Origin of the sequence: Actinoplanes sp. DH11, from assembly GCF_020873875.1 — a bacterium.
Classification (GTDB): Bacteria; Actinomycetota; Actinomycetes; order Mycobacteriales; family Micromonosporaceae; genus Actinoplanes.
Window position 1 is genome coordinate 111,163 of the sequence record NZ_JAHWGU010000009.1, and the last position, 57,671, is coordinate 168,833.

Consider the following 57,671-nt stretch of genomic DNA (forward strand, 5'->3'; position numbering starts at 1 on the left):
CGGCGTCGTCGCGGTAGCCGGCTCGGACCGCGGTGACCACCGGGTGGTAGCCGGGCGTCCACTGCCGGGTCGCCATCCGCGCGCCGGCCCGCAGCGGCGCGGTCACCTCGTCGACCGGCGCCGGTTCCCGGTTCAGTCCGTCCCGGTAGGCGGCCAGCAGCGTGTCCCGGGCCTTGCCGGCGTCGAACGCCGGCGGCTGCGGCGACGAATGGTGCAGGGCCATGAATTCGGTGAGCGCGGTGATCCGTACCCGTAGATCGGGGTCGGTGTCGGCGACCGCGGCCAGACCCGCCTTGGTGGCCTCGTAACCCGTGCCGTGCACCCCACTGATCACACAGGACCGCAGCAGGGTGAGCCGTACCCGGGCGTCGGGTTCGGCGGCGAACCGGTCCCAGAGCAGCTGTGGCAGGTCGGGCAGGAGCCGGTAGACGGCACGGACGGCGTACGCGGCCGCCTCCCGTACCCCCGGGTCGTCGTCGGACAGCAGGGCGGTGAGCCGCCCGTCGGCCGCGAGCAGATGCTTGGCCCGCGCGGTGACGCCGTTCATCTGCCAGGTGCGGTCGGCGCCGGCCAGGTCGCCGACCAGCCGCACCACCTCGGCGCGTGGCGGGTCGGCGTGCAGCAGCACCGGGAGCGCGTCGAGGACCCACGGCTGCACGTCCTCGCCGTCGGGAGCGAGCCGGTACAGCCGGCGCAGCGCGGTGGCGTCGCCCCCGGCGGCGTCGTCGAACAGCCGGGGGGCGAGGGGGGAGCCGTGGGTGAGCGCCGTCATGTGCCAAATCATCGTGGGCACCCGAGTGCCATTTCAACGGGCGCCGACGTGCGGACCACTCCTGCGGGGGTTAATGTCGATCACATGGGTGTGCGGACGTGGATCGAGGGGTGGCCGGTCTACCGGCAACTCACCGGCACGGACCCGCTGGGCCGGGGTGCCGCCTCGCAGTCGGCGAGGTCGAAGAACCTGACCGCGCGCACCGAGACCGCCGATTCGATGGCCCGGTCGGTCTGTCCCTACTGCGCGGTCGGCTGCGGCCAGCGGATCTTCGTGAAGGACGGCGAGGTCGTCCAGATCGAGGGCGACCCGGACAGCCCGATCTCGAAGGGCCGGCTCTGCCCGAAGGGTTCGGCCAGCAAGAGCCTGGTCACCAGCGATCGCCGGCAGAAGAAGGTGCTCTACCGGCGCCCCTACGGCACCGACTGGGAGGAACTGGACCTCGAGACGGCGATGGACATGATCGCCGACCGGGTCCTGGCGGCCCGGGAGGAGACCTGGGAGGACCGCGACGAGGACGGCCGGCCCCTCAACCGCACGCTGGGCATCTCCAGTCTCGGCGGCGCGACGCTCGACAACGAAGAGAACTACCTGATCAAGAAGTTGTTCACCGCGATGGGCGCCATCCAGATCGAGAACCAGGCGCGTATTTGACACTCCGCCACCGTTCCCGGTCTGGGAACCAGCTTCGGCCGTGGCGGGGCCACCGGATTCCTCCAGGATCTGGCTAACGCCGACTGCATCGTCATCCAGGGTTCCAACATGGCGGAGGCCCACCCGGTGGGCTTCCAGTACGTGGTGGAGGCCAAGAACCGCGGTGCGAAGATCATTCACGTGGATCCGCGGTTCACCCGGACCAGTGCGCTCGCCGACGAGTTCGTCGCGGTGCGCGCGGGTGCGGACATCGCGTTCCTCGGCGGGGTGATCAACTACATCCTGAGCAACGAGAAGGACTTCCGGGAGTACGTCGTGGCGTACACCAACGCGTCCATGCTCGTCAGTGAGGAGTTCCAGGACACCGAGGACCTGGACGGCCTGTTCTCCGGCTACGACACCGAGCTCAACGTGTACGACCAGACGAGCTGGCAGTACGCCGGTCAGCGCGCCGAGGGCCAGGAGGAGGACGAGGCGCACGCCGACCGGGAGACCGCCTCGGGTCTCGAGCAGGAGTCGCACGGGCCGCCGATCCCGGCCGACGTCCCGCGTGACCTCACGTTGCGGGACCCGCGCTGCGTCTACCAGATCCTCAAGCGGCACTACGCCCGCTACACCCCCGAGGTGGTGGAGCAGGTCTGCGGCGTGCCGCAGGACGCCTTCCTGTCGGTCTGCGAGGCGTGGACGTCGAACTCCGGCCGGGAGCGCACCACCGCCCTCGTCTACTCGGTCGGCTGGACCCAGCACAGCGTCGGCGTGCAGTACATCCGCACCGGCGCGATCATCCAGCTGCTGCTGGGCAACATGGGCCGGCCCGGCGGCGGCGTGATGGCGCTGCGCGGACACGCCAGCATCCAGGGCTCCACCGACATCCCGACGCTGTTCAACCTGCTGCCCGGCTACCTGCCGATGCCGCACCACCAGCAGCACGAGACGTTCCGGGACTGGGTGGACGCCATCCGCAACCCGGAGCAGAAGGGCTTCTGGGCCAACGCCGAGGCCTACGCGGTGAGCCTGCTCAAGGCCTACTGGGGCGACGCGGCCACCGAGGACAACGACTGGGGGTACGGCTGGCTGCCGCGCCTCACCGGTGACCACGGCACCTACCAGCAGGTCCTCGACATGATCGACGGCAAGATCAAGGGGTACTTCCTGCTCGGCCAGAACCCGGCCGTCGGTTCGGCGCACGGCAAGGCGCAGCGGCTCGGCATGGCGAACCTGGACTGGCTCGTGGTCCGCGACCTGTTCATGATCGAGAGTGCGACGTTCTGGAAGGACGGCCCCGAGGTCGCCACCGGCGAGATCATCCCCGCCGAGTGCCGGACCGAGGTGTTCTTCATGCCGGCGGCCTCACACGCCGAGAAGGAGGGCACGTTCACCCAGACCCAGCGGATGCTGCAGTGGCGGGAGAAGGCCGTCGACCCGCCGGGCGACTGCCGCTCGGAGCTGTGGTTCTTCTACCACCTCGGCCGCCGCCTGCGGGAGCGGCTGGCCGGGTCCACGCTGGACCGCGACCAGGGCCTGCTGAACCTGACCTGGGACTATCCGCTGCACGGCGACGAGCCCAGCGGCGAGGACGTGCTGCGCGAGATCAACGGCTACACCACCGCCGATCGCGAGCTGGTCCCCGGATTCGCGTCGCTGAAGGCCGACGGCTCCACCGCGTGCGGCTGCTGGATCTACTCCGGGGTCTTCAAGGACGGCGTGAACCAGGCCGCCCGGCGCAAACCCGGCCGGGAACAGGACTGGGTGGCCCGCGAGTGGGGCTGGGCGTGGCCGGCGGACCGGCGCACCCTCTACAACCGGGCCTCCGCCGACCCCGAGGGCCGGCCCTGGTCGGAGCGGAAGAAGTACGTCTGGTGGGACCCGGACAAGGGCGAGTGGACCGGTTACGACGTGCCGGACTTCGAGAAGAACAAGCCGCCGTCCTACCGGCCCCCGGAAGGCGCCACCGGCGTGGCCGCGATCTCCGGTGACGACGCGTTCATCATGCAGGGCGACGGGAAGGGCTGGCTCTACGCGCCCAGCGGGCTGATCGACGGCCCGCTGCCGACGCACTACGAGCCGGTGGAGTCCGCGGTCGCGAACCCGCTCTACGGTCAGCAGGCGAACCCGACCCGCAAACGGTACGACCGCGCGGACAACCCGATGAACCCGAGCCAGTCGGCGGTCTACCCGTACGTGTTCAGCACCAGCCGCCTCACCGAGCACCACACCGCGGGCGGCATGAGCCGGCAGCTGGCGTACCTGTCCGAGCTGCAACCGGAGATGTTCGTCGAGGTCTCCCCGCAGCTCGCGGCCGAACGCGGCCTGGAACACCTGGGCTGGGCGACGATCGTGACAGCCCGCGCCGCCATCGAGGCCCGCGTCATGGTCACCGACCGGCTGCGGCCGCTGCGCATCGACGGCCGGGTCGTGCACCAGCTCTGGCTGCCCTACCACTGGGGCAACGAAGGGCTGGTCACCGGCGACTCCGCCAACGACCTGATCGGCATCACCCTGGACCCGAACGTGCTGATCCAGGAGAGCAAGGTCGGCACCTGCGACATCCGGCCCGGCCGCCGCCCCACCGGCCCGGCGCTAATCGCATTCGTCAACGACTACCGGAAGCGAGCGGATGGGAGCCAATAGCCTCTACGGCCCGCTCGACCCCGCGCCCGACGCGGGATACGTCGACGCGCCGCCCCGCATGGGTTTCTTCACCGACACCAGCGTGTGCATCGGCTGCAAGGCGTGCGAGGTGGCCTGCAAGGAGTGGAACGGCGTCCCCGACGACGGGTTCAACCTGCTCGGCCACTCGTACGACAACACCGGCGGGCTGAGCGCCAACTCGTGGCGGGCCGTGGCCTTCATCGAGCAGCCGGCGGTCGTCCCGGCCGGCCCGGTCGACGCCTTGGCGGAGGCGGCGGCCGGTCGCTCCGACGCCCTCGCCGAGGCCGGTTGCGGCGGCGCCGGCACGACCCGGGAGCCGGAGTTCCTCGGCATGCCCGGCACCGACCTGCCGGGCCGCACCCCGGACGCGCCGCGCACCGACTTCCGCTGGCTGATGATGTCCAACGTGTGCAAGCACTGCACCCACGCCGGCTGCCTGGACGTCTGCCCCACCGGCGCCCTGTTCCGCACCGAGTTCGGGACCGTCGTCGTGCAGGAGGACGTCTGCAACGGCTGCGGCTACTGCATCCCCGCCTGCCCGTACGGCGTCATCGACCAGCGTAAGGACGACGGCCGCGCGTGGAAGTGCACGCTCTGCTACGACCGGATCGGTGACGGGCTCACCCCGGCGTGCGCGCAGGCCTGCCCCACCCAGTCCATCCAGTACGGCGAACTCGACGAGCTGCGCGCCCGCGCCGCCGAACGCGTGGAGAAACTCAAGGACCAGGGCGCCCGCCTCTACGGCCACGACCCGGACGACGGCGTCGGCGGTGACGGCGCGTTCTTCCTGCTCCTCGACGAGCCGGAGGTCTACGGCCTGCCGCCGGACCCGATCGTGGCCACCCGCGACCTGCCGGCGATGTGGAAGCGGGCAGGATTGGCCGGACTGGCGATGGCCGCCGCCGTGGCCGTCTCGTTCCTGGGAGGGCGACGATGAAGGACCGGCCGATGGTGCCCCGGGCGGACTTCCGCTCCTATTACGGCCGGCCCATCGTCCGTCCCGCCGTCTGGCACCACGACATCGCCGCCTACCTGTTCACCGGTGGCCTCGCCGCCGGTTCCGCGATGCTGGCCGCGGGCGGCGACGCCACCGGCCGTCCCGCGCTGCGCCGGGCCGGCCGGGTCACCGCGCTGGGGGCTCTGGTCGCGAGCACCTACTTCCTCGTCAACGACCTGGGCCGGCCGGAACGCTTCCACCACATGCTGCGGGTCGCGAAACCGACCTCGCCGATGTCGATGGGCACCTGGATCCTCAGCGGGTTCGGTGCGTTCGCCGGCGCCGCCGCGGTCGCCGAGGCCGCCCCGCTGCTGCCGCGTCCGCTGGGCCGGTTGCTGGGGCCGGTCGGCACCGCCGGCCAGTACGCGGCGGCCGTCACCGCGCCCGCGCTGGCCACCTACACCGCGGTCCTGCTCGCCGACACCGCCACCCCGAGCTGGCACGCCGCGTACCCGGAGCTGCCGTTCGTCTTCGCCGGCAGCGCCCTGGCCAGCGGCGCCGGCGTCGGCCTGATCGCCGCGCCGCCGCGGGAGAGCGCGCCGGCCCGCCGGATGGCCGTGCTCGGCGCGGCCATGGAGCTCTACGGCGCGCACCGGGTGGAGACGAGCAAGGGCATCCTCAGCGAGCCGTACACCCAGGGCCGCCCGGGCAAGCTGCTCCGCGCCGGCCGGACCCTGACCGCCCTCGGCACCGCGGGCGCCCTGCTGGGCCGGCGCAGCCGCGTCGTCTCCGCCCTCTCCGGTGCCGCCCTGCTGGCCGCCTCCCTGGCGACCCGGTTCGGCATCTTCGAAGGCGGCATCGCGTCGGCCGAGGACCCGAAATACACCGTCGTCCCGCAACGCGAACGTCTGGCGCAGCGACAGCAGCAGCACAAGCAGGGATGAGGCTGCCGGCTGCCGGCTGGCGCTCGGCTGACGGCTGGCGGCAGCCGGCGAGCCGGGGCCTGAACGCTCAGCTGGAGCCGCGTACGGTCAGCGTGGTCGGCAACCGGCCCGGCGCCGGCCGGTCCGGGTCGAGCAGCTGCTCGACCGCGGCCGCCGCCTCGTCCTCCACCGGCATGTAGACCGACGACAGGTCCGCCGCCACCGCCAGCGCACTGCCGTCGAACCCGACCACCGCGACGTCGTCCGGCACTCGCCGGCCCGCCTCCCGCAGCGCCCGCAGCACGCCCATCGCGGTCACGTCGCAGGCCGCGAACACCGCGTCCAGCCCTGGTTCGCGGGCCAGCAGCTCCCGCGTGGCCGCGTAGGCCCGCGCCTGGGTGAAATCCCCACCCGCGGCCGTCACGGACTGCCCGGCCGCGGCCGCCAGCCTCAGGAAACCGGCCTTGCGCTCGTCGGCGCACGGCGTGGGCGGCCCGAACACCGCACCGATCCGCCGCCGGCCGGTGGTCACCAGGTGGGTGGCGGCCTGGTACCCGCCGCTGTCGTTGTCCGGGGCCACGAACGTCACCCCGGGCGCGGAACGGCCCAGCGAGACGGTCCGCCCGCGCCGCGCGTACGCCGCACTCACCGCCCCCGGCATGTTGATCAGCAGCCGGCCGAACGGCGGGTCCTCGTCGCCGGCCGGCGGCACCGGCACCTGGCGCACCTGCAGAGCCAGGTCACCGAGCGCCCGCATCGCCCCGGTCAGGGCCCGCCCGTAGAACGGTTTGGTGCTCAACGCGTCCGGGTCGGGGTCCACGATCAGCACCTCGACGTGCTCCCGGCCGGTCGTGCCGGTGCCGGTTGCCAGGGCCCGGGCCACGGCGTGCGGTTCGAAGCCGAGCCGGGCCGCGACGGCCCGCACGTGGTCGCGCATCTCGGGCGAGGTGCCGTACCTGCCGTTCATCGCCCGCGACGCGGTGGCCCGGGACACCCCGGCCACCCGGGCGACGTCGGCGAGGGTGGGACGCCGGTTCTCCATGCCCGCCACGATATCGACATCAGTCACGGAATTGGCAGGCCACACGGACCAGCCGCTCATAGTGGCCGGACCACGCCGCCGAATCCCAGTCCGGCAGGTTGCTGACCGCCGGCCGCACCCCGGCCGACCCGTCGGCGAGTTCCCGCACCAGGTCGGCGTGCCCGGCGTGCCGGTGCGTCTCGGCGACCACGTGCACCAGGATCCGGTGCAGCGACACCACCTGCCGGTCCGCGCCCCACCACGGCACCCGGCCGGCGGCGTCCAGGTCCAGCGCCTCGATCGTGGCGTCCGAGTGCGCCCATACCCGGCGGTAGAGCGCGACGATGCCCGCCCGGGACTCGTCGGCGGTGGCCCACATGTCGGCGTTGGGTTCGGCGTCCTGCGCCATCCACGGCAGCGGCTCGGGGAAGGGACGGCCGAACACCTCACCGAAATACCCGGACTCGACGCCGGCCGCGTGCTTCACCAGGCCCAGCAGGTTGGTGCCGGTGGGCACCAGGGGGCGGCGGACGTCGTACTCGCTGAGCCCGTCCAGCTTCCACACAAGCGCGTCGCGGCCCTCCTGCAGGTAGCGCCGCAGGTCGGACTTGGGATCGAAAGCAGTCATGGTCAGCACGGTAGCCCCGCCGACGCCCTCCGCGCGGTGCCGGTCCGAGATGCGCGGTGCCGAACCGGGATGTTGATCTGCTGGCGCTACGAAATCGCTGTGATCATGGGGTTGAAACCGCGATTTCGCATCGCTAGCAGATCAACATCTCGGCGCGGGTGCACCGCAGCGGATCATGGCCTACCGCCCGAACCATTTGCGGGTACGCGTCAACACGCCGGGGCCGGGCTGCGGGCGGTCGAACTGCTCGATCTCCGTCTTCCACTGCTGCACCAGGGTGTCCGCCTCGGCGCGGCTCCGGGTCCACCGGCACTGGAACCTGTCGTTCTCCGCTTCCAGCACATAGGCCACCACCGGCCACCGCCCGGTGGCCGCGCGAGCCGGCCAGACGAACGCGGTCGCCAGCAGCGAGGCGGTCCAGGACGCCAGCCACCAGCCGAAGACCGGCAGCACCACGAGCACGAACGGCCCCTCGGCCACACTGATCACCTCGAGTGGCGCCGAGCTGGGACGCCAGGCCAGGCGGCGCCGCCCGACACGCCAGCGCGCGGAGTCCTCTGATCCGGAACGGCCACTCACCACCACGTGGCACATTGTGCGTCACCCTCGCAGGCGCGGCACCGGCGGTACCGGGTCAGCGGACCTCGACGGTCACACCGTCCCGGCGTGGGAGCAGTTCGCCGATCACCGGGTGGCCGGGCACCTCGCCGGCCACCAGCAGGCCGCCGGAGGTCTGCGCGTCGGCGAGCAGCAGCAACTCGTCCTCGGCGCGTCCGCCGGTGTCGGCGTGCGGGCGCACCCAGTCCAGGTTGCGCCGGGTGCCGCCGCTGACGTACCCGTCGGCCAGGGCCTGCCGGGCGCCGTCCAGGTAGGGCACCGCCGCGGCGTCGATCCGGGCGGTCACCCCGCTGGCCCGGGCCAGTTTGTGCAGGTGACCGAGCAGACCGAAACCGGTCACGTCGGTGGCGCAGGTGACGCCGGCCTTCAGGGCCGCCTCGGCGGCGTCCCGGTTCAGTCGCGTCATCGCGTCCACGGCCTGCGGGAAGACCTCGCCGGTGGACTTGTGGCGGGAGTTCAGCACGCCGACGCCGAGCGGTTTGGTCAGGGTCAGCGGGATGCCGGGGCGGCCGGCGTCGTTGCGCATCAGCCGTTCCGGGTCGGCGATGCCGGTGACCGCCATGCCGTACTTGGGTTCCGGGTCGTCGACGCTGTGCCCGCCGGCCACGTGGCAGCCGGCTTCCCGGGCGACGTCCAGGCCGCCGCGCAGCACCTCGGCCGCCAGTTCCATCGGCAGCTTCTCCCGGGGCCAGCCCAGCAGGTTCACGGCCACGACCGGGGTGCCGCCCATGGCGTAGACGTCGGAGAGGGCGTTGGCGGCGGCGATGCGACCCCAGGTGTACGGGTCGTCGACCACCGGCGTGAAGAAGTCGGCGGTGGCCACGATCGCGGTGCCGCCACTGATCCGCACCACTGCCGCGTCGTCGCCGTCGTCGAGACCGACCAGCAGCTCGCCGGGACCCTGCGGCACCTCGGTGCCGACCAGGCCGGCGACCACCGTCTCCAGCTCGCCGGGTGGGATCTTGCAGGCACAGCCGCCGCCGTGCGCGTACTGGGTCAGCCTGATCTGTGTCACCGCCGCACTGTCGCACATGTCCGGCCGGTGTGCTCGGCGGCCGACAGGCGACGCGGACCGCGACAGGCGACAGGCGACAGGAGGCAGGCGGCAGGCGGCACGGACCGCGGCCTGCGACAGGCGACGCGGACCTGACCCGGCGCGCACGTCCCGGCGGCGCCGGATACGGTGATCGGTGGAGGCGTTCAGGTAGCTGGTGCTCCTCGCGGTCTTCAAAACCGACGTGACCCGGCATCCGGGTCAGGCGGGTTCGATTCCCGTCCGCCTCCGCCAGCACACCCGGCAGGAGGCGCGCGTCATGGATCACCGGCGGCGGGTACCCCGTACCGATGTGGTCCTTGCCGATCCGCGACTCGAAGCCGCCGCCGCGCGACTGGGGCGTGGCGCGATCAAGGCCGCGGTGATCGCCGCGCAGGAGCGGGCACGCGCCGGTGAGATCGCCCCCGAAGAGGTCGCGGACGCGGCCGTGGCGGCCCTGCCGGCCGGAATGCGGGCGGTGCACAACGCCACCGGGGTGGTGCTGCACACCAACCTGGGCCGGGCCGCGCTCTCCGCCGCCGCGATCGAGGCGGTCGTCACGGCCGCCGGCAGCACCGACGTCGAACTCGACCTGGGCACCGGCCGGCGGGCCCGGCGGGGACGCGACGCTCTCGGCGCTCTGGCCGCGGCCGTCCCGGACGCGGGCGGCGTCCACGTGGTCAACAACGGTGCCGCGGCGCTGGTGCTGACCGCCACCGCGCTCGCCGCCGGCCGGGAGATCGTGGTGAGCCGCGGCGAGATGGTGGAGATCGGTGACGGGTTCCGCCTGCCGGAGCTGCTCGAGTCGACCGGCGCCCGGTTGCGCGAGGTGGGCACCACGAACCGGACCTCGGTGGCCGACTACACGGCCGCGATCACCCCGGACACCGGGTTCGTCCTGAAGGTGCACCCGTCGAACTTCGTCGTGCGCGGGTTCACCAGCGCCGCCGGCATCGCCGAGCTGGCCGGGGCGGTGACCGTCCCGGTGGTCGCGGACATCGGTTCGGGCCTGCTGCGGCCCGACCCGCTGCTGCCGGACGAACCGGATGCCGCCACCACCCTGCGCGCCGGCGCCGACCTCGTCGTGGCCAGCGGCGACAAACTGCTCGGCGGACCGCAGGCGGGTCTGCTGCTCGGTGCGGCACCGCTCGTCGAGCGGCTGCGCCGGCATCCGCTGGCGCGGGCACTGCGGGTGGACAAGCTGACCCTGGCCGCGCTGCACGCCACCGTGACCGGGCCGGTGACGCCCACCTGGCAGGCGCTGCGCACCGACCCGGAGCTGCTGCGGGAACGCACCGAGCGGCTCCGCGACGACGTCGGGGCGGGCGAGGTGGTGCCGTCGGTCGCGGTGGTCGGTGGTGGCGGCGCCCCCGACCTGGAGTTGCCGTCGTGGGCGCTGGCGCTGCCGGAGCGGTACGCGGCCCCGCTGCGTCAGGGCGATCCGCCGGTGGCCGGCCGGGTCGAACGCGGCCGGTTGCTGCTCGACCTGCGCTGTGTCGGGGCCGGTCACGACGCCGCGGTGGCCGGCGCGATCCGGGCCGTGCTGCAGGACGGGGACTGAGCGTGCACGTCGTCGCCACCGCCGGGCACGTCGACCACGGCAAGTCCACCCTGGTCCGGGCGCTCACCGGGATGGAACCGGACCGCTGGGCCGAGGAACGCCGCCGCGGCATGACGATCGACCTCGGGTTCGCCTGGACGGACCTGGCGCCGGACACCACCGTGGCGTTCGTGGACGTGCCCGGCCACGAGCGCTTCGTGCCCAACATGCTCGCCGGCGTCGGCCCGGTGCCGGCCGCGATGATCGTGGTGGCCGCCGACGAGGGCTGGATGCCGCAGTCCGCCGAGCACCTGGCCGCGCTGCACGCCATGGACGTCCGGCACGGCCTGCTCGTGGTCACCCGCGCCGACCTGGCCGACCCGGGGCCGGCCGTCGCCGCCGCGTCCGCCGAGATCGCCGCGACGTCGCTGGGTGCCGTGGAGACGGTCGCGGTGAGCGCGGTCACCGGGGCCGGCCTGCCGCGGCTGCGGGAGGAGCTGTGCCGGCTGGCCGGCCGTCTCCCGGCGCCGGACACCGGTGCGCCGGTCCGGTTCTGGGTCGACCGGGCCTTCACGATCCGCGGCGCGGGAACCGTCGTGACGGGCACCCTCGGCGCCGGCCGGATCGCGGTGGGCGACGAGCTGACCCTGGCCGGCATGCGGGCCCCGGTCGTGGTCCGCGGACTTCAGGCCCTCGGACGCCCGGTGCCGGCGGCCGAGGCCGTCGCCCGGGTCGCGGTCAACCTGCGCGGTGTCGATCTGGCCGCCGTGGGCCGCGGTACCGCCCTGCTCACCCCGGGCCGGTTCCGGCTCACCGACCTGATCGATGTCCGGGTGCACGGCGACGCGGCGAAGGACCTGCCCGCCATGATCACCCTGCACGTCGGCTCGGCAGCGGTCCCGGTGCGGACCCGGCCGCTCGGCGCGGACACGGTGCGGCTGCGCCTGAGCCGGCCGCTGCCGCTGCGCATCGGGGACCGGGCGTTGCTGCGGGACCCGGGCCGGCATCACGTGGCGGGCGGCGTGACCGTTCTGGACGTGGCGCCACCGGGGCTGGGCCGGCGCGGTGCGGCCGCCCGGCGGGCGGCGGAGCTGGCCGGGATCGACGTCGCCGACCTGGCGTCGGAGTTGCGCCGGCGCCGGCTGATCACCAGCAGCGAGCTCGCCGCGATGGGCGTGCCGGTGGCGGACGCCCGGCCGGTCGTGGGGGAGTGGCTGGCTGATCCGGATCACTGGGCGGGGCTGCGCCGGCGCACGGCCGACATCGTCACCGACCACGTCGCGAAGAATCCGATCGAGTCCGGTGTCCCGCTGGAAGCCCTGCGTCACCTGCTGGGCCTGCCCGACCGTGCCCTGGTCGAGGCCCTCGTCGAGCCGCCGCTGACGGTGGTGGACGGCCGGGTGACGACCGGTGCCCGGCAGGCACCGGAGTTCCTGGTCACCGCGATCACCGCGGCCTTCGCCGGCGACAACCCGTTCGCCGCTCCCGAGGCCCATCGCCTGACCGAGCTGGGCCTGGGGCCGAAACAGCTCGCCGCGGCGGTGCGGGCCGGCTTGGCCGTCCGGGTGGCGGACCAGGTGATCCTGCCGCCCGACGCGCCCGAGCGGGCCGGACGGGTCCTGGGCGACCTTCCGCAGCCGTTCACCCTGAGCCAGGCCAGGAAGGCTCTCGGCACCACCCGCCGGGTGGCCGTCCCGCTGCTGGAACTGCTGGACCGCACCGGGATCACCCGCCGGTTGCCCGACGACACCCGGGTGACATCCCGCCGATGAAACGCCGGCGCACCAACCCCGCAACCCGGATCACGTGGGTTCTCGGCTACCTCAACGGCCGGTAGGGCTCACTCTCTGCGGGGCCTGGTCGCACCGACCCCCCTGCCGCAGGCGGGGGCGAAGGTCACCGCACCGCGGGCAGCGTCATCGTCGGCGCGTTGCGGGCGTGCTCGGCGGTCCACCGCGACGCCACCCGGAACACGTCGTGCTCGGTGATCTCGTGGTCGGCGCCGTGCTGGGCGGCGTGCTTCTCCGCCCGCATGACCAGGCGGATCACGTCGGACACCGCGCCCGGGTGCTCCCGGCACAGCCGGACCGCGACGCGCAGCTGCCGGTCGGTGACCACGGCGACGTACTCGCGCATCCCGGCCTGCCACGCCTTCGGGTGCACCAGGTACCCGGCGGGCAGGTTGCCCGGTCCGCCGATCGGGTCCAGGATCGACAGGCGGTTGACGCGCACCGGTGACTGGCTGACCGCCACGTAGCCGAGACCGGCCGCGGCGAGGCCCACCACGATGCCGAACGCGAGCAGCGGGTTGCCGGTGCCGGCGCCGACGATCAGCCCGAGGACGGCGAGCACCAGGCCGCCGGCCACCAGCACGGGACTGCCGCCGCCGTCGTCGGCAGCGCCGCGGTAGGCGTCGTCGACGCATTTGTCCATGACGCTGTCGAGCAACTCGTCCTGAGGTCGCCAGCGGTCGTCACGCATCGGCACACCACGTGCTGAGGCCTGGTTCATCGGGGGATTCCTTTCCGTCCGCAACGGCCTCGCAGATCGGCCGCCGGGCGCCGGACTGAAGGAATCCCAGGCGTCAGGCGAGCAGTGATTCGCGCATCTGTTTGCCGGGGTTCCACTGCCCGACGAACCGGCTGATCGCCGGGTCCAGCACATCGACGCTGGCGTTGCTGCGCATCTGCTCGCGCACCGGCGGCGGCAGCGGCGGCGGGTCGGACATCGCGGCCCGGATCTCGGTGGCCGTGGTGATCAGACCGGCGGCCAGGGTGGCGCCGTGCACGTCGACCAGCACCCGGCCGTACTGCCAGCCGGCGACGGTCAGGTCCAGCAGCTCGAACACGTGGGTGAGCAGCGGGTCGGGGTCGACGGCCCGGACGGTGGCCGGCGCCTGCGCGCCCACCGCCGTGACGGCAGCGGTGACCTGCACGTAGGGGTGCAGGGGCTGCTCGAACAGCGGCGAGCGCAGCCGTTTGCCGGCGTTCTTCCACAGCGTCCGGTAGTTGGTCCGGTCGGCCACCAGGCCCAGCCCGGCCGCCTGCACCACCACCGAGGCGTGGGCGCCGTCGGCGAACTCGCGCAGGATCTCGGCGGCCACCATGACCCCGTCGGTGCCCTCGAGCAGCCGGCCGACCTCGGCGGCCTGCTCGGCGAACGGGGTGGTGAACTCCGCTCCGAAACGTTGCCGCACTTGGTCCGCCAGCTCCCGCTGCCGGGCGGGATCGTGCTGGACCTGCCGCTTACGCAGCCCGAGCCGGAACCACCGCATGTCGCCTCGCCTCACCGCTTGCCGAACGCAGCAAATGCTAATCGAGGCGGGGAAGACCCTTGTGGATCAGGTCCCCCTGAACGGCCGGACCACTCTCGACTCAGCGCGACCGGGTCAGCCTCGGCCCACCCGGGTCCTGACCAGCCTAACCGACAACGCCCGCCACGCCACGAACCCGAGCACCCCGCCCAGCGTGTTCGCCAGCAGATCGTTGACGTCCGCCGTCCGTCCGCTGCTGACCAGCACGTTCGTCGCGAACTGCACCAATTCGATCACGGTGCTGGCGGCGAGCGAGGCCAGCGCGATCTGCCGCACCGTCGCGATCCGGGTCAGCATCGGCAGCAGTGCCCCGAACGGCAGGAACATCACGATGTTCGCCACGAACGTCACGGCGTCGATGGTGACCACCGGCAGCAGGCTGGCCTTCTCGTACCAGGGGAGGCGGTTCGCGTGGTCGCCGGTGGCGATCTGCAGCGGCAGCAGCGTCACCGCCACCACGGCGGTCACATAACCGGCCATGGCCAGCCCGGCGATCAGCCGCGACGGCGTGCGGCGCCACCGCCACCAGGCGGCGAGCATCAGGACCGCGGCCAGCGGCAGCAGGACGGGCAGGGCGGGAATCTCAGTCAGGGTGCCGGACATGACCTCATGATCCATTTCGGTCCGGGCCCGGCGCATCGGCTCGCGGGGAGAGGGGCCTCGGCCAAAAGGCAGACCCCGGGAGTACGGGTGACCCCGGTCCCCTGCCCACCCGGTCACCGACCCGCCCGTCCCGGCCCACCCGTCCCGGCCCACCCGTCCCGGCCCACCCGTCCCGGCCCACCCGTCCCGGCCCACCCGTCCCCTACCCGCCCGGAGAATTTGCACCTAGAGTGCGATAACCACCGTCATCAATCGGGAGGGTCAGTGTTGATTGCCCGCCGAAAGCTCTTCGCCCTGGTCGCCGGCGTCGTCCTCGGCACCGCCGGCCTCGGCGCCCCCGCCGCCGCCGATCCGCCGTCCGCACCCACCCCGGCGGCCACCCCACGCCCGGTCGTCTTCGTCCACGGCAGCGCCGGGTCCGCCATGCAGTTCCGTACCCAGGCCAAACGGCTCGCCGGCAACGGGTACCCGGCCCGGCTGATCGAGGCACACGAGTACGACTCGCCGAACATCGCCACGATCCTGCCGCAGGTCTACGCCGGACTCGACGCCCGCATCGAACGGCTGCTGTCCACCTCCGGCGCCGACCGGGTCGACCTGCTCGCCCATTCGCTCGGCACCTTCGTCGTCCAGGGATACCTCAACAGCTCCCCGGCCCGGGCCGCGCGCGTCGCCCACTACGTCAACCTCGACGGCCGGACCGCCACCGCGCTGCCCGGCGGGGTGCCCACGCTCGCCGTCTGGGGGGAGGGCGACCCGGCCCGTACCGTCACCGGCGCCACCAACCTGCACCTGCCGGACCAGTCACACACCCAGACCGTCTCGTCGGTCGAGACGTTCCGGGCCTTCTACCGCTTCTTCCGCGGCCACGACCCGCGGACCACCCGGCTGGTCCCGGACCGGAACACGCAGATCTCCGGCCGGGCCGTGCTGTTCCCCAGCAACGCCGGTGTCCAGGGCGCCACGGTCGAGGTCTACCGGCTCGACCCGCTCACCGGGCACCGGCTGACCCGCCGGCCCGCCGCGGTGCGCCAGGTCGCGGCGGACGGCGCGTTCGCCCCGGTCGGCGTCGATCCCCGCGCCCGGTACGAGCTCGCCCTGGTCCGGCCCGGCCAGGCCACCCACCACTTCTACTTCGAGCCGTTCCGGCGCACCGACACCTTCGTCCGCCTGCTCACCAGCAACCCCGGCGAAGGCATCGGCGCCCTGGTCGACACCAGCGACCGGCACACCGCCCTGACGTTCCAGAGGCAGAAGGAGTGGTGGGGCGCCGAGGGCGACGCGCTGTACGTCAACGGCCGCAACATCCTCAACGGTGCCACCGCCCCGCGTACCAAACGGGTGATCGGTGTCTTCGCCTTCGACGACGCGAGTGACCGGGTCAGCCGGCTGGACACGCCGCTGCCGGAGTTCTTCGCCATCACCTTCATGACCGGTGTCGATCACTACATCCCGGCCGGCCGTACCGTCTCGGTCGTGGTCCGGTCACGCGGTGACGGCGTGACCTACCTGCCGATCCCGGCCTGGCGGTCCAGCGAGCACCGGGTGAGCCTGGAGATCGACGACCACTGACCGGCGGCCGGGGCCGTGGCGGGCAACGCTGCCCGCCGCGGTCCCGGCGTACCGGATCTCTCAGTTGAGGCCCTTGGCGTCGATGACCAGCTCCTCGATCCGGCTCTTGTCCTTGTTCCACTTACCGACCTTGTGCATCAGGTACGCGAACGTGGTGCCCGGCTCCCACACGATCGTGGTGGTGCCCGAGGCGCTGCCGGCCTTCTTCACCGACAGCCGCATCCGCGCCGCGGACAGGACCTCGGCCTGGATCGCGCCGGCGGACGTGCCGGCGGCCGCGAACGACTCGGCGATGCGCGCCTCCACGACCACCCAGATCGTCGACACGATCCGGCCGTCCCGGCCCTCCTGCGCCAGGAACCGGCGGGCACCGGTCGCCTCCTGGTTGAGCAGCCGCTCCAGCGGCCCCTCGTCGATCACGAACTTGGTCAGCACCAGCTTCGCCGACTTGGCCCGCTCGTAGGAGAACGTGGCCGTGCCGGAACCCTCGGCGGTCAGGTACTTCAGGCCGCCCTCGGCCTCCACCTCCGCCTTGGCCTGCCGCTCCCACGCCACGTCCGCGGTCGTGACGTAGCGGACCTTGCCCTTCAGCAGCGCCCGGTCGACGTGGTCGGTGACGTTCAGGCTGGCCTTCGAGCCGAGCGGGTCCTCCTTCTCGCCGATCGAGCACATCAGCACGTCCTCGGACTTCTGCCGGAAGTAGCGCTCGCCGTTGTAGACGAACGTGTTCTTGGCGACTCGTGACTCGGACATCTCTTCCTCCTGTTGTTCGGATGCCGGTCAGCGTCGGCAGCCCCCGCTAGCGGTCCGTTAGCCACGGACCTGTCAGTCGCTTACGCGACTGACGCGTTGCGCCGGGAGCGGCGCCGGAGCTCCATGAGGTGTGCGACTTCCCGGTGCACCCCAGGCGATCAGCGGCGAGGTCCTGCGCGGCCGGCTGATAGAGCGGCTCGCCGGGCGCTGGGACGTGCCGGTCACCACCGTGGTCGGCGGGCCCGGGTTCGGCAAGTCCACCGCGCTGGCGCAGGCGGTCCGGTCGCACGCGGCCGACCCGCGCGGCATCGAGGCGTGGGTGACCTGCGAACCGGGCGACGAGGACGCCCGGCGCCTGGCCGCCGCCGTCGGCCGGGCCTTCGCGGCCGACCTGCCGGCGACGACGCCGCTGGACACCGTCCGGGAGGCGTTGCGGGCCGCCTCACCGATCGAGACCTGCCTGATCCTGGACGACTGCCACGAGATCCCGGCCGGCTCGTCGGGACAGCGGCTCCTCGCCGAGCTGGTGGCCCGGCTGCCCGCCGGGGCGCACCTGGTGCTCTGCGGGCGCCGGTTGCCGCAGGTGCCCGTCGCGCGGCTGCACGCCGCCGACCGGATCCGCTGTCTCACCGAGTCCGACCTCGCCTTCGACGACGGCGAACTCGGCCGGGCCGCCTCCCTGGCCGCGCGGCCGGCCACCGACGTGGCCGGCCTCGGCGGATGGCCCGCCCTGGTCCGGCTCACCCTGGCCGCGCCGCCCGGCGTGGCGCAGGACTACCTCTGGGACGAGGTGGTCTCCGCCCTCTCCGCGGCCGACCGCGAGGCCCTGCTGCACCTGGCCGTGCTCGGCTCGGCGGACGCCGCGACCCTGGCCGCGCTGTTGCCGGCCGACGTCGGCGCCGGCGCGCTGGTGCCCGCGGCCGTCGACGTCGGCGAGCTCGCCGCCCGGATTCCGCTGGTGGCCAGGTTCGGCGCCGGCGAGGTCCGCGCCCACCCGCTCTGGATCGACGCCCTCGTCCGGATCCTGCCCGCCGACCGGATCGCTGCGGCCCGCGCCCGCGCCGCCGACCTGCTGCTCGCGCGGGGCAACGCCCTGCGCGCCGGCAGCATCGCGATCGCCGCCGGTGACGTGGCGATGCTCGACCGCGCGGCCGTCGCCCTCGTCGCCACCACGCTCGCCACGTTCCCGGCGGACACCGGGGCGCGCTGGCTGGCCGCGGTGGCCGAGGTGGAACACCACCGGCCGGGCCTGCGGCTGCTCACCGCCGCCACCCGATACGCCGGCCGCGCCGACGACCCGGCCGTGGACGCGATAGTCGACGCCGCTTTCGCCGAAGCCACCGCGGCCGGCGGCGCCGATCGGGCCCGGATCGCCGCGCTCAGTCTCGCCACCGTCGCCGCGCACGCCCGCGGCGACGAGTCCCGGCTCGCCGAGCTCTACCAGACCGCGCTCGACCTGCCCGGCGCCGCCGAGGAGCCGACGCTGCGGCTGCTGATGGCCGGGGTGCGCGGCGCCCTGTACGAACTGATGGGCTCGATCGAGGACGCGCTCGCCGCCGTGGAGGCGCTCGCCCTGACCGATATCGCCCAGCAGCCCGGCAAGATCATCATCCGGTTCTACGTCTACCTGCTGCTGCTCGCCGGCCGCGCCGACGAGGCCGCCCGGATCGCGGCGGAACACCTGGCCGACTCGCCGTACGCCCATGTCCGCCGGATGCCGGGCTTCGCCCGCTGGATGGCCGGCGACCCCGGCGGCCTGCTGCCCGGCACCGGCGAACCCGGGCATCCGGCGCACCTGCCGGCGTCCGACGCCAACGACCGGTACCGGTTCAACTTCCTGGCGTTCGCCGCCGTGGTCGCCGCCTCCCTCGGCGACCGGCCCGCCCTGGAACACGTGTCGGCGCAACTCGCCGCCAGCGGCCTCGGCGACGACACCCGCGACGCCGCCATGCTCGCCACCGCCGCCGCGGCACACGCGGTCCTGCTCGGCGACGAATCCGCCGCACGCTCCCGGATCGCCGCCTTCCTCGCGGAACACCCGCTCAGCGACCCGGTCGCGGCCGTCCATCTGCGGCGATTCCTGGCGTACGGCTACGTGCTGTCCCCCGAAGCCCGCGCCGCCTGGGACACCGCACCGCTCGGGCCGTCCCACCAGCGGGTACGCGCCGCCGCCCGGCTGCTGCTGGCCGGCCGGGCCGGTCGGCTCACCACCACCGGCGACGTCACCCCGGAGACCGTCCTGATCTCGTTCCCGCTGCCCTGGGCCGTCGAACTGGCCGCGCACGCCGACGCCGCCGGCCTGCCCTTCGGCCGCCGCCTGCTCCAGTGGCTCGCCGACCGCCTGGGCCGGCGAGCCCACGACGCGCTGCGACCGTTCGCCGCCGGCCCCTCGGTGGCGCCGCTGACCGGCGCCCGCCGGCTGCTCGCCACCGTCCCCGCCACCCCGGCGTCGCACACCCGGGTGGAACTGCTCGGCCCGATGCGCGTCCTCGTCGACGGCCGGCCCGCCGACCTGCGGCGACGCCGGGTCCGGGAACTGCTCGGGGTGCTCGCCGTGCACGAGGAGATGGACCGGGACCGGCTCACCGGCCTGCTCTGGCCCGATCTCGACCCGGTCGCGGCCGCGCGCAACCTGCGGGTCACCCTGACCTACCTGCGCCGGGCCGTGGACGCCGACCACCTGCGGTGCGACCGTTCGCGGATCCGTCTCGTACGCTCCGCGGCCCTCACCGTCGACGTCGCCGACCTGCGCGAACGCCTCGACGAAGCGGCACTGGCCCGCAGGCTCGGCGACCTGGCGGCGGCCGAGGCGGCACTCTCCGCGGCAGTGGCCCTGTGGCGCGGGGAGCCGCTCACCGACCTGGCACCGCTGCCCGGTTACGACGCGATGGCGGCCGGGCTGGTCGCCGAGCTGACCTCGGCAACCCTGACCCTGGGGGAGCGCTGCCTGGCCCGGGGCGACACCACCGGCGCCGCCGGCCTGGCCCGGCGGGCGCTGGCCGCGGAACCCTACGCCGAGCGGTGCATGCGCCTGATGCTGGCGGCCGAGACCCAGCGGCGGGACCCGGTGGCGCTGGGCCGGGCGGTGACCCGGGTGCGTTCCGCGCTCTCCGAGATCGGCGCCCGGCCGGAACCGGCCACCCGGATAGTCCTGCGCCAGGCCGAACTGGCCACCCGCTGAGCGGGCCGGCCGGGCCCGTGCTTCACTCGGGCCGATGGACACGACCGACCTCGCCGCCCTGGTGCCCGCGCTCATGGCCGCCCACCCGCACTGCCGATGGACGCTGTCGCCGGCGCCGGTGCCCGGCGCGGACCTGGTGCTGGACATCCGGCCGCAGGCCTGGCCGGACCGGATCGCGACGGTACGGGTGAACGCCGGCGCCGAAGTGTTCGCGCTCGACTTCGCCGGTCACTGCGGCCACGACTTCGCTTACGACGACGAGTCCCGGCCCGAGGTCCTCCGGGAGCGGATCGACCTGGCCGTGCGTGCCGTCACCGGACCCACCCGGGTGATCCGGGACAGCACCGCGGCGGGTCGCACGGTACGCAGCGTGCTGCTGCTGGACCACGGGCGGCCGCAGGAGTTGCGGGAGCTGGTCACCGTACCGTTCGCCCGGCTCCGGGCGCTGTTCACCGGCCAGCGCGTCGGCCGCGAGACCATCGACTTCCCCGGCTCGGCCGCGGCGGCTTGAGGCGCCGGTCGCCCCTCGCCCCACCACCGCGCGGACGACTCAGACCCCGGACGGGTACGTCTCCGGCTCCAGTGCGTCGACCGCCGCCACCGCCAGCGGGCGCACCGCCCGGGTGGTGTCGAACCAGCAGAACGCGTCGTACCGGTCGCCCAGCACCGTCGGCACGTAGTTTCCCCGGCTCTCCCGCGCCGGGTCGTAGACGACGCCGATCGCCCGGTGCGGGAGTTCGTCGGCGAGCACGTCCGGCCGGTCGTCGGTGGGGAAGACCAGCAGCGCCCGAGCCGGCGCCGCCGAGTGCAGGACCTCCTCCAGGCTGCGGCGACGGGCTGGCGGTACGCCCATCACCTCCATCGGCGCACCCCAGGCGGAACCGGCCACCACGGTGCCGTGATGGGTGCCGTACCCGACCAGCACGACGCGGTCGGCCCCGTACCGTTCCCGGGCCAGCCGGCCGATGTTGACCATGCCGGCGTCGCCCATGTCGGTGGCCCGCGCATCGCCGACGTGCGTGTTGTGCGCCCACACGACGGCCTTCGCGCCCGGCCCGTAGTGCCGCAGCAACCGGTCCAGCGTGTCGTCCATGTGCCGGTCCCGGACGTTCCACGACTCGCGCCCGCCCCGGACCATGGCCCGGTAGTACCGTTCCGCGCCGGCCACCACCTCGGCGTTCTGCCACACCCCGAACCGGGCGGCCCCGTCCGCGGCCGCCCGCTGCCGCAGCGTCGTCAGCAGGCCGATCACCTCGGTCTCGCAGCCGGCCGGCACGAACCGCGTGGCGAGGGCGTAGTGCTGGGCGTTCTCCTCGAACGGCTCGAAGCAGTGGTACGCGGCCAGCGCCACCGGAACCTGGTCGGGGTCGTGTTCCCGCAGATGGGTGAGGACCTCCCGCAGCGACTCCCACAGCGAGTAGACGTCCAGCCCGTGGAACCCGGCCCGCTCGCCCCGGTCCCGCCGCGCGTTGTGGTCCCGCAGCCAGCGGGTGAAGTCGACGACCTCCTCGTTCGCCCACATCCAGGTCGGCCACCGTTCGAACGTGGCGAGCGCGTCCCGCGGGTCGGCGGGCGCGCCGGGCAGGCACCGCACGGCCCGGTCCACCCGGTCGCAGTCCGGCCAGTCCCCTTCGACCGCCACGAAGGAGAACCCTTTCTCCTCGATGAGCCGCCGGGTGAGAGCCGCCCGCCACTCGTAGAACTCGTGCGTCCCGTGGGTGGCCTCCCCGAGCATCACCACCGACGCGTCCCCGACCCGATCGAGCAGCACGTCGAGGTCGCCGGCATCCGCCAGTGGCACCGAAAGCCCTCGAACCTCCTCGTCGTAACGCCCCATGGCCCCTCCTGAGCAGCTAAAACACCCGCGTACCCACTCCGGCCGGGCTCATGCCCGCCTCGTGTGCCGCAGCCCGCCGTGGATCATCGAGGACACGGGGAACGGTGTGGCCGCACCGCCGGTGAGAGGTGCCGGGCAGGAACTATAAAGAGGTCATGGCAAGGGTCGGGTTGCTGCTCGCCATGGTTCTGGTGCTGGCGGGCTGCGGGTGGCCCCGGGATGCCGGGACGACGCTGGCGGACGTGCGTGGTGGGGTGCTGCGGGTGGGGATCACCGAGAACCCGCCCTGGACCGTCGCGCCCGGCCGCGGCGCCGAGGCGGAGTTGGTGAAGCGGCTCGCGGCGGAGCTGGGCAGCCGCGTCGAGTGGTATCCCGGTTCTGAGTCGGCACTGATGGCGGCGCTCAAGGACCGCGTTCTAGACCTCGTGGTCGGAGGGCTGGGAGCCACCGCGCCGTGGACCGATACGGCAGCTTTGACCAGGCCTTATGTCACGATGCGCACGGTCGTCGCGGTGCCCGGATCGAGGCCGGGCCGGGGCCCGGCGCCGGATCTGCCGGACGACCTCGACGGGGTACGGGTGGCGGTCGTCGCGGGCACCGCCGAGGTGGCGGCGGTCGCCGCCGAGGGGGCCGTGGCGGTCGCGGTCCCGGAGGTCACCGGCCGGGAGGGCCTGCCCGTCGTGGTCGGGGAGTGGCGGCTGGCCGAACTCGGGTTGTCCGATTCCGGCCACGAACTCGGCAAGGCCGACCACGTCTGGGCGGTGCCGCCGGGGGAGAACGGCTGGCTGGCGGAAGTGGAGCGCTTCCTGCTCGGCCTCTCCCACGAGCAGGTCACCGCCCTGCTCGTGGCGGCCGAGGAGCGCGCATGAGGCCGTACGACGTGTTCGAGTTGCCGCCGGAGCAGGCGGCCCTGCACCGCCGGGCCGTCCGCCTGGAGTGGTGGACGATCGCGTTCTTCGTGGTCGCGGTCGCCCTGCTCGCGGTCGTTCTCGGTCAGTCGCAGGCCATGAAGGCGGCCTGGATCGAGGACATGCTCGGCGTCGTGCCACCTGCCGCGTTCCTGATCGCCGCCCGCTGGCGCAACCGCCGGCCCAACGAGCGCTTCCCCTACGGCCACCACCGGGCAGTGAGTGTCGCGTTCCTGGCCGGCGCGGTCGCGTTGCTGGGGCTCGGTCTCTACGTCGTATACGACTCGGCGGCCCGGCTGATCGCCCGGGAGCGGCCGCCGATCGGACTGATCGAGATGTTCGGGCACACGTTCTGGCTGGGCTGGCTGATGATCGCGGTGCTGGTCACCACGATGATCCCGGCAATCATTCTCGGTCACATCAAGCAGAAGATCGCCCGCGAGCTGCACGACAAGGTGCTGTACGCGGACGCCGAGATGAACCGGGCCGACTGGCTGACCGCGGGTGCCGCGATCGCCGGCATCCTGGGCATCGGGGCGGGACTGTGGTGGGCGGACGCGGTGGCCGCCCTGATCATCGGCGGTGACATCGTGCGGGACGGGGTGCGTACCACCGCCGCCGCGGTCGCGAACCTGATGGACGACCAGCCGCGCCTGGTCGACGGCAGCGGCCCGCACCCGCTGCCGGACCGGCTGCTGGCCGCGGTCCGCGACCACGACTGGATCGCTGACGCCTGGCTGCGGCTGCGCGAGGAGGGCCACGTCTTCGTCGGTGAACTGCTGGTGGTGCCGGCACCGGGCACGGACGACCTGGTCGGGCGGCTGGGCCGGCTGGAGGAGTACTGCCGCTCCTTCGACTGGCGCGTGCACGACCTGGTGATCTCCCCGGTGGCCAGGATCGACATCCCGGCAAAGCCCGGCGGATGAGCGACGACGCCGCGACGAGAGCCAGCCCGGTGACGAGAGCCAGTCCGGCGGTGAGAGTCAGGCGCGGCGGGTGCGGCGCGCCGGCAGGCTGACCCGGGCCGCCGCGCGCGTCATCGCGAGCAGCGGCGTCGACGCCATCAGGGCGAGCTCCTCGGCCGGCGACGTCCGCCCGTCCAGGAACCGCAGCACCCGATCCGGCGGGTTGCGCCGGAACAGCCGCTCGAAGAACTCCGGCGCCGACACGAGGCCGCGGTCCCACGCGTGCAGAGCCACCGCGTCCATCCACAGATGCCGGCGTGGATAGGCGGGAGCGGGAACCGGGTCACGACCGGCTTTGATCAGCGCGGCGATCTCCGTGGCCTGCCGCCGCATCGCCGAGAACGTGTACCCGGTGGACGGCCGCGTCGCCCCACCGGCGGTACCGAGCCGCACCACCCGGGGCGACGGCCGCCGGTCGAAGACGCCGTCCGTCATCGGGATGGCCCCGTCCTCCACCTCGTCGACGGTCAGATCCCGCAGACCGAGAAGCCTGATGTACGACCGGAGCGCCGCCTCGTAGGCCGCGTCGTCGAGCCGGTTCGGCGAGAACTCGGTGTACTCGATGAGCGCCGTGTTCGCACTCGTCGGCAGCACGTACCCGAACGACACCCCGCGCGCCGGCTGCGGTGTCCGGAAGTCCATCAGGATCGCCGAGCCCGGATCGAAGATCGGCCGCTCGGACCGCACCCACCAGCCCCGGAAGTGCTGCAACCAGAAGGTGCGCCCGGGCTTGGCGGGCGGGACCGGCCGCGAGTCCAGGACCCAGCGCGCCCGCAGCACGGCCGTGCCGTCCGCGTCGTGCACGGTGACCGCGCCGCCGTCGTCGTCCAGCCGGCCGGCGGTGGTCCCGATCCGGCGGGCGCCGAGGTCCGCGGCCGCCCGCTCGGCCTGCCGGAAGATCGGGTCGGAGCGGACCATCGCGTACCGCATCGGGTCGAGATCGAGGCGTTGCCGCCCGCCCGGCCCGTAGAGGTCGACCCCGCTCCACCGCGCGTCCAGCACCGGGTCCAGCGGGTCGGCCGCCCCGGTCCAGAACGCCCACGTCCGCGCCTTCACCCCACCGGGGTCGACGGTCGCGACCCGCAGACCCGGCACCCCCTGATCACGCAGCGCCGACATCACCAGCGACGCGGCACCCCCGTACCCGACCAGTGCAAGGTCAACGTCCACCGGCCTCAGAGTACGCACCACCCATGATCACGAATCGGCACGTGGTCCCGGCTGAACCGGGCGCACCGTCCGCCGGTACATCACCGCGTACACCGCGGGAGGGGAGGTGGCCGTGCGCGACATCGACGCGGCCGACGAATGGCTGGCGGACTGGACCGCGCGCATCGACGCGCAGGCCGCGCGCGCGGCGCAGCTCGCGCAACGGGTGGCCGGGCTCAGCGCGCAGGCGCGCGGCCGGTACGCGGTGGTCACCGTGGGTGCGAACGGCCAGGTCGAGGGCTTGGAACTCGACGATCAGATGTACGGGCTGAGCCCGCACGAACTCAGCGACGAAATCCTGACCGTGATGCGGTCCGCGCAGGCGCACCTGGTCTCGATGGTCGCCGAGGAGGTGCACGACACCGTCGGCGCCGACTCCGAGACGGGCCGGGCCGTGATCGACGGCTTCGCCCGGCGCTTCCCACCACCGCCCCCGCCGTCCGCACCGGGGGATTCCCGTGGCTGACTTCGTCGACGTTCCGGTCCCGGCCGTCGTCCGGCACGCCGCCGCGGTCGACGGGGTCACCGAGGAGGTCCGGGCGGCCCGGGCCGCGGTCACGCAGGTGACGATGGACCCCGGCGCGTACGGCATGCTGTGCGGCTTCCTGCCCGGCATCCTGTCCGGGGTCTTCGAGGTCGCGGTGGTCGCCATGAACGGCAGCGCCGAGGCGTTGCAGGAGACCGCCCTCAACCTGCGTGCCGCCGTCCGGCTCCTGGAAGACACCGACAACCACTCGGCGCGCGAGATCGGATCACCGTGACGAGTCCGGTTGCCGGGCTGGGGCTGGTCGAGGACGCGTACCAGATCGCCTCAGGCATCCAGAACGGCAGCTGGGTGGACGCCACGCTCGGCGGCGTCGGGGTGTCGCTGGAAGCGTTGTCGCTGATCCTGGACCCGATCGGCGGCCTCGTCAGCTGGGGCGTCGGCTGGTTGCTGGAACACGTCGAACCCTTGCGCGAAGCCCTGGACCGGCTCGCCGGCAACGCCGGCGAGGTGTCCGCGCAGGCCGCGCAGTGGCAGCAGGTGGCCGCCGCCATGTCCGCCGCACACACGTCGTACGCCGCGCAGGTCAGCACCGACACCACCGGCTGGTCCGGCGCCGCGGGCGACGCCTACCGCGCCCACGCGGACACCCAGCTCTCCGCGTTGCAGGGCATCGGGGTCGCGGCAGGCGGCATCGCCTCGGCAGTCGAGGGTACGGGCCTGCTGGTAGCCCTGGTCCGCGAAACAGTCCGCGACCTGATCGCCGAATTCGTGGCCACCCTGGCCGTCCGGCTGCCGCAATGGCTGGCCATGGAAGGCCTGACCCTGGGCATCGCAACGCCGTTCGTAGCCGGCCAGGTGGCAAGCCTGGTCGCCTCCTGGGCCAACCGGATCCAGCACTTCCTCCGCGGCCTGCTCTCCAGCCTGCGCAACCTGCTCCCCAAGACGGAAGCGCTGAGCCGCGTCTTCGAAAAGCTGCGCGAGCTGCTGGCGGCAATGGCCAGGAAATCCCCCTTCGCGGGCCGAGCAGACGCCTCAGCGACACCGTCGGCGCACGGCAGCAGCAACAGCGGCGGAGGCGACGGCGGCGGCGGCAATACGGGTGGCGGATCGGCGGGAGTGCCGCCACCAGGACCGCCGTGGCGTGGCCGCGATGACATCGCTGGTCCGGCTCGGGGGAAGGACCTGAGACCGCCGCATCCTCGGCACAGTTTCGCTGGACTCAAGCACGGTGAGGTCAAGAAGGAGAACACCTTCATTCTCCGTGGCAATGAGGCGGCGGTCCAGGATGACATCCGGCAGATCGCGGACGGCAAGGCGAAGCTCCACAAGGACACCGGCAGTTACGAAGTGAACGGCCGAATCTATACCGTTGAGCCGAGCGGCACGGTCTTTCCGGTGTCAGGGCCGGGGTTGGTGCCCCTTGACAACAACGAATACGCGGCACTGAAAGAAATCGCGCGTGCTGGCGGTGACGTGGACAAGGTGAAAGTCTTCCAATTCGCGCCGCGCTTCCTGAACCACCCGGAGGCGATTGCGAAGGCAAAGTCGATCTACGACGGGACCTACTCCGAATGACGTACTACATGTTCTTGCTGGGCAGCCTCGACCATGCACGAGTGAGGGCAGCTCTCGCCAGGTTCGCCGGCGTGGCCGAAGACGACGTCGACATCAGCGAGCGTGACGTCATGGAGCGTAACTGGCAGGCCGCCGTGCTCGTCACCTGCGAACCGGTGGAGGGCGATGTGACCTGGTCGCTGGACATCTATCTGCGCGACGGCGATTTCGGGGAGAAGGCGCTGGGTGAGCAACTCGCGGCAACACTGCGGGCGCCCGTGCTCTACTCCGCGGAGGCCCACCCGCCGAGCGCTCACTGGCTGGTGGAACCGGACGGCTCTCGCACCCGAGCTCGTGTTTACGAGGGTGAGGACGAAGTGGATGCGACGGTCCTCATCATTGACGCGGTGGAACGGCCGGTGGCCGCGTTGCCGAACGTCCGCGTTGAGTCTCAGCCTGAAGTAATCCGCCAGCACCGGATGGCTACACCCATCGCGGACGGCTTACAGGCGTTGCTCGCCGACGAGTCGAAGAATCCTGCGCACAGTGACGCTTTGTGGGAGGTCATGAACGATTTGAAGGCGTGGGAGGCCATGACCGTGCGGATGACTTCGGGATGGCCGCCCGACGGCTGGTACCCGACCGAGTACTGGAATGAAGACCTGACGACGCGTGACGAGCTGACGAACGATCTGAAAAAGCTTCCAGAGGACCTCGCTGAGACCATCGCTGCAGCGGTGACGATGGTGGACGACACATTCCGGGCCGCCACCGACGAGATTGCCGGTGTGGCGCCGGACAAGGCGTGGTGGTGGCATCGGGCTCCGGAGCCGCCGCCCTGGAGCGACAAGTGAGAGGCGTCGCCCGTACCCGGTTCATTGCTGCCGCAGGCCGCCGATCAGCAGGCTGACCAGGCGCCGCGCGTCGTAGCCGGTGTCGGAGTTCGCGCCGATGCAGAGGTTGCCGACGCCGCGCATCAGTTCGTAGGCGGTCACGTCGGCGCGGACCTCGCCCGCGGACGCGGCGGCGGTGAGCAGGTCGGCGCAGACCGGGACGAGGCGTTCCAGGAAGTACGCGTGCAGGGTCTGGAACGTGGCGTCGTCGGATCGCAGGGCCTCGGCCAGGCCGTGTTTGGTGATGAGGAAGTCGACGAACAGGTCGATCCAGGATGCCAGGGCGGCGTGGGCGGTGTCGCTGCCGGCCAGCAGGCGGGGGCCGGCCTCGGCGCACGCCTCGATCTGGTGCCGGTAGACGGCGATGACCAGGTCGGCTCGGGTCGGGAAGTGCCGGTAGTACGTGCCGACGCCGACGCCGGCTTGTGCGGCGATCTCGCGTACCGGAACGTGCACGCCGCCCGTCAGGAAGGCCGCGGCGGCGACGTCGAGCAGGGTTTCCATGTTGCGGCGCGCGTCGGCCCGTTTGCGGTGAGCCGGCGCTGAGGACTCGGGCATGTGTGGTCTCCGTCACGCTCTTCGCTAAACGGAACGTCGTTCCGTATGGTGGCTATCGGAACACGGTTCCGCTTGTTCCGGAAGCATGCCAGATCCTCAGGAGGAACGACCAATGCAGTACCGCACTCTCGGCCGCACCGGTGTGCAGGTCAGCACGCTCGTGCTCGGCGCCATGAACTTCGGCCGCATCGGCCGCACCACGCAGGACGACGTCACCGCCGTCGTCCACGCCGCGCTCGACGCGGGCATCAACCTCATCGACACCGCGGACATGTACAGCGGCGGGCAGTCGGAGGAGATGGTCGGCAAGGCGATCGCCGGCCGCCGCGACGACATCGTCCTCGCCACGAAGGCCACCATGCCGATGGGTGACGACCGCAACCGCCGGGGCGGCTCGCGCCGATGGCTGGTCACCGCCCTCGACGACAGCCTGCGCCGGCTCGGCGTCGACCACGTCGACCTTTACCAGATGCACCGCTGGGATCCGCTCACCAGTGACGAGGAGACCCTGTCCGCGCTGACCGACCTCCAGCGCGCCGGCAAGATACGGTACTTCGGTTCGTCGACCTTCCCGGCCTACCGCATCGTGCAGGCGCAGTGGGCGGCTCGCGAGAACCACCTGGGGCGGTACGTCACTGAGCAGCCCAGCTACTCCCTCCTGCAACGCGGCATCGAGGGTCACGTGCTGCCGGTGACCGAGGAGTACGGTCTGGGCGTTCTCGCCTGGAGCCCGCTCGCGTCCGGCTGGCTGTCCGGCGCCGTCCGCGCCGGACAGGAGATCACCACCAGCCGGTCGGCGTTCCTGCCGGACCGCTTCGACCTGTCGACCGCCGCGAACCAGGCCCGCCTGACCGCCGTCGAAAAACTCGCCACCCTCGCCGCCGATGCCGGTCTCACCCTGATCCAGCTCGCGCTCGGCTTCGTCACCGCGCACCCGGCCGTGACCGGCGCGATCATCGGCCCCCGGACGATCGACCACCTGCTCTCCCAGCTGGCCGCCGCCGACACGGTCCTGCCACCCGACGTCCTCGACGCCGTCGACACCATCGTCGCCCCGGGCGTGGACCTGGCCCCGCACGAGAAACTCGACACCCCACCCGCCCTGCTCGATCCCAGCCTGCGCCGCCGCTGATCAGGCACGGGCAGTGCTCACATGAGGTGGATCTCGACCTCGAAACCGTCCGCGAGCACCGCGTTGAGATGTGCGGCATGGGCGCCGAGCCATTGGGTGGCGGCACCCGGGGCCGCGGTCAGACGCAGCAGTACGTAGTCCTCGTCGCCCACAGTGTCCTCGCCGCAGATGCAGCAGCGAAGCCGTTTGGTCACCTCACCCGTCCAGGTCGTCCCGTCGGTCACGCCTACTCCCATCTGCCGCTGTCGATCTTCCGCTGGACGTAGTTCTCGGAGACTCCTTCCATGACGGTGTTGGGTGTGTCCGACGGGTTACTCAGGTCCCGTACCACGACATCGTAGGTTCCGTTGCCCTTGTCCAGGACCTTCACGATCCGGCCGTCGTCCTGCACGTACATGTCTCCGTGGGCCCAGACGAAATCAGGATCCGCGTCCCGGGAGGCGGTGCGCAGGGCACCGTGAACGTCGCGGACGTCGGTGGCCGGCGTCTCGTCCCTGCCCGGACCGTCATCCGGGTCCGGCGGCGACGGCTCCGACGGTGACTGCCGCGAAGGCCGGGCGCCCGCGTTGTCGGACTCCGCAGGGTTGTTGTGTGCGGCTTTCTTGCTGTGCATGACGAGCGACTCGAAGATGTCGCGCAGGGTGTCCGTCCTGGGGATCAGCCGGCGCAGGCTGGTCAGCAGGCCGCGCAGGAAGTGCTGGATCCGATCGGCCCAGGTGGCGACCAGGCCGGCGACCTGGGCGGCGACGGCCGGTGTGGCGATGCCCAGGGTCAGGCCTTCGAGGGCCAGCCACTGCGGCAGCCGTACGGCCAGGGTTGCCACGAAATCGGCGATGAGGTCACGGACGATCTCGCGGACCAGGGCGACGAGCAGTCCGGACCCTTCGACCGCGGCGGCCAGCCCGCCCGCCGCGACCCCGATGGCCTGCATCGTCGCGGCCTGCGAACCGGCGTGCTCGCGGTAGGCGGTACCGGCGTCGCTGGCCCAGCCCGCCGTGTCCCGGTCGACGTCTTCGGCGTAGGTGGCATGCGCGCTCGCGAGGGCCGCTGCGACGTTGTGCCAGGTGGCGGCGTGTGCTGTCACCTGGCCGGCGTCGCCGGTCAGCTGGTCGAGGGCCTCGCGCAGCGGCCGGACGTGTTCGAGCAGCCAGCCGACGCCCCAGCTGACCAGGGTGCCGAGCGGGTCGAGTGCCAGGGACAGCGATTCCAGTGAGGCGCCGACGCCGCCGAGGGAGGCGTCCACCCAGCTGCCGTCGCGGATGCCGGCGGCGATGTCGGAGGCGTGCCCCGCCAGGCCCAGGCCGGACAGTCCGCTGGTGGGGTCGGCTGCCGGAACGACCAGCGAGCTCGTCACGGCCACCTCCCGGGTCGGGTCACTCCTCCCGGTGTACCGGTGTTGGCCGTACCCGGTTCACGGCCGGTGGTTTCGCCGATCCCGGAAACGCGATAAATCGACGAACATCACTGCGCATGAAGGGACGAGACACATATCGGAGGAGCGGTGCTGGGGCAGTCGTGCGGCGGTCTGGAAACGGTCGAGGCGAGTGCCGACGCCCGGGTCGACACGTCGATCTTCTTCAAGGGTGGCCTGCTCAGCGACGCGGAGAACTTCCGGCTGTCGCGGCTGCACGCCCCGGTCGCCTACCTCACGGGTGGTCCGGACGACATCGCCTACCCGAACGCGGTCGACGACTACGGCCGGCTGCCGGCGCGTCTGCCGGCGTTGCTCGCGCACCTGCCGGTCGGCCATTACGGCACGTTCGCGCAACCGGCGAGCGGCGAGTACGGCCGGGTGGGTGCGGCCTGGTTGCGCTGGCACCTCAAGGGCGATCAGGCGGCTCGCGCCCTGATCAACGGCCTTTCCCGCGGTACGCAGTGGACGGTCACGAGCAAGAATCTTGGTTGAGCTGATCTCCGACGGGCAACAATGTCGATATGGACTGGCTGGAATTCGCGCTGCTGCACGCCGACGAGCCGCGTACCGTCCAGGTCGACGGCACCGATGTCGGCCCCTGCCTGGTGCACGGCGAAGTGATCTTCTGCCCGCCGGACACGGTCGCCGAGCCGGGCACCCGGGTGACCCTGCCCGGCGGCCGTGCCGTGCGGGTCCGCAACGCGATCTTCATGGACGCCCTCGGCACCCGCCTGCCCGAGCACCTGCAACTGGACGTCGAGGCCGGGGGCAGCGACCGGTACCGCAGCGCGAAGCACAGCATGTCGCGCCACAACGGCCGCGGCGTCTGACGTTCCGGCCGCACCACGGCCAATCTGAACCGGGCATGAACGCACCGTGAAAGACTGGTCCAACCAGTTGACGGAGAGTGAACCCGTCGGAAAACTGCCAACCCATGACGCTGCCGCTCAAGCTGTACGCCGTGGCCGCCGCGGCGGCGATCGCTGGGGCGGCCGCCGGTGTGACCGTGCTGCAGTGGGTGGCGACGCCGCTGCTGGCCCCGCTGCTCATCTGGCATCTGCTGAGCCGTGGCCGCCGAGACCTGGTGACCTGGGGGTTCGGTCTCGCGGCCGCCGGGGGCGTCGCGATGCTGCTGCCGGGCCAGGTCGCCCTGGTCGTCGGCGTGACGTTGTTCGCCGGTACCCATGTCTGCCTTCTGCTCGCGTTCCTGAGCAGCGGCAAACCCCTGCCGGGCCCGTCGGCGTTCTGGGCGCTGAGCTGGGTGTCGGCCAACGCCCTGCTGTACGAGCGGTTCGGCGCGATGCGCGTACCCCTGCTGTTCTACAGCCTCGCGCTCACCGCGATGGCCGCGGCAGCCGCCGGGGTCTCGCGGACGCTGGCGGCGGGCGGTGCGCTGTTCGCGGTGGCAAGCGTGCTGGTGGGAGTGGGTGCGCCGGACGTGCTGGTCACCGCGAGTCACGCGGCCGCGCTCGCCCTGATCGGCGTCGGATGGACGCGTGCCGAGGTCTCACCGAGCGTGCCGGTGCAGAGCAGGCGGTTCGGCGAGGCCGAGCCGGGGCTGGTTACTACGCCCGTGGTCGCGCCGCCGGCGAGGGCACTCTGACCCTGGGCGGGTGAGTCGCCCGGGCGAGCGGCGAGATACAACGCCGCCGCCCCGGTGTGGCACGAATGCCGCAGCCCAGGCACCGGGTGTTCTCACGCTTTTCCTTCGTTGCGGCACGGGTCGACCAGGGTGCCCAGCAGGTGCAGCGGGGCGGCGCTGACGGCGGCTGCGTCGAGGGCGTTCCAGTAGGCAGCGGCGTGGTCCGGGGTGACCGGGCCGAGGACCTGCGGCAGACCGGGGATGGTGGCGTGCAGCAGGGATTCGAGCTGGCAGGACGCGAGCGTGCCGGGGATGCCGAAGCGTATCGGGGGGAGACCGGCGGCTACCTCGCGGGTGGTGGGGCCGCAGTCGAGCAGGCCGCCGCCGACGACCAGGACGTCGCGCCGGTCGCGCATCCGGGACAGGGCGCGTCCGGTGTCGAAGCAGTGCGGGAAGGAGTCGTCGACGACGATCGTTCCCGGTCGCAGGCGGTCGATGTCGAGGGTGCCGGGGCCGCCGCTGGAGGCCGCGATGATCAGGTCGGCCCGGTAGACGGCGTCCGGGGCGGCCGGGGTGGCCGCGGCGATCTCGACCGGGCCGGTGAAACGGGTCCGGCCCGGGGTGTCCGGGGAGGTCAGGGATCTGGTCAGGGTGGACAGCCGGTCGGTGGCGGAGGGCAGGTCGCACAGGATCAGGGCGGCCGGGTGCTGCGGGGCCCGGTCCAGGAGCAGGCGCAGGGACGAGGTGCCGATCGAACCGGCGCCCAGGACGGCCACCACGCAGCCGGACAGGTCGCGGTTCTGGGCGGCCAGCGCGGCGAGGGTGGTGCGAACCACGGAGGCGGCCGTGACCGCGTGACCGGTGGTGATCAGGGCGGCCGATGTCTGGCGGGCCGCCAGCGTGCCGTATCCGGTGTGTGCAGGGATCATCCCGGCCAGTGAGACGGTACGGGCTCCTTCCGCGCCGGCCAGGGCGATCGCGGCGGCGGTGTCCGATGCCAGGCCGGGGTGGCCGAGCTCGTCGGCGAACCGGGGCAGGCAGATGAAACCGGATCGGCCCAGTGGGGTGACGACCGTTTCCAGCAGTCGTGCCATGCCATGGGGGAAGAGCGCGGTCCGGATCCCTTCTCGGTCGAGGCTGGGCAGGATTGCCCGTACATCTTCGGGGATCGCCGCCGCGAGGTGCGCGGGCGCCGGAAGGTAACCGATGAGCGCGGCATCCAGCGTGAGCTGGGGTTTCGCCCGTGGGGCGAGGTGCGAGCGCAGCTCCGCGGCGATGGTGTCGAGGGTGCCCGCGGTGACGCGGCCGCGCAGGGTGAGGCGCAGGCCGGCGGCGGTGGGCCGGGTGGCGAGCAGGACCTCGGTGCCCGGTGGCACGGTCAGTTCGGCGTCGGTGTCGTCCCAGGTCAGGCGCAGGTCCCGGCCCTGCAGCGGGCCGAGCGCGTCGAAGTCGAGATGTGTCAGGAAATAGCGCCATCCGTGCGGGGCGATCGCGACACGGGTGCGGTCGAGGTCGTTGCCGGGGCGGGCGGCCACCGCTGCCGCGCACGGGCCGAAGATCCGGGACAGGTTCGGGAGCGGATGATCGCGACCGGTCACCGCTACGCCGATCACCGGCTCCAGCGGACCGATCACCCTGGTCAGGGCGCTGCGGTACGCGTTGAGCACCGTCAAGAACGGCACCCGCCGCGGCACCGTGAGCCCGGCCGTGGAGATCACGTCACTGCTGTTCGCAACCTCGTTCTCGATCACCTCAGGGGATTGACCGCCGATCAGCCGCACGTAGTCGCGGAAGTCCGACCGCAGCTCCGGTAACTCCCCGCCGTCGTAGAGCGTGAAGAGTTCCCTGGTCAGCAGCGCGACACTGAAGCCGTCGCCGATCAAGTGGTGGGCATGCATGATCAGGACGTGCTCGCCGGGGCCGGTCCGTAGCAGCCGAAGCCTCAGCAGCGGCCAGGCAGCGGGGTCGAAGCGGTGGGCCTTTTCGGTCGCGAGTTCGTCGGCGAGGGGCCCCGGATCCGGCTCGTAGGAGACCTGGAGCCGCCCGGGATCGGCCAGTTCCCGCTGGGTGGGCGGGCGCGCCTCGGTGTCGAAGACGGTGCGCAGCATCGGGTGCCGGGCGACAAGCATGCCGACCGCGCGCCGGAACCGGGGCAGGTCGAGCGGGCCGTGCAGGCGCGGGGCGGCCAGCCACGTCGACGGCGCGCCCATCGCGTCGGCCAGCAGGAAACCGCGCTGGCTCGGGGTGAGCGGGAAGTCGGCGCCGGGTGCCGCGTCGATCCCGGGCGCGTCGATCTCCGGCGCGTCGATCTCCGGCGCGTCGGTCCCGGGCGCGGCTGCATCGATCGCGGGTGTGGCTGTCGCGTCGATCGCGGCGGCCAGGGCGGCGAGCGTGCTGTTCCGGTAGATCACCGTGGGGCGCGGCAGGACCGGCAGCTCCGCCTCCAGCAGGGCGAACATGTCGAGCACGCCGATCGAGTCGCCGCCGAGCGCGAAGTAGTCGTCGTCCCGGTTCACGTGCGGGACGCCGAGCTGGTCGCACCACACTTTGGAGATGACCTTCTCGGTCACGGTGAGTGGCGACCGGTCCAGCTTGCCGGTGGGTGTCAGGGGGAGCGCGGCGACGGTTTCGAAGCGGGACGGGATCGCGTAGGGGGGCAGCGTCCCGGCCAGGAAGGCTCGCAGCGCCACCGGGTCGATCGCCGCGCGCGGCTGGATGCTGGCGACGAGGCGGCCGTTCTCGACGCGGACCGTGCAGCCGTCCACCGCGAGATGACGGCGCAGAGCGGCCACCACCTCGCCCGGCTCGATCCGGTAGCCGTGGATTTTCACCTGGTCGTCGACGCGACCCCGGAACCACAGCAGGCCGTCGGCGTCCATTGTCGCGCGGTCGCCGGTGCGGTACCAGCGTCGGCCGTCACGCCACGAGAACGCGGCCGCGGTCTGGTCCGGGTCGTCGAGATAACCCCTGGTCAAGCCGATGCCACCGACGTGCAGCTCACCGACCTCGTCCGTCGCGCACGGGCGCCCGTCCGGTCCGACGACCGCGACCTCGGTGCCGCCGACCGGGCGGCCGATCGGCAGCCGCAGCACGTCGTCGGCGGGCCGTGCGGTGATGACGTGGCAGGTGGCGTTGATGGTCGTCTCGGTGGGCCCGTACAGGTTGGTGATCCGCTGCGCCGGACCGAACAGATCGAACCAGCGGCGTACGTGGCCCGGCGACAACTCCTCGCCGCCGACGTGCACCCAGCGCAGTTCCGGCAGGTCCGGCCGCTCCGCCCGGCGCTCGGCGGTGGTCAGCAGCCGCTCCCAGAGGGTCGGCACCGAACTCCACACGGTGATCCGATCCGTGCGGAGGCGGTCGAGCAGCGTGTCCGGGTCACGGACGGTGTCGTTGCCCCAGGCCACCACCGTCGCCCCGGTCAGCAGGGGTGCGAGCAGCTGCCGGACCGAGGCGTCGAAACAGATCGACGCGGTCTGGGCGAGGCGGTCACCGGGGCCGTACCCGAACTCGGCGATCGCCCAGTCCAGGTAGTTGACCATCGACCGATGGGTGATCGGCACTCCCTTGGGGCGCCCGGTGGAGCCGGAGGTGAAGATGACGTAGGCCAGGTCGTCCGGGCCCGTCGTCACCGGCGGCGGCGTGCCGAGAGGCGCGCTGCGGGTGTCGACGAGCGGGAAACCGCCGAGCGCCCGGGCCGCCGTCCGGGTCGACGCGTCGCAGACCACCACGCCGGCGCCCGCCCTGGTGAGCTGGTCGGCGAGGCGGGCCGGCGGGTGTGCCGCATCGAGCGGGACCCAGGCAGCGCCCGCCTTGAGGATCCCGAGCAGGCCGATCACGGTCTCCGCGCCCCGCCCGGTGAGCAGGCCGATCCGCCGCGCCCCGGACCCGGCCAGCTGCGCGGCCAGGCGGTCCGAGGCCAGGTCCAGGTCGAGATAGGAGAGGGGTACGCCCTCCGTGAGCACCGCGACGGCCGCCGGGGAACGGTGGCACTGTGCCCGGATCCGGGCGACGACGTCCGTGGCGGCGTGGTCGGCTCCCGGCCGCCCGGCGGGTCCGGCGTGCGCGGCTCGCTCGGCGTGCGCGGCTTGCTCGGCGTGCGCGGCGTGCGCGGCTCGCGCGGCTCGCTCGGCTCGCTCGCCGATCGGGATCGGCGCGGCGGCGTGGTGCAGTTCGGCCAGGTGCTCGGTGGCGAACCGGGTGATCGTCGTGTCCGTGAACAGCCCGGCCGGGTAGTTCCAGGAGAAGTGCAGCGCGCCCTGCGCCTCGAAGCAGACAAGTCCCAGCCGGGTCGCCGCCGACGCGGTACCGGCGACCGTCTCCGCGACCTGATCGGCGGCGGTCACCCCGGCCGACGGGAACCGGGCGAAACTGAAGCTCGCCGGACCCGCCGTCCGCGGGCCCTCGGGGCCGGCCGCCAGCAGCCGGGCCAGGTCCACCGTGGAGACCGAACCGTGCTGCTCACTGACCAGCCACGCCTCCCGAAGCCGGTCGGCCAGGGCGGTGACCGGCTCGTCGGGGTCCGCCGAGGTCAGCAGCGGCAGCGTGTCGGCGAACGGGCCCACCATCCGGTCGATCCCGGCGAGGCGAGCGGTCCGGCCGGCCCGCGCGACGAGCACCGGAACCGTCGACCGCCCGGACCAGCGGGACAGGCACCGGACGTAGACGGCCAGCAGCAGATGGAACACCGTCACACCCGCCGCGCGGGCATTCTCGGTCAGCCGGGCCGTCAGCTCCGGATCGGCCGAGACCTGCCGCACGGCGTAGGGCGGCCGCGGACCGGCGTCCCCGTCGAACGGCAGGGGGAGATCCGGGTAAGCGGCCAGGGCCGTACGCCAGTGATCCAGATCCGCGGGATCCGGCGCCGCACGCAGCGCCTCGTGGTCGGCGAACGTCGCCACCGGCGGCGGAGCCGGCGCCGAACCGGCGTAGAGCCCCCACAACTCGTCGCCGAGAACCGCGAGGCTGTAGCCGTCGGCCGCCGCATGATGCGCCACCACCAGCAGATATGCGAGGTCCGGCCCGGCGACGGCGAGCACCGCACGGATCGGCGCCTCCCGCTCCAGGTCGAACGTCCGGTTCCGCAGGCCGGCGTCGAACGTCTCCACCGGCCCGTCCAGATCCACCACCCGGAACCACGACGCGTCCCCGGCCGGCTCGAAACGCTGCCCGTCCGCGCCGATCCGCACCCGCAGCATCGGATGCCGCTGCTCCAGAGCCACGAACGCACCCCGCAGCCGGTCCGGCTCGATCGGCCCGGTCACCCGCTGCCTGACGTACGCGTAAGCCGGCACCTCCGGATAGAGCCGCGCCGCTGTGTGGAACGCCCGCTGCACCGGGCTGAGCGGGAACACGCCAGGTCCCGCGAGGTGCCGGGCCAGCTCGCCGGGTGTGCGGTGCTCGAAGAAGAGCGTGGTCGACAGGCTCCGGCCCAGCCGGTTCTCCAACTCCTTGACCAGGTCGACCGCGGTGAGCGAGTCGAGGCCCAGGGCGAGGAACTGCTCGTCCGGCCCGATCGTCGCCGCGTCCCGATCGAGGGGACCGGCGAGCAGGTCCCGGAGCAGGGCCATCATCTCGTCGTAGCTTCGCGGTGCGGCTCCGGGCGCCGGTGCGGCTTCGGGCGCCGGCGTTGCTCCGCTTGCCGGCGTGGTTCCGGGCGCCGCCGGTGCGGGGGCCACCGTCACGGTGTGGGCAGCCGCCCGGTGCGGTGTTGTGCCGGCACCGCGTCCCGGCGCCGTCAGGGCAGGCCCGGGGCGTGCCGTCGCCGCGCCGGTCGCCGGTGTGCTGATCAGGACCTGCGCCGCGCCCAGGGCCACGGCCTGCCACAACAGGTCGGGCACGTCCGCGACCGGCAGGCTCCCACTGTTCGGGGAAGCGGGACCGGTGCCGGGCAGGTCCGGCCGGTTTCCGCTGGTCGCGGTGGCGGGACCGGTGCCCGGCAGGGCCGGCCGGTTTCCGCTGGTCGCGGTGGCGGGACCGCCGCCCGGCAGGGCCGGCCGGCTTCCACTGATCGCGGTGGCGAGACCGCCGCCCGTCAGGGCCGGCAGGTTGACGGCGACGAAGCGGCGACCCGCAGCCCGTTCGGCTGCCGCGAAGGCGTCCAGGAACGCGTTGCCGGCCACGTAGTCGCCGACCGCCCCGGCCAGCCCCGGCAGCACCGAGGAGACCGACGACAGCGCGACGAACAACGGCCGCTGATCCGCGAGCGCCGTGGCCAGCAGCCGGGTGCCGGCCACCTTCGCGGCGATCCCGGCATCGATCTCGCCGGCCGTCTTCGCCCGCAGGCTGCCCGGCCGGACCACGCCGGCGGCCTGCACCACCACGTCGAAGGTGCGCCCCGCGACAAGCGCAGCGACGTCGGCCTCCCGGGACACGTCGGCGACCCGGTACTCGGCCGTGGCACCGAGCGCCCGCAACTCGGCGAGCAGCCCGGACGGCGCCGCCGACCGGCCGGTGAGCAGCAGCCGCGGCCGTCCCCGCCGCGCCAGGTCCCGGGCGACGGCCGAACCGGCGGCGCCGGCGCCCCCAACGATGAGGTAGCTGCCGTCCGGCGGCAGGGCCGGTTGTTCGGACGCGTTCCGGGCCGGGGCGAGGCTCGGGGCCGGGGCCGGGGCTGGGGCCGGGCTCCCGACCGGGTTCTCGATCATGCTCTCGGACGGGTTCTTGATCGGGTTCTCGGTCGCGGGGACGAACGTCCGTTGCAGCCGCCGGCCGCCGCGCCACGCCACCGTCTCGGCGGGGCCGGGCAGCGGTGGGGCGGTGGCTTCCTCGTCGATGGCGGCGCGACGGGCCTCCGGGGAGTCGGCGGAGGAGAGGTCGATGATGCGTACGCCCAGGCCGGGGTTCTCATCGGCCCAGGCCATCGCCAGGCCGACCCGTACCGCCTGATCCGGGTCGTGATGCTCGCCGCCGCTGCCGGTGGCGAACGCGTCCTTGGTGATGACAAGCAGATGACCGTTCACCGGGGCTGTCATGGCGGTGAAAGGTCCGGTCAGGACGGACAAATCGCCGATCGGATCAGAAGCGGTCAGCGGAGCCGGCGACCAGTGGGGCGTCGAAAACGTGACAGGTGGCCGCACCCAGAACCGGCGGCGCTGGAACGGGTAGGTCGGCAGCGGCACCCGACGAACGCCCGCATCGAGTTCCGCGCGATCCAGCCGCGCGCCGCGCTGCCACAGCTCACCGGCCGTCACCAGCAGTTCCCGCGCATCGTCCCCCGCCGCGAGGACCGTCCGCGGGTTCCCGGCGGAGTGCGAGGCCTGCGGGTTGTCGGCTGAGTGCGACGCCTGCGGGTTGTCGGCAGAGTGCGACGCCTGCGGCTCGCCGGCAGAGGGCGACGCCTGCGGGTTGTCGGCAGCGTGCGACGTCTGCGGGTTGCCGGCAGCGTGCGACGCCTGCGGCTTCGCGTCGGTGAGCGTGGTGTGCGGGTCGGCCGGTTGCGGTAGCGGTGAGTGGTCGAGGGCCACCAGAATGTCGTGCTCGTCGGGATCGGCCAGGAACGGGATGCCTGCCGGGTGCGCCGCTCGCTCTGCGGCGTCGGGCGTGGTCGCCCGCCTGGCTGCTGCGGCCGGGGCGGGTTCATCCGCCGGGGCGGTGGGTGTGGCAGCGTGCCGGAAAGCGTCGGCCTCACTCGCCGGAGCGGTGGGCGTGGCGGCCCGCCGGACGGCTTCGGCAGGAGTCAGCTCGCCTGCCAGCGCGGCGGCGGCCAGCCGGGCGAGGGCGGTGCCGGTGATGGCATCAGGGCGCACTCCGAAGGCGCGCAACTGGGCTGCCCGAGCCAGACCTAGGGCGATCGAAAGCGGTCGCGCTACCTCAGCGTGAGACAACTCGGCGGGCGAAATGTCGGGATCGGTGCACCAGGAGGTCAGTGTGCGGCCGGCGACCGGACCGGCAGCGGCGGACATCTCGTCGAGGGCGGTCCGGAAGGCGGGCGCCGAGGCGTAGAGCTGGGCCCCTTCACCCGGACGCGCCGCGTGGGTGTCCCCGGCGTCGAACAGGAACACCACGCGGGGTGTACGCCCGATGCGCGGCGCCAGGCCGGCAACGGCCGACTTGATAATGGCGGGGCCGGTAGTGGCGGGTCGGGTGGTGGCCGGCTCGGGGGTGAGCAGGTCGGCCGGCTCGGTGATAGCCAGGGCGGCTGGCTCGGGGGTGAGCAGGCTGGACAGCTTGGCGGCGAGGTCGCCGTCGGCGACGATGGCAAGGCGGTGCGGTGCGTCGTCGCGGGCTGTCGACGCCGTGCCGCAGACGTCGCGCTCCGGCAGGGCGGGATGCGCGCGCAGATGTGCGGCGAGATCGGCGGCCGCTGCCAGCAGCGCCTTCTCCGACCGCGCCGACAGCGTGAGCAGGTGCGGCCCGGTCCGGTGCGGCGCCGCCACCGGCGTCGAGGGTGCGCTCGCGGCGGGCGCGGGGGCGGGTGCGAGCGGGGCGGGTGCGAGCGGGGCGGGGGCGGGTGCGAGCGGGGCGGGCGTGTCCCGGTGAGGGGGAGCGGCCAGGACGGCGTGGGCGTTGGTGCCGCCGAAGCCGAAGCTGTTGACGGCGGCCAGGGGGCCGTGCCAGGGGCGGCGCTCGGTCAGTACCTCGAAGCCGGCCGCTGCCAGGTCGAAGCGGCGCGACGGGGTGCCGTGGTGCAGGGAGGGCGGCAGCTCGCGGTGCTGGAAGGCGAGGATGACCTTGAGGAGGGCGGGCATGGCGGCGGCGTTCAGGAGGTGGCCGATGTTGGTCTTCACCGAGCCGAGCAGGCGGGGATGGCCGCCGGGGCGGGGCGGGAAGGCGTACGCCAGGGAGCGTGCCTCGATCGGGTCGCCGACGGGGGTGCCGGTGCCGTGTGCCTCGACGTAGGTGACGTCGGCCGCGTCGATGCCCGCGCTGCGGTAGAGGCCGGCCATCACCTCGCGCTGGCGCAGCGGGTTCGGTGCCATCAGGCTCAGCGACCGGCCGTCGTTGTTGACGGCGGTGGCCTTGAGCAGGGCGAGCGCCGGATCGGCGCCGGGCCGGGTCAGCACGATGGCGGCGCCGCCCTCGCCCGCCACGAAACCGTCGGCGTCGTCGGCGAACGCGCGGCACCGGCCGGTGGGTGACAGCGCCTGCGCGCCGGTGAGCAACTGGTGTGCGGTATCGGTCAGATTGAGGTTGACGCCGCCGACCACCGCGATGTCGCAGTCGCCGGCGTTCAGGCTGAGCCGGGCCAGGTGCAGCGCCACCAGGGCCGAGGAGCAGGCGGTGTCGACGGCGATGGCCGGGCCGTGCAGGTCGAGCAGGTGGGCGACGCGCGCGGCGGTGAGGTTGCGCAGGCTGCCGGTGAGCGCGTGCGGGCCGGTGAGCCGGTGCGGCCCGGTGGCGGCGGTGTCGCGGAGCAACTCCGGATAGCCGGACTCGCCGACGGCGGCGAAGACCCCGATCCGGTGGGCGTGGCGGCGCGGGCCCGCGTACCCGGCGCGTTCCAGCGCCTCGTGCGCCAGCTCCAGGAAGATCCGGGCGTGCGGGTCGAGGTGGCGGGCTTCGTCGTCGCCGATCCCGAAGTACTCCGCGTCGAAGAGCGACGGGTCGTCGAGGGACGGTGAGGTGGCGACCGAGTCCCGGCCGTTGACCAGGTTGTCCCAGAACTGCTCGGGCGTGTCCACGCCGGGGAACCGGCAGGCCATCCCGATGATCGCCAGGTCGCCCGGAGCCGGGTCAGCGGGAGCGGAGGCGCCCGGAGCCGGGTCAGCGGGAGCGGAGGCGCCCGGAGCTGAGTCGGCGGGAGCCGGAGTTCTGTGAGCAGAATCGGTCAGAGCGGGCTCTTCAAGATCGGCCGCAGGAGGGTTGGCCGGCGGCGTCGGAGCGGTGGGCAGCGTCAGGAGGCGGTCGGCGAGGGCCGGGATCGTTGCGCAGTCGCGCAGCAGGACCGGATCGAGGTTCCGGCCGAGTGCGTCCTCCAGCTCCGCGAGCACCTCCATGGCAGCGAGCGACGACCCGCCGACGGCGAGGAACCGGTCGTCCGGCCCGATCGCGGCCGGCTCGATGCGCAACACCCGCGCCCACACCGTCCGCACCAGGTCTTCCATCCCCGCCCGGGTGACAGGGGCGGACGCGGGGGGCCGGAGTGCGGCCGGGGCGGGGGAAGGCTGGTCCGGGGCGGACGACGGGATGCGGGCGCGCAAGGATTGGCGGCGGAGCTTTCCGCTGGTGGTGCGGGCGAACGCACCCCGCGGCACCACCTCGACGCGCACCTCGTCGTACCCCAGAGCCTCCGCCACCCGCCGCCGCACCCGCTCGGCCACCGCCGGGTCGTGGCGGACCGCAGGGGCCGCCACGAACACCACGACGACCTCACGGGTCTCCCCGGCGGTGCCGACCACCGCGACCGGTCCGGCGCCGAGGCCCGGTGTCGCGGCGGCGACCTCTTCCAGGTCGGCGGCGTGGAACGTGCGGCCGTGCACGAACACCACGTCCTTGTGCCGGCCGGTGACGACGAGGCGTCCGGCGCGCAGGAAGCCCAGGTCGCCGGTCCGCAGCCAGCCACCGGTGAGTGCGGCGGCGGTGGCGGCCGGGTCCCGGTGGTAGCCGCGTGTCACGTTGGGGCCGCTGACCTGCACGTGCCCGACGAGGTTGTCCTCGAGCGGCTGGTCCTCGTCGTCGACGATGCGGATGGCGCAGCCCGGCACCGGGTGGCCGACGTCCATGAATTCGACGGCGGCGGCGCCGGGGCCGGCGGGGGCGGCGACGCCGCGGGCCAGGGCGGCGCGGCTGACGGCGACCGGGACAGCCTCGGCGTCGAAGGGTGGGAAGCAGACGGCCACGGTGGCCTCGGCGAGCCCGTACACCGGCTGGGGTGAGCGCGGCGACAGACGCGCCCGGGCCAGTTTGGCGGTGAACGCGCGCCAGACGGCGGGCGAGATCGGCTCGGCGCCGACCATGATCAGGCGCACGCTGCTCAGGTCGAGCGTGTCGAGGATCGCGTCGGGCACCCGGCGTACGACCATGGCGAGCGCGAAGTTGGCCGCCGACAGCACGGTGGCCCGGTGCTCGGCGGCGACCCGCAGCCACATCTCCGGGCGTTTCGCGAACGCGAGCGGGCTGATCCGGACCTGGCGGCAGCGCACGTGCACCGGGGTGAGGTGGGTGCCGATCAGGCCCATGTCGTGGAAGTACGGCATCCAGGTCATGATCACGTCGCCGGGGCCGATGGCGGCGGCGCGGGCGGCCTGTTCGAGGTTCGCGGTGACGTTGCGGTGGGTGAGTTCGACTCCTTTCGGCGTGCCGGTGCTGCCCGAGGAGAATTGAAGGAACGCCAGGTCGTCGGGGGCGGCCCGGTGCGGTGCGGACAGTGGCGCGGACGCACGCAGCGTGGCCGCAGTGAGCCGGCGCGCGCCGGGCAGCACGTCGTCACCGGCCAGGGCGGGTTCGCCCAGGAGGCGCCGGACGGCGGCCAGGCGGTCCGGTTCGGGCGGGAGCGGCACGGGTACGACCCCCGCCAGCACCGCCCCCCAGAACAGCGCCAGGAAGTCGGCGCTGTCGTCCGCGACCACCAGCAGCAGGTCGCCCGGTGCCAGGCCGGCGGCGCGCAGCCCGCCGGCGACCCGCAGGGCCTCGGCGTGCAGGTCGGCGTAGCCGACGAACCGCTCGTTCTCGCCGACGTGCACGACGCCCTGGTCGGGGGCGGTGGCCGCGGCGCGGGCGAGGACATCGGCGAGCGTCATGGCCGGCACGTTACCGAAGATCATCAACTCTCAGCGAAACCGGCATTCCGCTGATTTCGGGAGCTGATTCGGCACACCCTAGGCGATAGGTACAACCCATCCGCTACTCATGTCGGCTTTGGGAGCGCCGATGGGAACGACGCGCCAACCGGCGTGTCAGGCGACCTGCGGAGGTAAACCCATGCGTCTCGTGCCCCAGTCACTGCGGCGGCGCCGCGCGCTGCTCGCAGCGTCCGGAGCGGCGCTGGTCGCGGCCATCGCGACCGTTCTCGTGCTCAACTCGACGCCGGCCGCCGCCACCTGGCAGTCCTTCGGCGGCACCCCCACCTGCGACTGTGTCGTGCAGGACAGCAAGACCGGCAGCTACCGGGCGGTCTTCGGCTACGTCAACACGACGAAGAACACCGGCAAGATCGACGCGGGCGCGAACAACCGGGTCGTGCTCACCGGCAGCACCAGGACCGTCGACGCCAAGGTCACCACCCGCTTCGACCCGGGCACCCACAAGGCGGCCTTCGCCACCGGCTGGATCAGCAAGGACACCAAGATCACCTGGACCGTCGGCGGCAAGACCGTGGTCGCGCACTGGAACAAGCCGACCTGCGGCCGCGACGTCTCGCTGCCCGCCGGCGGCAACGGGTCCGGCCCGCTGCTGGCCCTGGTCGTCGCCGGCCTGGTCGGCGGTGGTGTGTACCTGTGGCGCAAGCGCCGCCCGGCGGCCCAGCCGTGACGATGCGCAGCGTCCTGGCGATCGGCGCGCACCCCGACGACATCGAACTGGGCTGCGGCGGCACGCTGGCGGCCCACCGGGCGGCCGGTGACCGGGTCACCATGCTCGTGGTGACCGGCGGCCAGAACGGGCCCGGGCCTGTCGACGGCCGCCGCGCGGAGGCCGAGGCGGCCGCGCGCAACCTGGACAGCCTGCTGCTCTGGGGCAGCCTGCAGGACTGCGCGGTGGCCGCCGACGCGGCCACCGTGGCCCTGATCGAGCAGGCGCTCCGGGAGACCGAGGCCGACGTCGTCTACGTGCACGCGCCGGACGACTCGCACCAGGACCACCGGGCGGTCGCCGCGGCCACGCTGTCGGCGACCCGGCACAGTCGCCGGATCCTGCACTACCGCAGCCCGTCCACCACCCGGTTCGAGCCGACCGTCTTCGTCGACATCTCGGCACACCTGTCCCGCAAGATCGAGGCGCTGGCGTGTCATCGCAGCCAGGTCGAGTCGTCGGCGATGGTCGACCCGGAAGTGGTGGCCGCCTCGGCCCGGCACTTCGGCGCCCAGGCCCGGGTCCGGTTCGCGGAGGCGTTCATGCCGGCCCGGTTCGTCTGGGACCTGGCGCCACCGCCCACGTTGTCGCCGCTTGCGGAGATGCCCGTGTACGCGGCCCAGGTAGCCGCGTGACCGGCGGCGTGGCGTCCCCCGCGGGTGGGGGACGCCATCGCCGCGCGCCGGAGCACTTCCGGCGCGGCCTGCTGACGCACGCCCTGATCCTCGCCGCGGCGCTCGCGCTGTTCGGGGTGGATCGGACGCTCGGCTGGGCCGCGACAGTGCTCACCATCGTGTTCCTGCTCTTCTTCTTCCGGCACCTCGCGTTCGCGGTCTCGGCGGCCCGGTGGGCCGAACGGGACCTCGACGCGCCCCTGATCGGCGTCGAGTCCTTCACTCCGTCGATCGCCGTCCTGATCGCCTGCAAGGACGAGGAACTCGTCGTCGACGGCATGGTCGCCGCGATGCTCGGCCTCGACTACCCGGCCGACCGGCTCACCGTCGTGGTCGTCGACGACGCCTCCACCGACGGCACCGGCGCGAAACTCGACGCCTGGCACGCGGCGAACCCCCGGCTGCGCGTGCTGCACCGCCCGGCCGGCGCCGGCGGCGGCAAGTCCGGCGCCCTGAACGACGCGCTCGCCATGGTGGACGCCGAGATCGCGGTCATCTTCGACGCCGACCACCAGCCCGAGGCGAGTGTGCTGCGCCGGCTGGTCCGGCACTTCCGGGACCCGAAGGTCGGCGCGGTGATGGGCCGCTGCGTGGTCCGCAACGGCGTCGAGTCGAACCTGGCGTCGACCATCTTCATCGACTACCTCTCCGGGTACCTGGTCAACGAGTACGGCCGGCAGGCCCTGTTCGAGCTGCCCGCGTACGGCGGGGCCAACTGCGCGGTGCGGACCGGCCTGATCCGCGGCCTCGGCGGCTGGAACCCGCACACGGTCACCGAGGACACCGACCTCACGCTGCGGCTGCTGCTCGACGGGTACCGGGTCCGGTACGACGCGTCGGCCGTCGACTTCGAGGAGGCGGTGCTCTCCATCAGCCGGTTCTGGCGCCAGCGGTACCGGTGGGCGCGGGGACATCAGAAGTGCCTGCGGGACTACTGGCGGCCGGTGCTGCGTACCCCGTACCTCTCTCCGATGGAGAAGCTGGAGACGATCCTCTTCCTCTGGGTCTACCACGTGCCCGTGCTCTGCGGGCTGGGCCTGGTCCTGATCGCCCTGCGGGCCGCAGGCATCGGCGGCTCCTCCGCCGTCGAGGTGATCTCCCTCTCCGCGCTGCTGTTCGCCGGTCCGTTCACCGAGCTCGCCGTGGGCCTGGTCCTCGGCCGGGTGTCGCGCAAGGCGGTCTGGATGCTGGCCGGGTTCATCCCGGCCTTCGGCATGTCCATCCTCACCGCCACGAAGGCCTACGTCGACGGCATGTGGGGCACCACCTACAGCTGGTCCAAGACCGCCCGGTCCGGCGCCACCAGCGCGCCCGTGCAGGCACCGCCCCCGGTGATGGCGGAGGCCGCATGACCCTTGTCGCCCGCCGCCTCGACCACGCCCTCCAGCAGCGCTCGCGCCGCCGCCTGGTGCCCACCGGCACCGCGCGCCGCCGGCGCCTCGTCGGCATCGAGATGGCGCTGGCCGTGGCCGGCTGCGTCGGCGGGTACCTGCTGTTCATCGACTGGGCCCGGCACTTCGAGGTCCGGATCTGCGAGCAGATCGTCCTGGCGCTCGGCGTGGACCGGGTCTCTGCGGCCCTCGGCGACTCCTTCATCGTCTTCGGGCCCGGTTTCGAACCCGTGGTTGCCGAGATGACGGGGTCCTGCTCGATCCTGTCGAGCGTGCTGGCGCTCGCCGCCCTCGCCGTCATCGTCCTGCGCGAGCGGCCCCAGGTCGTCGTCGGGTTCGCCGTGGCGACGCTGTTCGTGCTCGCCGCCAACCAGCTCCGGCTGCTGCTGTCCCTGCTGGCCGGACGCTACTTCGCCGTGGACGCGCTGATCTTCTTCCACGACTGGATCGGCGCGGTCATCAATTTCGCCTACACCCTGATCGGACTGCTCATCATGATCGGAATGACGATGTACGACGCCCAGCGCGCCGAGCAGGATCACACGGGACGGCACACCGCGGACCGGCCCGAGGCCTGGGCCCGTCCCGGACTCGGCCACCGCGTGCCGCTCGCCGCCGACGACGCGCCCCAGGACGCCAAGGTCCAGGTGGCCGCGTTCCTGCACCGCAAGATCCTGCCCCGGGCGCTCTCCGTGCGGCTGGCCCGGCGCCGGGAGCGCACCCGCGTCGACTACCGGGTCGGGCACGAGAAGGCCGCCCGCCGTGCCGCCATCGTCCGCGACCTCGCCGGCAAGGGCCTCGGCGTGCACACCGCCACCCTGCTCGCGGTCGCCACCCACGAGACCGACACCGGCGTGCTCGACGCGCTCGCCGACGCCGTCGCCGCCCGCCAGTGGGAACCGATCGCCAACGCCGACGTCATCGCGCTGCGCCTGTGGGCCCGCGCCTGGCTGATGCGCGCACCCCGGGAGACCGGGCCGGCGCCGACCGGCCGCCTGATCGCCGTCACCGGTGCGGGCGGACCGGCCGGGGTCGCGGTCATCCGGTCCCTGCAGGCCGCCGGTGACGAGGTCCTGGCCCTTGACGCCAACCCGGACGCGGTCGGGCTGCGGCTCGCCGGTCGCGCCGCGGTGCTTCCCCGGGCCGACGAGCCGGGGTACGCCCAGAGCCTGCTCGCCGTCCTCGCCGAGCACCGCCCGGCCGCGCTGGTGTGCACGGTCGCCGAGGAGTACCAGGCGCTGGCGCCGCTGACCGGGCGGCTGGACGGGATCGGCGTACGCACCTGGCTGCCCGACCCGGCCTCCGCCGAGACCTGCCTCGACAAGGTCGCCTTCGCCACCGCCCTGCACGCCGCCGGTGTGCCGCACCCGGCGACCGCGTGGACCGCCGACACCGCCGGCCTGGTCCCCGGGCCGTGGGTGGTCAAGCCGGCCCGGGGCCGCGGCAGCCGCGACGTCATCCTGGTCGACGAGCCCGCCGATCTGCCGCACGCCTTCTTCACCGTCCCCGGCGCCATCGTCCAGACCCGCCTCGAGGGCCGCGAGTTCACCGCCGACGCCCTGGTCGCCCGGGACGGCGCCCTGCTGGCCTGCGTGCCCCGCTGGCGCGACGAGACCCGCGGTGGCATCTCGGTGCGCGGCACCACGTTCGAGTCATCGGAGGTCACCGCGACGGTCGCGGCCACGCTGCGCGCCGTCGGGCACAGCGGCCCGGCCAACGTGCAGGGGTTCGTCCACCCGTCCGGCGCGGTCACGATCGTCGAGGTCAACCCGAGGTTCTCCGGCGGGCTGCCGCTCACCCTGGCCGCCGGCGCGGACGTGGTCGGCACGTACGTCGCCGGCATCCTGGACCCGGCGGCCGACCTGCCACCACTGAGCTACCGCCCCGGCGTACGGATGGCCCGTTACTTCAGCGAGGTCTACTACACCGCCGACGCCGCCCCGGTCGCCGACCCGATGCTCGCGGGAGTGGCCCGATGAGCGGCAAGCACATCCTCGTCCCGTTCGGCACCCGGCCCGAGGTCATCAAGCTCGCCCCGGTGGTCGCCGCCCTGCGCGAGCACGGCCACAGCGTGGTGACCGTCGACACCGGCCAGCACACCGACGCCGCCATGTCCGGTGACGTGCAACGCGACCTCGGCCTCACCCCGGACATCCGGCGCGAGCTGCCGGCGGGCGGCAACCGGCTGGCCGCGCTGATCGAGGGCGCCGGCCAGATGCTCGACGCCGACCGCCCGGACCTGGTGCTGGCCCTCGGTGACACGCACACCGTTCCCGCGTACGCCCTGGCCGCCCGCGCCGCCGGCGTGCCGTTCGCGCACCTGGAGGCCGGGTTGCGCAGCTTCAACCCGCGCAGCCTGGAGGAGGTGAACCGCCGGGTCGCCGCCGCCGTCGCGCAGCTGCACTTCGCGCCGACCGGCCGGGCCGCCGGGTTCCTCGCCGAGGAGGGTGTCGACGCCGACCGGATCTTCATCGTCGGCAACCCGGTCGTCGACGCGCTGCGCCGGCGCGGGATCAACCCGGTGCCGCCGCCGGACCGGACCGGGGTGCTCTTCACCGCCCACCGCGCCTCCAACGTCGACGACCCGGACCGGCTGGCCCGCATCGTCGGCCTGGTCGCCCGCCTCGCCGACATCGGCCCGGTGCGCTTCCCGGTGCACCCGCGCACCGGCGCCCGGCTGCGCGAGTTCGGCCTCGCCGAACGCCTCGCGAGCCTGCCCGGCGTCGCCTGCGAGGACCCGCTGCCCTACGACGAACTGCTGCGCGAGCTGGCCACCAGCCGGGTCGTGGTCACCGACTCCGGCGGTCTCCAGGAGGAAGCGTCCTACCTGGGCGTACCGGTCGTCGTGCTGCGCCGCTCCACGCCGCGCTGGGAGGGCGTGGAGACCGGCACGTCGGTGCTGACCGGCATCAGCACCGACGACGAGGCGGACCGGGCGGTGGCCGCCGCGCACCGGCTCAGCCAGCCGCTGATGCTCGCGCACATCGCGGCGCTGCCGTGCCCGTACGGTGACGGCAACACCGGCCCGCGCGTCGCCGAGCTGCTCGCCGACCCGGCCGTGGAGGCGCTGCTGTCCCTGGAGGAGCCCGACTACACCGACGGACCGCTGCCCTGGGCCCTGGCGTGACCTGGGCCGGGCCGGCGCCGGCCGCGGTGGTGATCGACCTGGACGACACGCTGTACCCGCAGGCCGCGTACCTCTACGGCGCGGCCCGCGCGGTGGGCCGGGCCGGCGCGGCGGCGGGCCTCGACCCGGTCCGGCTGGGCCGGGCGGTCCGGCGTCAGCTCGTCGCCGGATCGGATCGCGGCGGGACGATCGACCGGGCTCTCACCGCGTACGGGCTGCCGCCCGCCGAGGCGGCCGCCCTGGTCCCGGCCCTGGTCGCGGCGTTCACCGGGTACCGCCCCCGGCGGCTGCCCCTCTTCCCGGGGGCGGCCGCCGCCCTGGCCGCACTGAGCGCGCACTACCCGGTCGCCTGCCTCACCGACGGCAACCCGGTCATCCAGCGGGCCAAGCTCTGCGCCACCGGCCTGTCCGAAGCCTTCACTGCCGTGGTCATCACCGACGAGCTCGGCGGCCGGGCCACCCGCAAACCGCACCCGGCCGGGCTGCGTGAGGCCGCGTCGCTGCTCGGCACCGACCCGGGCGCGCTCGTGATGATCGGCGACCGGCCCGGCAAGGACGTCGCGGTCGCGGCCGCGCTCGGCGCCCGTTCCATCCGGGTCCGCACCGGCGAGTACGCCCACGTGCCCGACGACCCGCCCGCCACCGCCGTGGTGCCCGACCTGATCGCCGCAGCCGCCCTGCTCCTCGGCGACGGGACGCCGTGATTGGATGGGCGGGTGAGTTTCACGGTGACCGACGCGCCCGAGCGGGAACGCTTCGAGGCGCACGACGCGGACGGCACGCTCGCCGGCGTCGTCACGTACCAGCTGACCGGCGACATCATCGTCTACACCCACACCAAGGTCGAGCCGGCCTACGAGGGTGCCGGCGTCGGGTCGCTGCTGGCCAGGGCGGTGCTCGACGACGCCCGGTCCCGCAACCGGACCGTCGTGCCGATCTGCCCGTTCATCAGCGAGTGGCTCGGCAAGCACAAGGAATACGACAAGATCGTCGCCAGGTCCACCCGCAAGGTCAAGTAAGGCCGGCCCCCGGATGGACGAGGACGACACGCCGGAGATCAGGATCGGGCTGGCGCTCGGCGGCGGCGCCGTGCGGGGCGCGGCGCATGTCGGTGTGCTCGCCGCTCTGGACGAGGCCGGCCTGGAACCGAGCGTGATCACCGGGACCAGTGCGGGCGCGCTGGTCGGGGCACTCTACGCGGCGGGGCAGACGCCGGCGGAGATCGCGAAGCTGGCGCAGACGTTGCGCTGGGCGCGGCTGGTGCGTCCCGGGCGTACCCGCAAGGCGCTCTTCGAGACCAGCAAGCTGGGCGCCTTCCTCGACACGGTGCTCGATGGCGCCGACTTCGACGCGCTCAAGCGGCCGTTCGCGGCCGTCGCCTGCGACCTGTCGACCGGCGAGGAAGTGGTGATGCGGGACGGGCCGGTGGCGCAGGCCGTGCTCGCCAGCTCCGCCGTGCCGGGCGTCTTCCCGCCGGTGGACCGGGACGGTCTGATGCTGGTGGACGGCTCGCTGGTGAACATCGTGCCGGCCGGACTGGCCCGCCGGTTGGGCGCCGACATCGTGATCGGGGTGGACGTCTCCGGGCCGTTGCCGCGGCGGCCGCCGGCCACCGTCCTGCACATCATGGTCGCGGTCTCCACGCTGCAGCCGGGCGGCATCCACAACCTGGCCGCCGACGCCGACCTGGTGCTGACGCCCGAGGTGGACGGGTACGCGTTCTGGGAGCTGTCCCGGATCCCGGAGTTCGAGGCGGCCGGCCGCACCGCCACCGAGCAGGCGCTGCCGCTGCTGCGCGCTCTCAAGGACGCCGCCGCCGCCCGGGCGCAGTGGGAGCGCCGCCGTCAGCCGACCGCCACCCAGACGTCGTCCAGGACACCGTGAAACTGGTCGTTGTCACCGAACGCGCTCTTGCCGCCCAAACTCAGCGGCTCCTGGTTGACCACTGACAGGCCGGCCGGGACGGTGCGGAAACCCTGCACGAAGCCGTCCACATAGACGGCGAGGTTCGTGCCGCTGCGCCGGCACTCCACGCTGTGCCAGCGGTTGTCGGACACGCTCACCCGGGCCAGCACCAGGTGGATCGCCGTGCCCTGGACGAGGGCGCAGCTCGGATGCCCGGAACGGCCGTCCACTTGAAGTTTGTACTGGCTGCCCTCGTTGGAGTAGCCCTTCTGGACGACGTTCTGGCCGGCGCTGGTGCGGTTCGGCGCCAGCCGCAGGGCGGCGCCGAAGCGGAACGGCCGGGCGGCGGGATTGAGCTTGTCACTCGGCGCGGCGCGCAGGACCAGTCGCGGGCAGGGCGCTTGGCGGCAGGGCGCGGGGAAGCGTACGGCCCGGCCCGCCGCGTGCCCGATCAACCCGGCCGCGGCGCCGTGGCCGGTGACCGGCCGGAGCCGGTGCCCGTTCCCGGAGACGTCCGCCCAGGCCGCCGGCCCGGCGCCGTCGAACGTGTAGCGGGCGACCACGACCGGCGGCGGGGGCGCCGCGACCCAGAAGGCCGCGCCGGAGCGGGTTCGGACAGCCGTGGTGGCCGCCGCCAGCGTGGCCAGGACGAGCAGGACCCCGGAGAGCAGGATGAGGCGGGGACGGTAGCGGTACACGTACGCTCAACGCGCCCGGCCGGACAAGGCAGCGGGCCGCAGCGATCGCCGCGGCCCGCGCCCCTGGTTCCGGCCGGTGAGGATCAGTCCTGCGGGTGGTGCGGGCCGTCGCCGCCGCCGGCGGTGACGAAGGTGCCCTGCGGCCCCGCCGGCGCGGGCAGCCGGACCGGCTTGCCCGGCACCCGCTTGCCCGGCACACCGTTCACCGACTCGGTCGAGTAGGCGAAGGTGAGCTGCGCGAACGCGATCAGGTCACTGTTGACCTCGAGGGCGTGCGTGTCGACGTTGCCGATGTCGTCACAGGCGATGTGGTAGCACTGGTCGAAGGACTCGCCCGCGACACCGCCCCAGATGGCCTGCTGCTCGGGCGTCTTGACCACCTCGGCGCCGGTGAACAGGCCGCCGGACGGGATGCCCGCCTCGATGAACGCCTGGTAATCGCTGCGGCCGGAGAACTCGGCGTCGTCGTAGGGCTCGTCCTTCCAGGTGTAGTACGACTCGTACAGGTCCTCGATCGCCGTCGAGCCCGGCGGCACGACCACCGGGGCCGGGAACGAGGACTGGTCCGCGTCGTAGACCTGGAAGATGTAGTTCGGCGAGCCCACCATGTCGTAGTTCAGGTACAGCGCGATCCGGTCCCGTTCGGCCTGGCTGAGTTCCTCGACGTACGCCGTGGAGCCGATCAGGCCCAGCTCCTCCGCGCCCCACCAGGCGAACCGGATGGTGTTCTGCGGCTTGATCTTCGCCATCTGCAGCGCGGTCTCCAGGATCGCCGCCGAACCGGAGCCGTTGTCGTTGATGCCCGGCCCCTCGGTCTCGCTGTCCAGGTGGGCGCCGGCGAAGACCACGTTGTTGCGGTTCTTGCCGGGCAGTTCGGCGATGACGTTGACATCGGTACGGGTCTCGGCCGGCAGGATCCGCACCCGCGCCGTCGAACCCGCCTGTGCGAGGGCGGAACCGTCGGCGAAGCTGGCCCCGACCACCGGGATGGTGATGCCGTGGTCCTCACCGAGGGTGCCGACGATCAGTGCCTCGCGGGTCGGGTCGTTGCCCTGGTTGAAAATGATCGCTGCCTCGGCGCCGGCGGCCTCCGCGTTCGCCGCCTTGATCGCGAACGAGCAGGCGGTGCCGTCCGGCAGCGTGCCGCCGCGCTGGAGCAGGGCGATGTCGCTGGGACCGCTGAGGTCCAGCCCGGCGAAGTCGTCGGCGGTGCAGCCGCTGGTGGTGGCGCGGTCGCCGGTGAGGTTGACGTCGACCGGGACCACCGGGCCGGTCACGTCGCCGGGCGCGCTGTTGGTGAAGGCGCCGGTCTCGTACTCGGCGTTCACCGGGGTCAGCTGCCGCAGCAGCGACGGGTAGACGAACTGGAACTCGAACGGATCGAGGGTGACCTTGTAGCCGGCCTTGCGGAGCAACCCGGCGACGTACTTGACGCTGTTCCCGTAGCCCTCGGTGCCGGCGGCCCGGGTGCCTGGGTAGAACTCGTCGTCGTTCCTCTCGGCGATCCTCTGGAACTGCTGCAGGTGCCGGTAGACGCCCTTGAGTGTCACGCACTTGAGCAGCTCGGCGTAGGTGTCGTTGGCCTGGCGCGCGCACGAGTCGTGCCCGCCGTGGCCGCCGTTGCCGCCCGCCGTCGCGGCGGTGCCCGGCACGAGCGCCAGCACGGTGGCGACGGCTGCCGCCGTCATGGTCCTCAGCTTCATCCGTTTCTCCTGTCCACTTCGGATCACCGCCGACCGTAGACGAAGATGAAGATCGATACAGCGGGACGAACGGGTAGTCCCAAACGATCGACGTGCGGCGATATAGTGCGGCGATGCGCATCGTCCTGGCGACATTGACGGCGATAGCCGGTATGGCGGTAACCGGGTTCGTGGTGGCCCCCGCGGCCGCCGCACCCGGGATTCCGGCGGCCGCCGGCACCCAGCCGATCCACGACTACGCGTCCGCGATCCGCGAGCAGGTGTGGGTGCAGACGCCGGTCGACAGCGACGCCGACGGCCGGCCGGACCGGGTCGCCGTGCGCGTCATCCGGCCCGCCGCGACCACGACCGGCCTCAAGGTGCCGGCGATCCTGCAGGCCAGCCCGTACTACGCCGGCCTCAACGACGTGCCGAACCACGACGACATCGACCGCGACGGCGGTCTCACCGTGGGCTCGCTCGGCATCACCGACCGGTCGCAGAACATCACCTTCGCCGGTTACCTGGACAACTACTTCGTCCCGCGCGGCTACGCGGTGGTCTTCGCCGACAGCCTGGGCAGCGGCGGCTCCGACGGCTGCCCCACCTCCGGCGGGCGCAACGAGACCCTCGGCGCCAAGGCCGTGGTCGACTGGCTGAACGGGCGCGCGCCCGCCTTCGACGCCGACGGGCGGCCGGTTCCGGCGAACTGGGCCACCGGGCGTACCGGCATGATCGGTGTCTCCTACAACGGGACGCTGCCCAACGCGGTCGCCGCCACCGGCGTGCGTGGCCTGGAGACGATCGTCCCGATCGCCGCGATCTCCTCCTGGTACGACTACTACCGCGCGAACGGCGGCGTCGTCGCACCCGGCGGCTTCCAGGGCGAGGACACCGACGTGCTGGCCAAGGCCGTGCTGACCAGGCAGAACCCGGAGGTCTGCGCCGGCGTCATGAGTCATCTGGAGACGGCGCAGGACCGGGAGACCGGCGACTACAGCGCCTTCTGGGACGAGCGGAACTACGTCAAGGACGCCGGCAAGGTACGCGCCAGCGTCCTGCTCGTGCACGGTCTGCACGACGACAACGTCCGCACCGGACAGGCCGGCCAGTGGTGGGACGCGCTCTCCGCGCGCGGGGTGCCCCGCAAGATCTGGTGGCACCAGGCCGGGCACACCGACCCCTTCAACGTACGCCGCCAGCAGTGGCTCACCACCCTGCACCGCTGGTTCGACCAGTGGCTCTACAAGATCGACACCGGGATCATGCGGGAACCGATGGCCGACGTCGAGGTCGCGCCGAACGTCTGGCAGACCTCGCGGACCTGGCCGCCGGCCACCACCCGCCCGGCACACCTGTGGCTGGGTGACGGCACGCTCGGCACCGGCCGCTCCTACCAGCGGCAGACGTTCGTCGACGACCCGTCCCGGACCGCCGCGGACCTGGTCGCCGCGCCCGCCGGCGACCCCAACCGGCTCGCCTACCTCACCGCGCCACTGACCCGGCAGACCCGGATCTCCGGCACCCCGGAGGTGTCAGTCCGCGCCGACCTGACGGGCGAGTCGCCGTACCTGACCGCGCTGCTCGTCGACTACGGCCCCGCCGACCGGTTCGCCGGCACCCGCGTCCTGCCCGAACGGGACTGCGTCGGCCCCGGCATCGAGGGCGACCCGGGATGCTTCAACCGGCGGGAGTACGTCATCGCCAACACGCCGTACGAGATCGTCTCGCGCGGCTGGCTCGACGTCCGGAACCGTTTCTCGCCGTCCCGGACCGTGCCGGTGGAGCCGGGCAAGCCGTACACGTTCCGCTGGGACCTGCAGACCACCGACCACATCTTCGAGACCGGGCACCGGATCGGCCTGGTACTGATCTCCACCGAGCGCGACCACACCCTGCGGTACCCGGCCGGCACCGTGGTGGGCGTGCAGCCGGGCCTCTCCAGCCTCCAGGTGCGCGTCGGCCGATAATCGGGGGGTGCCATCGCACTACGAGATCCTCGGCTCCGGGCCGGTCCTGGGTTACTCGCACGGCAACCTGTTCAGCCCGCGGGTCGAGGACGCGATCGGCATCCTGGACTGGACCCCGGTGGCCCGCCGGCGCACCGTGGTGCGGCACCACCAGCGCGGGCACGGCCGGTCGCCGGGGGAGCCGGACCCGGCGCGCTACACGTGGGCGGCGCTCGCGGGCGACCTGCTCGACCTCGCCGACCGCGTGGCCGGGCTCTCCGACTCGCCCGCTGTGCCTGCCGGATCCGCCGGGCCTGCTGGGTCTGCTGTCCCTGCTGTGCCTGCTGGGTCTGCCGGGCCTGACGGTGGGTCGGCGACGGTGGACTGGGCCGGTTCCTCGATGGGTGCCGCCGCCCTGCTCTGGGCCGCGACCGCCCGGCCGGAACGGTTCCGCCGCCTGATCTTGATGAGCCCGCCGGTGGTCCGAGAGGCCCGCGCGCAGCAGGCCCGCGGCTACCGGCACGGCGCTGCCACGGTGGAACGGGACGGCAAGGAGGCCTGGATCCGGGCGCTGCGCCGCTTCCCGAAACCGCCGATCTTCGCGGACGTGCCGACCTGGCAGTTCGACGCCGACGTGCCGGCGGACCTGCTGCCCTCGGTGCTGCGCGGCGCCGCCGCCTCGGACCTGCCGGACGACGCGGTCCTGCACGCGATCACGCACCCGGTGCTGACCCTGGCGTGGGAGGGCGACCGAGGGCATCCGGTGGCGACTGCCGAACTGCTCGCGGGCGTGCTGCCGGCCGCCCGCCTGCACGTCTCCGCGTCGGTGGACGACATCCGTACCTGGCCGGCCCGGATCGCCACCTTCCTCGACGAGTGAGGAGCCTTCGCTAGTCGGGTTGTGAGTCGGTAGCCGCGGTCGGCTGCGGTGGCTCCGCGTGGCGTAGTGGATCTGCTGGCGGTGCGAAATCGCGGTTCTGACCCCTTGACCACAGCGATTTCGCACCGCCAGCAGATCAACGTCTCGACACCGGCGGCGTGTCCGGCGCTGCCGGG

At 73.1% G+C, this 57,671-nt stretch carries 45 protein-coding genes and 1 tRNA gene (1 of these 46 running past the window's edge); 29 read left to right on the plus strand and 17 right to left on the minus strand.

From position 1 onward, the window contains the following. On the minus strand, positions 1 to 772 hold the 5' portion of the coding sequence (locus tag LPA41_RS15305; protein WP_229071043.1) for a HEAT repeat domain-containing protein. Its footprint begins 1,202 nt before the window's first position; the window shows 772 of its 1,974 coding nt (coding positions 1–772); the start codon lies at positions 770 to 772; its stop codon lies beyond the left edge, outside the window. Positions 773 to 856: 84 nt separating this feature from the next. Here LPA41_RS15305 and fdh point away from each other — a divergent pair, with 84 nt between their 5' ends. Genes fdh through nrfD form a run of 3 tightly spaced genes read left to right on the plus strand, consistent with a single transcriptional unit; the run spans position 857 to position 5,959 of the window. Then, on the plus strand, positions 857 to 4,057 hold the full coding sequence (gene fdh / locus LPA41_RS15310; RefSeq protein ID WP_255689733.1) for a formate dehydrogenase: 3,201 nt from the start codon (positions 857 to 859) through the stop codon (positions 4,055 to 4,057). Then, positions 4,044 to 5,015: a 4Fe-4S dicluster domain-containing protein gene (locus LPA41_RS15315; protein WP_229071044.1), complete on the plus strand. Its 972-nt coding sequence runs from the start codon at positions 4,044 to 4,046 to the stop codon at positions 5,013 to 5,015. Before fdh ends, LPA41_RS15315 begins: the two co-directional genes overlap by 14 nt. Next, a complete protein-coding gene (nrfD, locus tag LPA41_RS15320; RefSeq protein WP_229071045.1) occupies positions 5,012 to 5,959 on the plus strand; it encodes an NrfD/PsrC family molybdoenzyme membrane anchor subunit in 948 nt (315 codons plus the stop codon). The genes LPA41_RS15315 and nrfD overlap by 4 nt, the downstream gene beginning before the upstream one ends. 67 nt (positions 5,960 to 6,026) lie before the next feature. On the opposite strand, the gene LPA41_RS15325 is transcribed toward nrfD, so the two are convergent. The 4 genes from LPA41_RS15325 to selD form a co-directional block, all read right to left on the minus strand. After that, positions 6,027 to 6,980, minus strand: a complete 954-nt coding sequence (locus LPA41_RS15325; protein ID WP_229071046.1) for a LacI family DNA-binding transcriptional regulator — start codon at positions 6,978 to 6,980, stop codon at positions 6,027 to 6,029. Between the two features lie 19 nt (positions 6,981 to 6,999). Beyond that, a complete protein-coding gene (locus LPA41_RS15330; protein ID WP_229071047.1) occupies positions 7,000 to 7,587 on the minus strand; it encodes a DinB family protein in 588 nt (195 codons plus the stop codon). A 180-nt stretch (positions 7,588 to 7,767) separates the two neighbouring features. Next, positions 7,768 to 8,172, minus strand: coding sequence for a hypothetical protein (locus tag LPA41_RS15335; RefSeq protein WP_229071048.1), 405 nt, complete (start codon positions 8,170 to 8,172; stop codon positions 7,768 to 7,770). A 49-nt stretch (positions 8,173 to 8,221) separates the two neighbouring features. Then, positions 8,222 to 9,220 (minus strand): selenide, water dikinase SelD, encoded by a 999-nt coding sequence (gene selD / locus LPA41_RS15340; protein ID WP_229071049.1) that lies wholly within the window; start codon positions 9,218 to 9,220, stop codon positions 8,222 to 8,224. A 177-nt stretch (positions 9,221 to 9,397) separates the two neighbouring features. Here selD and LPA41_RS15345 point away from each other — a divergent pair. The 3 genes from LPA41_RS15345 (at position 9,398) to selB (ending at position 12,550) form a co-directional block, all read left to right on the plus strand. Beyond that, a tRNA-Sec gene (locus LPA41_RS15345) sits at positions 9,398 to 9,493 on the plus strand. Positions 9,494 to 9,518: 25 nt separating this feature from the next. Continuing rightward, positions 9,519 to 10,799, plus strand: coding sequence for an L-seryl-tRNA(Sec) selenium transferase (gene selA / locus LPA41_RS15350; protein ID WP_229071050.1), 1,281 nt, complete (start codon positions 9,519 to 9,521; stop codon positions 10,797 to 10,799). Positions 10,800 to 10,801: 2 nt separating this feature from the next. Beyond that, positions 10,802 to 12,550 (plus strand): selenocysteine-specific translation elongation factor, encoded by a 1,749-nt coding sequence (gene selB / locus LPA41_RS15355; RefSeq protein ID WP_229071051.1) that lies wholly within the window; start codon positions 10,802 to 10,804, stop codon positions 12,548 to 12,550. 124 nt (positions 12,551 to 12,674) lie between these two features. Here selB and LPA41_RS15360 read toward each other — a convergent pair whose 3' ends face one another. From LPA41_RS15360 to LPA41_RS15370, 3 genes are all read right to left on the minus strand, one after another. After that, a complete protein-coding gene (locus LPA41_RS15360) occupies positions 12,675 to 13,259 on the minus strand; it encodes a hypothetical protein (RefSeq protein WP_229071052.1) in 585 nt (194 codons plus the stop codon). A gap of 103 nt (positions 13,260 to 13,362) precedes the next feature. Continuing rightward, a complete protein-coding gene (locus LPA41_RS15365; RefSeq protein ID WP_229071053.1) occupies positions 13,363 to 14,052 on the minus strand; it encodes a hypothetical protein in 690 nt (229 codons plus the stop codon). Between the two features lie 114 nt (positions 14,053 to 14,166). After that, on the minus strand, positions 14,167 to 14,694 hold the full coding sequence (locus LPA41_RS15370) for a VanZ family protein (RefSeq protein WP_229071054.1): 528 nt from the start codon (positions 14,692 to 14,694) through the stop codon (positions 14,167 to 14,169). A gap of 264 nt (positions 14,695 to 14,958) precedes the next feature. On the opposite strand from LPA41_RS15370, the gene LPA41_RS15375 reads away from it, so the two are divergent. Next, positions 14,959 to 16,266, plus strand: coding sequence for an alpha/beta hydrolase (locus LPA41_RS15375; protein WP_229071055.1), 1,308 nt, complete (start codon positions 14,959 to 14,961; stop codon positions 16,264 to 16,266). Between the two features lie 60 nt (positions 16,267 to 16,326). Here LPA41_RS15375 and LPA41_RS15380 read toward each other — a convergent pair whose 3' ends face one another. Beyond that, the gene (locus tag LPA41_RS15380) at positions 16,327 to 17,019 is read right to left on the minus strand and encodes a hypothetical protein (RefSeq protein ID WP_229071056.1); all 693 of its coding nucleotides are present in this window, start codon (positions 17,017 to 17,019) and stop codon (positions 16,327 to 16,329) included. 130 nt (positions 17,020 to 17,149) lie between these two features. Here LPA41_RS15380 and LPA41_RS42985 point away from each other — a divergent pair, with 130 nt between their 5' ends. Continuing rightward, complete coding sequence (locus tag LPA41_RS42985; RefSeq protein WP_229071057.1) at positions 17,150 to 20,200, plus strand: BTAD domain-containing putative transcriptional regulator; 3,051 nt, start codon at positions 17,150 to 17,152, stop codon at positions 20,198 to 20,200. A gap of 34 nt (positions 20,201 to 20,234) precedes the next feature. Continuing rightward, on the plus strand, positions 20,235 to 20,711 hold the full coding sequence (locus LPA41_RS15390; protein WP_229071058.1) for a hypothetical protein: 477 nt from the start codon (positions 20,235 to 20,237) through the stop codon (positions 20,709 to 20,711). A gap of 39 nt (positions 20,712 to 20,750) precedes the next feature. On the opposite strand, the gene LPA41_RS15395 is transcribed toward LPA41_RS15390, so the two are convergent. Next, complete coding sequence (locus tag LPA41_RS15395) at positions 20,751 to 22,037, minus strand: erythromycin esterase family protein (RefSeq protein WP_229071059.1); 1,287 nt, start codon at positions 22,035 to 22,037, stop codon at positions 20,751 to 20,753. Positions 22,038 to 22,192: 155 nt separating this feature from the next. Here LPA41_RS15395 and LPA41_RS42455 point away from each other — a divergent pair, with 155 nt between their 5' ends. Then, positions 22,193 to 22,906 carry an ABC transporter substrate-binding protein gene (locus LPA41_RS42455; protein WP_304523767.1) on the plus strand — a complete coding sequence of 238 codons (714 nt, stop codon included), beginning with the start codon at positions 22,193 to 22,195 and terminating at the stop codon, positions 22,904 to 22,906. Beyond that, a complete protein-coding gene (locus LPA41_RS15405; RefSeq protein ID WP_229071211.1) occupies positions 22,903 to 23,871 on the plus strand; it encodes a cation diffusion facilitator family transporter in 969 nt (322 codons plus the stop codon). The genes LPA41_RS42455 and LPA41_RS15405 overlap by 4 nt, the downstream gene beginning before the upstream one ends. 57 nt (positions 23,872 to 23,928) lie before the next feature. Here the strand turns inward: LPA41_RS15405 and LPA41_RS15410 are convergent, their stop codons facing one another. Beyond that, positions 23,929 to 25,101: a lycopene cyclase family protein gene (locus LPA41_RS15410; RefSeq protein WP_229071060.1), complete on the minus strand. Its 1,173-nt coding sequence runs from the start codon at positions 25,099 to 25,101 to the stop codon at positions 23,929 to 23,931. Positions 25,102 to 25,192: 91 nt separating this feature from the next. On the opposite strand from LPA41_RS15410, the gene LPA41_RS15415 reads away from it, so the two are divergent. The 4 genes from LPA41_RS15415 to LPA41_RS15430 are packed head-to-tail and all read left to right on the plus strand — an operon-like array spanning position 25,193 to position 28,014. Beyond that, on the plus strand, positions 25,193 to 25,585 hold the full coding sequence (locus tag LPA41_RS15415; protein WP_229071061.1) for a hypothetical protein: 393 nt from the start codon (positions 25,193 to 25,195) through the stop codon (positions 25,583 to 25,585). Next, positions 25,578 to 25,880: a type VII secretion target gene (locus LPA41_RS15420; RefSeq protein WP_229071062.1), complete on the plus strand. Its 303-nt coding sequence runs from the start codon at positions 25,578 to 25,580 to the stop codon at positions 25,878 to 25,880. Before LPA41_RS15415 ends, LPA41_RS15420 begins: the two co-directional genes overlap by 8 nt. Next, positions 25,877 to 27,181: a hypothetical protein gene (locus tag LPA41_RS15425; protein ID WP_229071063.1), complete on the plus strand. Its 1,305-nt coding sequence runs from the start codon at positions 25,877 to 25,879 to the stop codon at positions 27,179 to 27,181. The genes LPA41_RS15420 and LPA41_RS15425 overlap by 4 nt, the downstream gene beginning before the upstream one ends. Further along, positions 27,178 to 28,014 carry a hypothetical protein gene (locus LPA41_RS15430; RefSeq protein ID WP_229071064.1) on the plus strand — a complete coding sequence of 279 codons (837 nt, stop codon included), beginning with the start codon at positions 27,178 to 27,180 and terminating at the stop codon, positions 28,012 to 28,014. The genes LPA41_RS15425 and LPA41_RS15430 overlap by 4 nt, the downstream gene beginning before the upstream one ends. Positions 28,015 to 28,035: 21 nt before the next feature. Here the strand turns inward: LPA41_RS15430 and LPA41_RS15435 are convergent, their stop codons facing one another. Next, the gene (locus LPA41_RS15435) at positions 28,036 to 28,611 is read right to left on the minus strand and encodes a TetR/AcrR family transcriptional regulator (RefSeq protein WP_229071065.1); all 576 of its coding nucleotides are present in this window, start codon (positions 28,609 to 28,611) and stop codon (positions 28,036 to 28,038) included. A 112-nt stretch (positions 28,612 to 28,723) separates the two neighbouring features. On the opposite strand from LPA41_RS15435, the gene LPA41_RS15440 reads away from it, so the two are divergent. Next, positions 28,724 to 29,743: an aldo/keto reductase gene (locus LPA41_RS15440; RefSeq protein WP_229071066.1), complete on the plus strand. Its 1,020-nt coding sequence runs from the start codon at positions 28,724 to 28,726 to the stop codon at positions 29,741 to 29,743. 17 nt (positions 29,744 to 29,760) lie between these two features. Here LPA41_RS15440 and LPA41_RS15445 read toward each other — a convergent pair whose 3' ends face one another. Both LPA41_RS15445 and LPA41_RS15450 read right to left on the minus strand, forming a co-directional pair. After that, a complete protein-coding gene (locus tag LPA41_RS15445; RefSeq protein ID WP_229071067.1) occupies positions 29,761 to 29,967 on the minus strand; it encodes a hypothetical protein in 207 nt (68 codons plus the stop codon). 2 nt (positions 29,968 to 29,969) lie between these two features. After that, positions 29,970 to 31,097 carry a hypothetical protein gene (locus tag LPA41_RS15450; RefSeq protein WP_229071068.1) on the minus strand — a complete coding sequence of 376 codons (1,128 nt, stop codon included), beginning with the start codon at positions 31,095 to 31,097 and terminating at the stop codon, positions 29,970 to 29,972. A gap of 147 nt (positions 31,098 to 31,244) precedes the next feature. On the opposite strand from LPA41_RS15450, the gene LPA41_RS15455 reads away from it, so the two are divergent. From LPA41_RS15455 to LPA41_RS15465, 3 genes are all read left to right on the plus strand, one after another. After that, the gene (locus LPA41_RS15455) at positions 31,245 to 31,649 is read left to right on the plus strand and encodes a hypothetical protein (RefSeq protein ID WP_229071069.1); all 405 of its coding nucleotides are present in this window, start codon (positions 31,245 to 31,247) and stop codon (positions 31,647 to 31,649) included. 29 nt (positions 31,650 to 31,678) lie between these two features. Continuing rightward, complete coding sequence (locus LPA41_RS15460; RefSeq protein WP_229071070.1) at positions 31,679 to 31,987, plus strand: hypothetical protein; 309 nt, start codon at positions 31,679 to 31,681, stop codon at positions 31,985 to 31,987. Positions 31,988 to 32,091: 104 nt separating this feature from the next. Continuing rightward, the gene (locus LPA41_RS15465) at positions 32,092 to 32,760 is read left to right on the plus strand and encodes a lysoplasmalogenase family protein (RefSeq protein ID WP_229071071.1); all 669 of its coding nucleotides are present in this window, start codon (positions 32,092 to 32,094) and stop codon (positions 32,758 to 32,760) included. A 92-nt stretch (positions 32,761 to 32,852) separates the two neighbouring features. Here the strand turns inward: LPA41_RS15465 and LPA41_RS15470 are convergent, their stop codons facing one another. Next, positions 32,853 to 44,420 carry a non-ribosomal peptide synthetase/type I polyketide synthase gene (locus tag LPA41_RS15470; protein WP_255689736.1) on the minus strand — a complete coding sequence of 3,856 codons (11,568 nt, stop codon included), beginning with the start codon at positions 44,418 to 44,420 and terminating at the stop codon, positions 32,853 to 32,855. 181 nt (positions 44,421 to 44,601) lie between these two features. Here LPA41_RS15470 and LPA41_RS15480 point away from each other — a divergent pair, with 181 nt between their 5' ends. Genes LPA41_RS15480 through LPA41_RS15515 form a run of 8 tightly spaced genes read left to right on the plus strand, consistent with a single transcriptional unit; the run spans position 44,602 to position 52,265 of the window. Further along, positions 44,602 to 45,150, plus strand: a complete 549-nt coding sequence (locus LPA41_RS15480) for a hypothetical protein (protein ID WP_229071072.1) — start codon at positions 44,602 to 44,604, stop codon at positions 45,148 to 45,150. Between the two features lie 2 nt (positions 45,151 to 45,152). Further along, positions 45,153 to 45,824 (plus strand): PIG-L deacetylase family protein, encoded by a 672-nt coding sequence (locus LPA41_RS15485; RefSeq protein ID WP_229071213.1) that lies wholly within the window; start codon positions 45,153 to 45,155, stop codon positions 45,822 to 45,824. Beyond that, entirely contained in the window at positions 45,821 to 47,215 is a 1,395-nt protein-coding gene (locus LPA41_RS15490) for a glycosyltransferase family 2 protein (RefSeq protein WP_229071073.1), read from the plus strand. Before LPA41_RS15485 ends, LPA41_RS15490 begins: the two co-directional genes overlap by 4 nt. Continuing rightward, a complete protein-coding gene (locus tag LPA41_RS15495; protein WP_229071074.1) occupies positions 47,212 to 49,233 on the plus strand; it encodes an ATP-grasp domain-containing protein in 2,022 nt (673 codons plus the stop codon). Before LPA41_RS15490 ends, LPA41_RS15495 begins: the two co-directional genes overlap by 4 nt. Continuing rightward, positions 49,230 to 50,381 carry a non-hydrolyzing UDP-N-acetylglucosamine 2-epimerase gene (wecB, locus tag LPA41_RS15500; RefSeq protein WP_229071075.1) on the plus strand — a complete coding sequence of 384 codons (1,152 nt, stop codon included), beginning with the start codon at positions 49,230 to 49,232 and terminating at the stop codon, positions 50,379 to 50,381. The genes LPA41_RS15495 and wecB overlap by 4 nt, the downstream gene beginning before the upstream one ends. Further along, positions 50,378 to 51,085 (plus strand): HAD family hydrolase, encoded by a 708-nt coding sequence (locus tag LPA41_RS15505; protein WP_229071076.1) that lies wholly within the window; start codon positions 50,378 to 50,380, stop codon positions 51,083 to 51,085. Before wecB ends, LPA41_RS15505 begins: the two co-directional genes overlap by 4 nt. Before the next feature lie 12 nt (positions 51,086 to 51,097). After that, positions 51,098 to 51,400, plus strand: coding sequence for a GNAT family N-acetyltransferase (locus tag LPA41_RS15510; RefSeq protein WP_229071077.1), 303 nt, complete (start codon positions 51,098 to 51,100; stop codon positions 51,398 to 51,400). A gap of 13 nt (positions 51,401 to 51,413) precedes the next feature. After that, entirely contained in the window at positions 51,414 to 52,265 is an 852-nt protein-coding gene (locus LPA41_RS15515; protein WP_229071078.1) for a patatin-like phospholipase family protein, read from the plus strand. Here LPA41_RS15515 and LPA41_RS15520 read toward each other — a convergent pair. Continuing rightward, positions 52,226 to 52,984, minus strand: coding sequence for a LamG-like jellyroll fold domain-containing protein (locus LPA41_RS15520; protein ID WP_229071079.1), 759 nt, complete (start codon positions 52,982 to 52,984; stop codon positions 52,226 to 52,228). The two genes, LPA41_RS15515 and LPA41_RS15520, sit on opposite strands and share 40 nt — an antisense overlap. Positions 52,985 to 53,067: 83 nt before the next feature. Further along, positions 53,068 to 54,687, minus strand: a complete 1,620-nt coding sequence (locus tag LPA41_RS15525) for a M20/M25/M40 family metallo-hydrolase (protein WP_229071080.1) — start codon at positions 54,685 to 54,687, stop codon at positions 53,068 to 53,070. A 113-nt stretch (positions 54,688 to 54,800) separates the two neighbouring features. On the opposite strand from LPA41_RS15525, the gene LPA41_RS15530 reads away from it, so the two are divergent. Both LPA41_RS15530 and LPA41_RS15535 read left to right on the plus strand, forming a co-directional pair. After that, a complete protein-coding gene (locus LPA41_RS15530) occupies positions 54,801 to 56,636 on the plus strand; it encodes a Xaa-Pro dipeptidyl-peptidase (RefSeq protein WP_229071081.1) in 1,836 nt (611 codons plus the stop codon). Between the two features lie 7 nt (positions 56,637 to 56,643). Beyond that, a complete protein-coding gene (locus LPA41_RS15535; RefSeq protein ID WP_229071082.1) occupies positions 56,644 to 57,495 on the plus strand; it encodes an alpha/beta fold hydrolase in 852 nt (283 codons plus the stop codon). The last annotated feature ends 176 nt before the right edge of the window (positions 57,496 to 57,671 follow it).

Excerpts from the sequence above, each read along its gene's own strand:
- LPA41_RS42455 (WP_304523767.1), top strand. The coding sequence starts at position 22,193 with ATGGCAAGGGTCGGGTTGCTGCTCGCCATGGTTCTGGTGCTGGCGGGC.
- LPA41_RS15440 (WP_229071066.1), top strand. The coding sequence starts at position 28,724 with ATGCAGTACCGCACTCTCGGCCGCACCGGTGTGCAGGTCAGCACGCTC.
- LPA41_RS15380 (WP_229071056.1), bottom strand. The coding sequence starts at position 17,019 with ATGTCCGAGTCACGAGTCGCCAAGAACACGTTCGTCTACAACGGCGAG.
- LPA41_RS15430 (WP_229071064.1), top strand. The coding sequence starts at position 27,178 with ATGACGTACTACATGTTCTTGCTGGGCAGCCTCGACCATGCACGAGTG.
- LPA41_RS15435 (WP_229071065.1), bottom strand. The coding sequence starts at position 28,611 with ATGCCCGAGTCCTCAGCGCCGGCTCACCGCAAACGGGCCGACGCGCGC.
- LPA41_RS15465 (WP_229071071.1), top strand. The coding sequence starts at position 32,092 with ATGACGCTGCCGCTCAAGCTGTACGCCGTGGCCGCCGCGGCGGCGATC.
- LPA41_RS15325 (WP_229071046.1), bottom strand. The coding sequence starts at position 6,980 with ATGGAGAACCGGCGTCCCACCCTCGCCGACGTCGCCCGGGTGGCCGGG.
- nrfD (WP_229071045.1), top strand. The coding sequence starts at position 5,012 with ATGAAGGACCGGCCGATGGTGCCCCGGGCGGACTTCCGCTCCTATTAC.
- LPA41_RS15330 (WP_229071047.1), bottom strand. The coding sequence starts at position 7,587 with ATGACTGCTTTCGATCCCAAGTCCGACCTGCGGCGCTACCTGCAGGAG.
- LPA41_RS15530 (WP_229071081.1), top strand. The coding sequence starts at position 54,801 with ATGCGCATCGTCCTGGCGACATTGACGGCGATAGCCGGTATGGCGGTA.
- LPA41_RS15480 (WP_229071072.1), top strand. The coding sequence starts at position 44,602 with ATGCGTCTCGTGCCCCAGTCACTGCGGCGGCGCCGCGCGCTGCTCGCA.
- LPA41_RS15315 (WP_229071044.1), top strand. The coding sequence starts at position 4,044 with ATGGGAGCCAATAGCCTCTACGGCCCGCTCGACCCCGCGCCCGACGCG.
- LPA41_RS15485 (WP_229071213.1), top strand. The coding sequence starts at position 45,153 with ATGCGCAGCGTCCTGGCGATCGGCGCGCACCCCGACGACATCGAACTG.
- selA (WP_229071050.1), top strand. The coding sequence starts at position 9,519 with ATGGATCACCGGCGGCGGGTACCCCGTACCGATGTGGTCCTTGCCGAT.
- LPA41_RS15390 (WP_229071058.1), top strand. The coding sequence starts at position 20,235 with ATGGACACGACCGACCTCGCCGCCCTGGTGCCCGCGCTCATGGCCGCC.
- LPA41_RS15460 (WP_229071070.1), top strand. The coding sequence starts at position 31,679 with ATGGACTGGCTGGAATTCGCGCTGCTGCACGCCGACGAGCCGCGTACC.
- LPA41_RS15525 (WP_229071080.1), bottom strand. The coding sequence starts at position 54,687 with ATGAAGCTGAGGACCATGACGGCGGCAGCCGTCGCCACCGTGCTGGCG.
- LPA41_RS15495 (WP_229071074.1), top strand. The coding sequence starts at position 47,212 with ATGACCCTTGTCGCCCGCCGCCTCGACCACGCCCTCCAGCAGCGCTCG.
- LPA41_RS15365 (WP_229071053.1), bottom strand. The coding sequence starts at position 14,052 with ATGCGGTGGTTCCGGCTCGGGCTGCGTAAGCGGCAGGTCCAGCACGAT.
- wecB (WP_229071075.1), top strand. The coding sequence starts at position 49,230 with ATGAGCGGCAAGCACATCCTCGTCCCGTTCGGCACCCGGCCCGAGGTC.
- LPA41_RS15360 (WP_229071052.1), bottom strand. The coding sequence starts at position 13,259 with ATGCGTGACGACCGCTGGCGACCTCAGGACGAGTTGCTCGACAGCGTC.
- LPA41_RS15515 (WP_229071078.1), top strand. The coding sequence starts at position 51,414 with ATGGACGAGGACGACACGCCGGAGATCAGGATCGGGCTGGCGCTCGGC.
- LPA41_RS15470 (WP_255689736.1), bottom strand. The coding sequence starts at position 44,420 with ATGACGCTCGCCGATGTCCTCGCCCGCGCCGCGGCCACCGCCCCCGAC.
- LPA41_RS15370 (WP_229071054.1), bottom strand. The coding sequence starts at position 14,694 with ATGTCCGGCACCCTGACTGAGATTCCCGCCCTGCCCGTCCTGCTGCCG.
- LPA41_RS15405 (WP_229071211.1), top strand. The coding sequence starts at position 22,903 with ATGAGGCCGTACGACGTGTTCGAGTTGCCGCCGGAGCAGGCGGCCCTG.
- LPA41_RS15395 (WP_229071059.1), bottom strand. The coding sequence starts at position 22,037 with ATGGGGCGTTACGACGAGGAGGTTCGAGGGCTTTCGGTGCCACTGGCG.